Source organism: Exiguobacterium sp. s78, from assembly GCF_018618985.1.
GTDB classification, from domain to species: domain Bacteria; phylum Bacillota; class Bacilli; order Exiguobacteriales; family Exiguobacteriaceae; genus Exiguobacterium_A; species Exiguobacterium_A abrahamii.
In genome coordinates this window covers 1-57,198 of the sequence record NZ_JACSNB010000002.1, presented here as the reverse complement: position 1 = coordinate 57,198, position 57,198 = coordinate 1, and the positions used below count along the sequence as shown (strand labels likewise).

At 48.3% G+C, this 57,198-nt stretch carries 56 protein-coding genes, 7 tRNA genes and 1 rRNA gene (1 of these 64 only partly in view); 19 read left to right on the top strand and 45 right to left on the bottom strand.

The genetic code is table 11. From position 1 onward, the window contains the following. From KNQ18_RS11745 to KNQ18_RS11735, 3 genes are all read left to right on the top strand, one after another. Positions 1 to 1,676, top strand: the 3' portion of a protein-coding gene (locus KNQ18_RS11745; RefSeq protein ID WP_214805842.1) for a CDP-glycerol glycerophosphotransferase family protein. 97 nt of this gene lie to the left of the window's left edge; 1,676 of the gene's 1,773 nt are visible here — the last part of the coding sequence; its start codon lies beyond the left edge, outside the window; it ends in the stop codon at positions 1,674 to 1,676. Continuing rightward, entirely contained in the window at positions 1,673 to 2,734 is a 1,062-nt protein-coding gene (locus KNQ18_RS11740) for an acyltransferase family protein (protein ID WP_214805840.1), read from the top strand. Before KNQ18_RS11745 ends, KNQ18_RS11740 begins: the two co-directional genes overlap by 4 nt. 363 nt (positions 2,735 to 3,097) lie before the next feature. Beyond that, positions 3,098 to 4,294, top strand: coding sequence for an MFS transporter (locus KNQ18_RS11735; RefSeq protein WP_214805837.1), 1,197 nt, complete (start codon positions 3,098 to 3,100; stop codon positions 4,292 to 4,294). Positions 4,295 to 4,373: 79 nt separating this feature from the next. On the opposite strand, the gene KNQ18_RS11730 is transcribed toward KNQ18_RS11735, so the two are convergent. The 3 genes from KNQ18_RS11730 to KNQ18_RS11720 form a co-directional block, all read right to left on the bottom strand. After that, positions 4,374 to 4,673: a hypothetical protein gene (locus tag KNQ18_RS11730; protein WP_214805835.1), complete on the bottom strand. Its 300-nt coding sequence runs from the start codon at positions 4,671 to 4,673 to the stop codon at positions 4,374 to 4,376. 67 nt (positions 4,674 to 4,740) lie between these two features. Continuing rightward, positions 4,741 to 5,193 (bottom strand): DUF4385 domain-containing protein, encoded by a 453-nt coding sequence (locus KNQ18_RS11725; RefSeq protein ID WP_214805833.1) that lies wholly within the window; start codon positions 5,191 to 5,193, stop codon positions 4,741 to 4,743. 49 nt (positions 5,194 to 5,242) lie between these two features. After that, positions 5,243 to 5,872, bottom strand: coding sequence for a TetR/AcrR family transcriptional regulator (locus KNQ18_RS11720; protein ID WP_214805831.1), 630 nt, complete (start codon positions 5,870 to 5,872; stop codon positions 5,243 to 5,245). 108 nt (positions 5,873 to 5,980) lie between these two features. Here KNQ18_RS11720 and kynU point away from each other — a divergent pair, with 108 nt between their 5' ends. Genes kynU through kynB form a run of 4 tightly spaced genes read left to right on the top strand, consistent with a single transcriptional unit; the run spans position 5,981 to position 10,148 of the window. Continuing rightward, a complete protein-coding gene (gene kynU / locus KNQ18_RS11715; RefSeq protein ID WP_215084914.1) occupies positions 5,981 to 7,258 on the top strand; it encodes a kynureninase in 1,278 nt (425 codons plus the stop codon). Between the two features lie 10 nt (positions 7,259 to 7,268). After that, on the top strand, positions 7,269 to 8,648 hold the full coding sequence (locus KNQ18_RS11710) for an amino acid permease (protein ID WP_251133413.1): 1,380 nt from the start codon (positions 7,269 to 7,271) through the stop codon (positions 8,646 to 8,648). A gap of 23 nt (positions 8,649 to 8,671) precedes the next feature. Then, the gene (kynA, locus tag KNQ18_RS11705) at positions 8,672 to 9,511 is read left to right on the top strand and encodes a tryptophan 2,3-dioxygenase (protein WP_149426635.1); all 840 of its coding nucleotides are present in this window, start codon (positions 8,672 to 8,674) and stop codon (positions 9,509 to 9,511) included. A gap of 13 nt (positions 9,512 to 9,524) precedes the next feature. Continuing rightward, a complete protein-coding gene (gene kynB, locus KNQ18_RS11700) occupies positions 9,525 to 10,148 on the top strand; it encodes an arylformamidase (RefSeq protein ID WP_214771994.1) in 624 nt (207 codons plus the stop codon). Between the two features lie 40 nt (positions 10,149 to 10,188). Here the strand turns inward: kynB and KNQ18_RS11695 are convergent, their stop codons facing one another. The 3 genes from KNQ18_RS11695 to cydD form a co-directional block, all read right to left on the bottom strand. Further along, the gene (locus KNQ18_RS11695) at positions 10,189 to 10,830 is read right to left on the bottom strand and encodes a cyclase (RefSeq protein WP_214771992.1); all 642 of its coding nucleotides are present in this window, start codon (positions 10,828 to 10,830) and stop codon (positions 10,189 to 10,191) included. A gap of 125 nt (positions 10,831 to 10,955) precedes the next feature. After that, a complete protein-coding gene (cydC, locus tag KNQ18_RS11690; RefSeq protein WP_215084910.1) occupies positions 10,956 to 12,665 on the bottom strand; it encodes a thiol reductant ABC exporter subunit CydC in 1,710 nt (569 codons plus the stop codon). After that, positions 12,662 to 14,392 (bottom strand): thiol reductant ABC exporter subunit CydD, encoded by a 1,731-nt coding sequence (gene cydD, locus KNQ18_RS11685; protein ID WP_215084908.1) that lies wholly within the window; start codon positions 14,390 to 14,392, stop codon positions 12,662 to 12,664. The genes cydC and cydD overlap by 4 nt, the downstream gene beginning before the upstream one ends. A gap of 208 nt (positions 14,393 to 14,600) precedes the next feature. On the opposite strand from cydD, the gene KNQ18_RS11680 reads away from it, so the two are divergent. After that, positions 14,601 to 15,083, top strand: coding sequence for an Rrf2 family transcriptional regulator (locus tag KNQ18_RS11680; RefSeq protein ID WP_215084906.1), 483 nt, complete (start codon positions 14,601 to 14,603; stop codon positions 15,081 to 15,083). A 22-nt stretch (positions 15,084 to 15,105) separates the two neighbouring features. Then, on the top strand, positions 15,106 to 15,474 hold the full coding sequence (locus KNQ18_RS11675) for a nuclear transport factor 2 family protein (protein ID WP_215084904.1): 369 nt from the start codon (positions 15,106 to 15,108) through the stop codon (positions 15,472 to 15,474). A gap of 62 nt (positions 15,475 to 15,536) precedes the next feature. On the opposite strand, the gene ypfJ is transcribed toward KNQ18_RS11675, so the two are convergent. Continuing rightward, complete coding sequence (ypfJ, locus tag KNQ18_RS11670) at positions 15,537 to 16,379, bottom strand: KPN_02809 family neutral zinc metallopeptidase (RefSeq protein WP_029343140.1); 843 nt, start codon at positions 16,377 to 16,379, stop codon at positions 15,537 to 15,539. A 183-nt stretch (positions 16,380 to 16,562) separates the two neighbouring features. On the opposite strand from ypfJ, the gene KNQ18_RS11665 reads away from it, so the two are divergent. After that, positions 16,563 to 21,008 (top strand): polysaccharide biosynthesis protein, encoded by a 4,446-nt coding sequence (locus KNQ18_RS11665; protein ID WP_215084902.1) that lies wholly within the window; start codon positions 16,563 to 16,565, stop codon positions 21,006 to 21,008. 48 nt (positions 21,009 to 21,056) lie between these two features. Here KNQ18_RS11665 and KNQ18_RS11660 read toward each other — a convergent pair whose 3' ends face one another. Further along, positions 21,057 to 22,229, bottom strand: a complete 1,173-nt coding sequence (locus KNQ18_RS11660) for a glycosyltransferase (RefSeq protein WP_214771983.1) — start codon at positions 22,227 to 22,229, stop codon at positions 21,057 to 21,059. 49 nt (positions 22,230 to 22,278) lie between these two features. Between KNQ18_RS11660 and KNQ18_RS11655 the strand changes: the two genes are divergently transcribed. From KNQ18_RS11655 to KNQ18_RS11645, 3 genes are read left to right on the top strand one after another with little or no spacing between them, the layout of a single operon-like run. Beyond that, positions 22,279 to 23,457, top strand: a complete 1,179-nt coding sequence (locus tag KNQ18_RS11655) for an MATE family efflux transporter (protein ID WP_215084900.1) — start codon at positions 22,279 to 22,281, stop codon at positions 23,455 to 23,457. Between the two features lies 1 nt (position 23,458). After that, entirely contained in the window at positions 23,459 to 24,598 is a 1,140-nt protein-coding gene (locus KNQ18_RS11650; protein ID WP_215084898.1) for a glycosyltransferase family 4 protein, read from the top strand. Beyond that, positions 24,595 to 25,461: a glycosyltransferase family 2 protein gene (locus KNQ18_RS11645; protein WP_214771977.1), complete on the top strand. Its 867-nt coding sequence runs from the start codon at positions 24,595 to 24,597 to the stop codon at positions 25,459 to 25,461. Before KNQ18_RS11650 ends, KNQ18_RS11645 begins: the two co-directional genes overlap by 4 nt. Here the strand turns inward: KNQ18_RS11645 and KNQ18_RS11640 are convergent. Continuing rightward, entirely contained in the window at positions 25,445 to 26,056 is a 612-nt protein-coding gene (locus KNQ18_RS11640; protein ID WP_214805819.1) for a response regulator, read from the bottom strand. The two genes, KNQ18_RS11645 and KNQ18_RS11640, sit on opposite strands and share 17 nt — an antisense overlap. A 40-nt stretch (positions 26,057 to 26,096) precedes the next feature. Between KNQ18_RS11640 and KNQ18_RS11635 the strand changes: the two genes are divergently transcribed. After that, the gene (locus tag KNQ18_RS11635; RefSeq protein WP_214805817.1) at positions 26,097 to 27,431 is read left to right on the top strand and encodes a sugar phosphate nucleotidyltransferase; all 1,335 of its coding nucleotides are present in this window, start codon (positions 26,097 to 26,099) and stop codon (positions 27,429 to 27,431) included. Between the two features lie 41 nt (positions 27,432 to 27,472). On the opposite strand, the gene manA is transcribed toward KNQ18_RS11635, so the two are convergent. From manA to KNQ18_RS11575, 12 genes are all read right to left on the bottom strand, one after another. Then, complete coding sequence (gene manA, locus KNQ18_RS11630; RefSeq protein ID WP_214805815.1) at positions 27,473 to 28,423, bottom strand: mannose-6-phosphate isomerase, class I; 951 nt, start codon at positions 28,421 to 28,423, stop codon at positions 27,473 to 27,475. A 177-nt stretch (positions 28,424 to 28,600) separates the two neighbouring features. Further along, the gene (locus KNQ18_RS11625; protein ID WP_064300457.1) at positions 28,601 to 29,242 is read right to left on the bottom strand and encodes a peroxiredoxin-like family protein; all 642 of its coding nucleotides are present in this window, start codon (positions 29,240 to 29,242) and stop codon (positions 28,601 to 28,603) included. Between the two features lie 40 nt (positions 29,243 to 29,282). Further along, positions 29,283 to 30,350 carry a YcjF family protein gene (locus KNQ18_RS11620; protein ID WP_029343131.1) on the bottom strand — a complete coding sequence of 356 codons (1,068 nt, stop codon included), beginning with the start codon at positions 30,348 to 30,350 and terminating at the stop codon, positions 29,283 to 29,285. A gap of 98 nt (positions 30,351 to 30,448) precedes the next feature. Beyond that, on the bottom strand, positions 30,449 to 30,931 hold the full coding sequence (locus tag KNQ18_RS11615; protein WP_215084896.1) for a GNAT family N-acetyltransferase: 483 nt from the start codon (positions 30,929 to 30,931) through the stop codon (positions 30,449 to 30,451). 65 nt (positions 30,932 to 30,996) lie between these two features. Then, positions 30,997 to 32,355, bottom strand: a complete 1,359-nt coding sequence (locus tag KNQ18_RS11610; RefSeq protein ID WP_149426623.1) for a DUF4179 domain-containing protein — start codon at positions 32,353 to 32,355, stop codon at positions 30,997 to 30,999. Further along, positions 32,330 to 32,872 (bottom strand): sigma-70 family RNA polymerase sigma factor, encoded by a 543-nt coding sequence (locus KNQ18_RS11605; RefSeq protein WP_149426622.1) that lies wholly within the window; start codon positions 32,870 to 32,872, stop codon positions 32,330 to 32,332. Before KNQ18_RS11605 ends, KNQ18_RS11610 begins: the two co-directional genes overlap by 26 nt. A 102-nt stretch (positions 32,873 to 32,974) precedes the next feature. Further along, entirely contained in the window at positions 32,975 to 33,412 is a 438-nt protein-coding gene (locus KNQ18_RS11600) for a GNAT family N-acetyltransferase (RefSeq protein ID WP_483299331.1), read from the bottom strand. A 107-nt stretch (positions 33,413 to 33,519) separates the two neighbouring features. After that, positions 33,520 to 34,221, bottom strand: a complete 702-nt coding sequence (locus tag KNQ18_RS11595) for a YjjG family noncanonical pyrimidine nucleotidase (protein ID WP_149426621.1) — start codon at positions 34,219 to 34,221, stop codon at positions 33,520 to 33,522. Positions 34,222 to 34,223: 2 nt separating this feature from the next. Beyond that, positions 34,224 to 34,694 (bottom strand): DMT family transporter, encoded by a 471-nt coding sequence (locus KNQ18_RS11590; RefSeq protein ID WP_023466690.1) that lies wholly within the window; start codon positions 34,692 to 34,694, stop codon positions 34,224 to 34,226. Positions 34,695 to 34,706: 12 nt separating this feature from the next. Continuing rightward, complete coding sequence (locus KNQ18_RS11585) at positions 34,707 to 35,369, bottom strand: Crp/Fnr family transcriptional regulator (protein WP_353049199.1); 663 nt, start codon at positions 35,367 to 35,369, stop codon at positions 34,707 to 34,709. Positions 35,370 to 35,381: 12 nt separating this feature from the next. Then, positions 35,382 to 35,807 (bottom strand): DMT family transporter, encoded by a 426-nt coding sequence (locus tag KNQ18_RS11580; protein ID WP_023466686.1) that lies wholly within the window; start codon positions 35,805 to 35,807, stop codon positions 35,382 to 35,384. Between the two features lie 121 nt (positions 35,808 to 35,928). Further along, positions 35,929 to 36,546 (bottom strand): GntR family transcriptional regulator, encoded by a 618-nt coding sequence (locus tag KNQ18_RS11575; RefSeq protein WP_215084891.1) that lies wholly within the window; start codon positions 36,544 to 36,546, stop codon positions 35,929 to 35,931. Positions 36,547 to 36,731: 185 nt separating this feature from the next. On the opposite strand from KNQ18_RS11575, the gene garR reads away from it, so the two are divergent. From garR to KNQ18_RS11560, 3 genes are all read left to right on the top strand, one after another. Then, on the top strand, positions 36,732 to 37,622 hold the full coding sequence (gene garR, locus KNQ18_RS11570) for a 2-hydroxy-3-oxopropionate reductase (RefSeq protein ID WP_215084889.1): 891 nt from the start codon (positions 36,732 to 36,734) through the stop codon (positions 37,620 to 37,622). A 3-nt stretch (positions 37,623 to 37,625) separates the two neighbouring features. Continuing rightward, complete coding sequence (locus KNQ18_RS11565) at positions 37,626 to 39,065, top strand: four-carbon acid sugar kinase family protein (protein WP_215084887.1); 1,440 nt, start codon at positions 37,626 to 37,628, stop codon at positions 39,063 to 39,065. A 71-nt stretch (positions 39,066 to 39,136) separates the two neighbouring features. Further along, positions 39,137 to 40,480 (top strand): GntP family permease, encoded by a 1,344-nt coding sequence (locus tag KNQ18_RS11560; RefSeq protein ID WP_215084885.1) that lies wholly within the window; start codon positions 39,137 to 39,139, stop codon positions 40,478 to 40,480. Between the two features lie 42 nt (positions 40,481 to 40,522). Here KNQ18_RS11560 and KNQ18_RS11555 read toward each other — a convergent pair whose 3' ends face one another. Together KNQ18_RS11555 and KNQ18_RS11550 are read right to left on the bottom strand one after the other, a co-directional pair. After that, complete coding sequence (locus tag KNQ18_RS11555) at positions 40,523 to 41,374, bottom strand: PPK2 family polyphosphate kinase (protein WP_029343121.1); 852 nt, start codon at positions 41,372 to 41,374, stop codon at positions 40,523 to 40,525. A 74-nt stretch (positions 41,375 to 41,448) separates the two neighbouring features. Next, a complete protein-coding gene (locus KNQ18_RS11550; RefSeq protein WP_215084883.1) occupies positions 41,449 to 42,303 on the bottom strand; it encodes an SDR family oxidoreductase in 855 nt (284 codons plus the stop codon). 122 nt (positions 42,304 to 42,425) lie between these two features. On the opposite strand from KNQ18_RS11550, the gene KNQ18_RS11545 reads away from it, so the two are divergent. Continuing rightward, positions 42,426 to 42,758, top strand: a complete 333-nt coding sequence (locus KNQ18_RS11545; RefSeq protein WP_231681699.1) for a winged helix-turn-helix transcriptional regulator — start codon at positions 42,426 to 42,428, stop codon at positions 42,756 to 42,758. A gap of 60 nt (positions 42,759 to 42,818) precedes the next feature. On the opposite strand, the gene KNQ18_RS11540 is transcribed toward KNQ18_RS11545, so the two are convergent. The 4 genes from KNQ18_RS11540 to KNQ18_RS11525 all read right to left on the bottom strand — a co-directional run bounded on the left by KNQ18_RS11540 (position 42,819) and on the right by KNQ18_RS11525 (position 45,822). Further along, positions 42,819 to 43,811 (bottom strand): NAD(P)/FAD-dependent oxidoreductase, encoded by a 993-nt coding sequence (locus KNQ18_RS11540; protein WP_215084881.1) that lies wholly within the window; start codon positions 43,809 to 43,811, stop codon positions 42,819 to 42,821. A 64-nt stretch (positions 43,812 to 43,875) separates the two neighbouring features. Continuing rightward, entirely contained in the window at positions 43,876 to 44,769 is an 894-nt protein-coding gene (locus tag KNQ18_RS11535; protein WP_215084879.1) for a phosphotransferase family protein, read from the bottom strand. Next, positions 44,766 to 45,248 (bottom strand): GNAT family N-acetyltransferase, encoded by a 483-nt coding sequence (locus KNQ18_RS11530; protein ID WP_215084878.1) that lies wholly within the window; start codon positions 45,246 to 45,248, stop codon positions 44,766 to 44,768. Before KNQ18_RS11530 ends, KNQ18_RS11535 begins: the two co-directional genes overlap by 4 nt. Before the next feature lie 13 nt (positions 45,249 to 45,261). Beyond that, positions 45,262 to 45,822, bottom strand: coding sequence for an isochorismatase family protein (locus KNQ18_RS11525; RefSeq protein WP_215084877.1), 561 nt, complete (start codon positions 45,820 to 45,822; stop codon positions 45,262 to 45,264). 129 nt (positions 45,823 to 45,951) lie between these two features. Here KNQ18_RS11525 and KNQ18_RS11520 point away from each other — a divergent pair, with 129 nt between their 5' ends. Continuing rightward, positions 45,952 to 46,125 (top strand): hypothetical protein, encoded by a 174-nt coding sequence (locus tag KNQ18_RS11520; RefSeq protein WP_193749019.1) that lies wholly within the window; start codon positions 45,952 to 45,954, stop codon positions 46,123 to 46,125. A 38-nt stretch (positions 46,126 to 46,163) separates the two neighbouring features. On the opposite strand, the gene KNQ18_RS11515 is transcribed toward KNQ18_RS11520, so the two are convergent. From KNQ18_RS11515 to rrf, 18 genes are all read right to left on the bottom strand, one after another. Next, complete coding sequence (locus KNQ18_RS11515; protein WP_215084876.1) at positions 46,164 to 46,763, bottom strand: short chain dehydrogenase; 600 nt, start codon at positions 46,761 to 46,763, stop codon at positions 46,164 to 46,166. A gap of 38 nt (positions 46,764 to 46,801) precedes the next feature. Continuing rightward, positions 46,802 to 47,569 (bottom strand): alpha/beta hydrolase, encoded by a 768-nt coding sequence (locus KNQ18_RS11510; protein ID WP_215084875.1) that lies wholly within the window; start codon positions 47,567 to 47,569, stop codon positions 46,802 to 46,804. Positions 47,570 to 47,592: 23 nt separating this feature from the next. Beyond that, positions 47,593 to 48,159, bottom strand: a complete 567-nt coding sequence (locus KNQ18_RS11505) for a hypothetical protein (RefSeq protein WP_215084874.1) — start codon at positions 48,157 to 48,159, stop codon at positions 47,593 to 47,595. A 75-nt stretch (positions 48,160 to 48,234) separates the two neighbouring features. After that, the gene (gene glmS, locus KNQ18_RS11500) at positions 48,235 to 50,031 is read right to left on the bottom strand and encodes a glutamine--fructose-6-phosphate transaminase (isomerizing) (protein ID WP_064300436.1); all 1,797 of its coding nucleotides are present in this window, start codon (positions 50,029 to 50,031) and stop codon (positions 48,235 to 48,237) included. Between the two features lie 412 nt (positions 50,032 to 50,443). After that, a complete protein-coding gene (gene glmM / locus KNQ18_RS11495; protein WP_029343107.1) occupies positions 50,444 to 51,799 on the bottom strand; it encodes a phosphoglucosamine mutase in 1,356 nt (451 codons plus the stop codon). Between the two features lie 29 nt (positions 51,800 to 51,828). Beyond that, positions 51,829 to 53,115 (bottom strand): CdaR family protein, encoded by a 1,287-nt coding sequence (locus tag KNQ18_RS11490; protein ID WP_064300434.1) that lies wholly within the window; start codon positions 53,113 to 53,115, stop codon positions 51,829 to 51,831. Continuing rightward, a complete protein-coding gene (gene cdaA / locus KNQ18_RS11485) occupies positions 53,115 to 53,975 on the bottom strand; it encodes a diadenylate cyclase CdaA (RefSeq protein ID WP_050676886.1) in 861 nt (286 codons plus the stop codon). Before cdaA ends, KNQ18_RS11490 begins: the two co-directional genes overlap by 1 nt. A gap of 79 nt (positions 53,976 to 54,054) precedes the next feature. Continuing rightward, on the bottom strand, positions 54,055 to 54,675 hold the full coding sequence (locus KNQ18_RS11480; RefSeq protein WP_023466661.1) for an anti-sigma factor: 621 nt from the start codon (positions 54,673 to 54,675) through the stop codon (positions 54,055 to 54,057). 16 nt (positions 54,676 to 54,691) lie between these two features. Beyond that, positions 54,692 to 55,255, bottom strand: a complete 564-nt coding sequence (gene sigW, locus KNQ18_RS11475; RefSeq protein WP_023466660.1) for an RNA polymerase sigma factor SigW — start codon at positions 55,253 to 55,255, stop codon at positions 54,692 to 54,694. A 125-nt stretch (positions 55,256 to 55,380) separates the two neighbouring features. Next, entirely contained in the window at positions 55,381 to 56,289 is a 909-nt protein-coding gene (rocF, locus tag KNQ18_RS11470) for an arginase (protein ID WP_214724778.1), read from the bottom strand. A 211-nt stretch (positions 56,290 to 56,500) separates the two neighbouring features. Next, positions 56,501 to 56,576 (bottom strand) — tRNA-Ala (locus KNQ18_RS11465). A 9-nt stretch (positions 56,577 to 56,585) separates the two neighbouring features. Continuing rightward, positions 56,586 to 56,657: transfer RNA gene (locus tag KNQ18_RS11460), tRNA-Gly, on the bottom strand. 6 nt (positions 56,658 to 56,663) lie between these two features. Next, positions 56,664 to 56,736 (bottom strand) — tRNA-Lys (locus tag KNQ18_RS11455). Positions 56,737 to 56,740: 4 nt separating this feature from the next. Further along, a tRNA-Tyr gene (locus KNQ18_RS11450) sits at positions 56,741 to 56,824 on the bottom strand. 37 nt (positions 56,825 to 56,861) lie between these two features. After that, positions 56,862 to 56,934 (bottom strand) — tRNA-Thr (locus KNQ18_RS11445). 13 nt (positions 56,935 to 56,947) lie between these two features. Then, positions 56,948 to 57,022: transfer RNA gene (locus KNQ18_RS11440), tRNA-Glu, on the bottom strand. Between the two features lie 2 nt (positions 57,023 to 57,024). Continuing rightward, a tRNA-Asn gene (locus KNQ18_RS11435) sits at positions 57,025 to 57,099 on the bottom strand. Between the two features lie 11 nt (positions 57,100 to 57,110). Beyond that, a 5S ribosomal RNA gene (rrf, locus tag KNQ18_RS11430) occupies positions 57,111 to 57,198 on the bottom strand; the annotation flags it as partial.

The following is a 57,198-nucleotide window of genomic DNA, read 5'->3' as shown; positions in this document are numbered from 1 at the left end:
GTGGATTGGCTGATTTTTTGCGTGCCGAACAAACGTTATTTGAAAATCCTACATCGCAACAGCAACCTGAACTTGAGGAACATGACGATGAGTATATTCAGTCTGAACCTGCCGAAGCATTGATACCGCTTGAACGTGCCATTGTCTTCCGTAATAAACGAAACAAACGGACGTTCATTTGTCGCTTTCCGTTCGAAGGTGACTGGACGGAAGAAGCCTTTACAGGCGAATTGAACCTGAATCATATCACGCCGACCGGTCGTCCATTGCCGATGGGCTATTTTGATGCGTTCTTCGCCATCGTCCAAGGAAAGACGATCTTACATGAAGCGCCTTTTGGTGATACGCGTTCGTTAATCCCAGTCGCTTACCGCGTCGATACAAAACATAGTAACGCCTTGATCTTACTCGAATATGAACTTGTCGTGCAGTATTCGGAATACAGCAACTCTTTAGGTTTCCATTCCCTGAAGAAAGGCGAATCGAAACGTCTAATCCAAGTCATCGATCGCTATAAGAAGTGGAAGAAGAACATGAAGAAGCGCGCGTTCAAGTTCCGCCGTTTCACATTTAAGGCGATTTATAACGTCACGAAATGGACGCAACCGATCCAAGAGAACAAAGTCATCCTCGCTTCGGATTCACGGAGTGATATCAGTGGGAACTTTGCTTATATCTTAGATGAAGTCAAGCGTCGCGATCTTGATCTCGATGTGAAGACCTTCTTCAAACCGAATCTCCAGTCTCGTCGTGATTGGCGTGACAAGTTTACCTTGCCATACCATTTAGCGACAGCAAAGACGATTCTTGTCGATGACTTCTATCCGATGATCTATCCGTTGAATATTCGTAAAGGCAGTGATTTGGTTCAAGTCTGGCATGCCGTTGGCGCCTTCAAGACATTCGGGTACAGCCGTCTCGGAAAACCAGGTGGTCCAAGCGCAAACTCGCTCAGTCATCGAAACTACACGAAAGCCATCGTCAGCTCCCATAATGTCGCCCGTCATTATGCAGAAGGCTTCGGATTACGGGAAGATCAAGTCATCGCGACCGGTATTCCACGGACGGATATGTTCTTCGATCAACCGTTCATCGAGGAAGCAAAAGCACGTATCTATGAGGAATATCCCATCTTCAAACAAAAGAAAGTCATTATGTTCGCGCCGACGTTCCGAGGAAATGGTGCGAAGAGTGCCTATTATGATTTTGATCAACTCGATCTCGATGCGCTGTACGAAGCACTTCATGAGGAGTACGTCTTCGTCCTTAAACTGCATCCATTCATCCGCCGCCGGATGGAGATTCCAGAAGTCTACGCTGACTTCTTCCTCGATTTGACGGATCATCGTGAAATCAATGAGTTGCTGTTCGTCTCAGATATCTTGATTACGGATTACTCATCAACGTGTTTCGAGTTCTCCCTATTGAATCGACCGATGTTGTTCTTCGCGTATGACCTTGAGGACTACATCTCAAAACGTGATTTCTATTACGACTTCGAAGAATTCGTTCCGGGTCCAATCGTCAAGACATCGGACGAATTGATTGAACGGATTAAAAACAAAGACTTCGAAATGCATAACGTCAAAGCATTCGCAGAGTATTTCTTTGAACATCAAGACGGGAAATCGAGCGCCCGGTTCGTTGATCAAATCCTGCTGGGTGAGAAAAAATGAATCGCTCCATCAAACCAGTGACCACACCAGCGTACGATCATTGGCTTGGGAACTATAAGGTCTTACTCATCTTCATGGTCGTCTTCGGTCATTTGATCGAGACGTTCCGTGATTTACCGGGAAACGATAGTGTGAGGATGGCGTATAACGTCATTTACTTGTTGCACATGCCCGCCTTCATTTTCATGAGCGGCTACTTTTTCAAACAAGTTCGACCTCAACGCATCCTCGCCTTCGTTGCCCTATATTTCATCTGGCAATCGATTCACGAAATCTATTTGTCCTACACGCAGGATGATTCCTTACGTGAGATGCTCGATGGGTTACTCCATCCGCTCGTTCCGAATTGGACGCTTTGGTATCTGCTTGGGATCATCATTTGGCAAACCGTCACACCGGCATTCCAGGTGATGCGTTTCCCGCTGATCGTCAGTATCTTATTTGCGTTATTGATCAATGCCAACCCAGATTCAATCACGAACTTCCTGTCGTTACAAAAAGTCGTCAGTTTTTATCCGTTCTTTTTGATGGGTTACCTCGTCAAAGAGCGCGGTTGGCTGACTGACGCCGGCTGGCGAAAGCAGATGACGGCACCAATCGGTCGACTGATTGGACTAATCGTCTCAATCTTGATTGCCGTCTTCATGATTGTCTGGACGAAAAACGGATTTGATACGGTCTGGCTCTTCTACCGCGACACCTACGGGGAATTTGAAGTCTCGCTTCTGAAGGGAGCAGCGATTCAATTGTTCCTCTATGCCGTCAGTACGATCATGATCTTCTCGGTCTTGTTGCTCGTGCCGCATCGGTCATTCGGAGATCGATTCGACCAGATCGGCATCCAGACGCTTGCGATCTACTTGATTCACTCGTTCATCGTCCGTTTGTTCCGTGATTCGGTTCCACCAGCCATTACGGAGTCGCCACTGTTACTGATCGGACTGTCGTTCTTGCTCGCTACCGGATTCGTCTGGTTGCTCTCGAGTCGACTCGTCGTGACAATCTTCCGACCGTTGCTGTCACCGAACATCAAATGGTTATTAAAAAAAGACCAATAAATCTGAACCGAGGCTGACTCAAAAGTCAGTCTCTACAAAGATAAGGGTGGCAGAATAAAAATCTGCCACCCTTATCTCGTAACACAAAAAATGGTGCGTCACACGCCACTCCTACAGGAAAAGCGCATTTATGCGCTGTCAGAGACGAACAAGACCCGCTTTCCTGCTTAAATGAAGCAGGAAAACTGGCTTGTGTCTCGCCTGAGGAAAGGGCGTGAAAAGACGCGTCATTCTTTTTTTGAGTCAGCCCCTTTTTCGAATCCTCGACTCGTCTGCGTTGACAGGCGCTTTAGCTTGAATCTAAGATAATGAAGGTGAAACAAATAACCGCTTACAGAAAGCGGGTCGAAAGAAGGGGTCCCCTTGCACGCGGATCAACGAAAAAAATTAACGGTCCTCATGATCAATATGTTCATTGCGGTCGGGAGCTTCGGGATCATCATTCCGATTCTACCCGCTTACTTAGCTTCGATTGGACAAGGTGGAACGGCTGCCGGATTAATGATCGCCATCTTTGCCGGAGCACAGCTCGTCATGTCACCGATTGCCGGAAAATGGGCGGACCAATACGGTCGTCGCAAGATGATCATCTATGGATTGATCGGCTTGACGCTCTCGATGTTTGTCTTCTACTTCTCGAATTCCGTCACGGTCCTCTACATCTCGCGCGCAATCGGCGGTGCCGGTGCTGCACTTCTGATTCCAGCAATTTTTGCTTACGTCGCGGACATCACGACGATGGATCAACGCGCAAAAGGAAACAGTTACGTCTCAGCTGCGATGTCACTCGGAATCGTCATCGGTCCTGGAATCGGTGGTTTCCTTGCCGAGTATGACTTAAAATTGCCACTACTCGTCTCAGCAATCGTCTCAGGGGCAGCCGTCTTGTTCAGCGTCCTGTTACTTCAAGAAAGCGAAACACACGATGCGACAGCGATGGCACCAGACGAAGGTTCGATGCTCAAGAAACTGGGAACGTCGTTTAAGAAACCGTACTTCGTACCGCTCGTCATAACACTCGTCATGAGCTTCGGTCTCATGGCATACGAATCAGTACTTGGTCTATTCGTCGATGACCAATTCGGTGCTTCACCGAAAGACATCGCGATCATGGTGACGTCGACCGGTATCATCAGCGTCATTGCTCAAATCTTCATCGTTGATAAGTTGTCACGTAGTCTCGGAGAAGGAAAGGTCTTGAACCTATTCCTGTTCATCGCAGCGCTCGGCTTCCTGTTGTCATTATTGACATCAAGTTACGGTGGATTCTTTGCGATCACCCTCGTCATCTTCCTCGCGACGTCAATTTTACGTCCCGTCTTGAATACGATGATTTCAAAGCTCGCTGGTAATGAGCAAGGCTTTGCTATGGGAATGAACAACGCCTACATGAGCATCGGGAACGTGCTCGGACCGACGCTTGCGGGTGTCCTGTATGACGTCAACATTCTCTATCCGTTCGCACTCGGTCTGATTTTCCTCGTCGTGACGTTCATCGGATCATTCATCTGGCAAAAACGTCAAGCACGATTAATTGCCAAGGTCGAACAGAGTTCTTAAACGCATCAAAAATAGCCTCGATTGCTCCATCCCATCGGACAGAGCAGTCGAGGCTATTTCGTTTAACGATATTCGCCCGTTATACGGATTGTTCCTCTGTTCTTGACACAAGCAGTTTCGCAACGATTTCTGTTAACAAGAAGACGAAGACGATTCCTGTAAAATCTAGCGTCAACCACGGCATCAGACCGCAGCCGATTAAAAGTGTCCCAATCATTAACGGACGATACGAAGAAAAGGATGGTCGCTTCGAACGGACACTCAAAAGGATGCTCACGACACCAAGCACGATAAGCCATGTCACCGAAATATTATAGAAAAAGTGATCGACCAGTAAAAACAGACCAATCGGATATAGTGGAACCCACCAACGGTTCATACCGATACCTCCCATTTTCTTTTCAGTATCGCATGATTTGAATTGATTCCCTTTATTTTGAAATCACTTATCCGTACTGCTTTTGATGCGCACGTTTAAGTTCAAGGTATTCTTCATCCGCCCGGATCAAATCCCATTTTTCTTGAAAGATGGCCGCAGATTTTGCTTTTTCTTCGTCAATCTCGCGCGTGTGCAATTCTTTAGTCTCTTTATCTTTATATTTGCGTCCACCCTTGTAGTTCGCGTAACGTCGTGCGCGCGTATGTCCCATCTGAATGAACTTCCGCGCCATATCCATGCCGACGAAGTCCCCGTCTTCTTTATAAGCTAAATACATCTTATAAATTTTCTCAGACGATTCCTTCGCGATGTCCGGCGTCTTAAAACGCCAATGCGGCAAAATCTCACTTTTATAAGGTTCGACGAGTAAGACCCCTTGCTCCCCACGTCCAACCCGGTACTTTTCCGGCTCCTTACGAAAATCCGTCGTCTTGAAATCGAGATCGTAATCAAACGGCATCCCGGCCACGCTCCCTTCTACTTCGAAACGTTCCCTTCCCGTCCGTTCATCAATCCTCGATTCGGTAGAGTCCCTGCGTATAAATCGTCGCTAAGACGTGCGCGATCTCTTCAATCGTCGCTGTCGCCTCTTCGCGGACGACTTCGAATAAATACATCTCATTCGCGAAGAACCAGCCACGGGCGACGAGTTTTGGATCGACATCTTGCCGTGCGAGTCCTGTCTCCTGCGCATACTGGATATCCTGACTGATCCGATCAATAAAGCGTTCCCGAATCGCTTTCCATTTTGCACGGACGATGTAAGACACGCCGATCGCTTGCTCGACAATCCGTAGTATCGCTCGTTCTTCTTCCGCGAGACGTAAGAAATCCGTCGCTTGCGTCACGATGCGTTCCTTTGCCTCCATCGACGTAGTCGGTTCGAATGTTCGTTCCGCGATTGCGTGGAAGCGGCTCATGACATCTTCCATCAGGACGACGAGCAGCTCATCTTTTCCTTCAAAATGGACATAAGCCGTTCCGTAACCGACGCCAGCTTGTTTAATCACTTGTGAAATCGTTGCCGTTTGAAATCCTTGTTCTAAGAAGACGTCACGTGCCGCACTCAACAGTTTCTCGCGTGTCCGCACCGTGCGCAGATGACGTTTATCGATTTTTTCTGGTTGAGAAGATGACATGTCCTTCACTCCTTTTGTTTTCTCTATTCGATAATATTGACACAATGTCAATTTGTTTGCTACGCTTTTGTCAAAATTGATTGAGCATTCATTTGAGGAGGATGACGTATGACACTGCAAGCAAAACGGAGCGATGCTATTGCTCTGGACGAGCAAGATGCACTCGCTGCCTATCGTGATGAGTTTTATCTGCAACCGGGTAGTATCTATATGGACGGAAACTCGCTCGGTTTATTATCGAAGCGTGCCGAGAAGACGTTGCTCGAGTCGCTATCAGACTGGAAAGAACTCGGAATCGATGGCTGGATGAAAGGACGTCATCCTTGGTTCGAATTATCGGAACGTCTCGCTGCTCTCAACGCTCCGCTCGTCGGCGCACAAGCTGAAGAAGTCATGGTCACCGGTTCGACGACCGTCAATCTCCATCAACTCGTCGCGACATTCTTCCAACCAACAGAAGGACGAGATAAGATTTTAGCGGATGCGCTGACGTTCCCGTCGGATATCTATGCCCTCCAAAGCCAACTTCGCTTACGTGGCCTGGATCCGGAGACACACCTCGTCCAAGTTCCGAGTCGGGATGGTCGCTTTTTAGAAGAAGATGATATCATCGCCGCGATGACGGATGATATCGCGTTGATCGTCTTGCCGGCGGTACTTTACCGAAGTGGACAAATTCTCGATATGGAGCGTTTGACGAAGGCGGCACACGACCGTGGCATCCTGATCGGTTTTGATGGTTGTCATTCCGTCGGAGCCGTTCCCCACGCGTTCCATGACTGGGGCGTCGACTTTGCCTACTGGTGTAATTACAAACACTTGAACGGTGGTCCTGGAACGGTTGGTGGATTATTCGTCCACGAACGTCATTTCGGAACGTTGCCTGGTCTGACGGGCTGGTTTGGTTCGCGTAAGGATAAGCAGTTCGATATGGATCATACGATGACACCGGCGGCGCATGCCGGTGCCTTCCAGATCGGGACACCACACGTCTTAAGTCTTGCTCCACAAATCGGTGCATTAGAGATGTTTGACGAAGTCGGTATCGAAGCCGTTCGGACAAAATCACTCGCGTTGACGCAGTACATGATGGAACTCGTCGAGCAGGAACTCACACCGTACGGTTTCGTCATCGGAAATCCGGTCGATGATAAACGCCGTGGGGCGCATCTCAGCCTCGAGCACCCGGAAGCAGCACGGATTTGTAAAGCACTCAAGGAAAATCGGATCATTCCCGATTTTCGGGCGCCGAACATCGTCCGTCTAGCACCCGTCGCTCTCTATAATACGTTTACCGATGTCTATGACGTCGTCGCGACACTCAAACGAATCATGAAAGATAAAGAATACGAACGTTTCGCGAATGAACGCGAAGTCGTTGCTTAAGGAGTACACCATGGAACAACCTACTGAACTACGGCGTGAACTCAAGACACGCCAACTCACGATGATTGCGATGGGCTGTGCGATCGGAACCGGTCTTTTCCTCGGAAGTGGACTTGCGATCGGGCTTGCCGGACCGAGCGTTTTGATCAGTTACGCAGTCGGCGCCTTCATCGTCCTACTTTTAATGGGCTGTCTCGCTGAAATGACGGTCGCTCATCCAACATCTGGCTCGTTCGGTACGATTGCCGAACGATACATTAGTCCATATGCGGGTTTTCTCGTCCGCTATTCATACTGGATCGCAAACGTTCTCGCGATCGGTGTCGAAGTCAGTGCGATTGCGATCTATATGAAATACTGGTTCCCCGACGTTCCCGGGGTCGTCTGGATTCTCGTATTCGCTGCCGCGTTGATTTACATCAATGCCACGACAGTCAATACGTTCGCGACCTTCGAATACTGGTTCTCAGTCATTAAAATCAGTGCCATCTTGCTATTCATTTTGCTTGGTGCCTACTTGGTTATCGGTAGTCCAAGTCCTGAGATTGGTCCACAAAACTTCACGAACGACGGTGGTTTCATGCCGTTCGGCTTCTCAGGTCTCTGGATCGCAATCTTCATCTCCCTGTTCAGCTTCCTCGGAACGGAATTGATTGCTGTCACTGCTGGTGAAGCGAAGGACCCAGATGTCGCCGTACCGAAAGCATTAAAAGCGACGGTCTTCCGTCTCTCGACGTTTTATGTCGTCACGATTGCTTTGATGTTGATGATCGTCCCATGGCAACAAGCAGGCGGTGTCGATCAAAGTCCGTTCGTTAAAGTAATGGAGATGCTATCGATTCCATATGCAGGCGGTATCATGAACTTCATCATCCTGACAGCGGCGCTGTCTGCGATGAACAGTCAACTGTACGCTTCGACACGGATGATGTATTCGTTATCGAAGGCAACGTATGCGCCAAAAGTATTTGGACGCTTGAATCGAAAAGGTGTACCACTCTTCGCACTCGCCTTATCGACACTCGGCATTTTTCTCGCAGCGATCATCAGCAGTCAATCGAGCGTTTCTTATCCATTCATGATGGGGATTTCGATGTTCGGGGCGATTTTCACATGGTTCATGATTTTCATCTCCCATCTGTACTTCCGTAAAGTCTGGGAACGTGAAGGTGGACGGACGTTACCGGTTCGGATGATGGGCTATCCGTATCTGACTGCCCTCGGTGCATTGTTGTTATTCGCACTCGTCCTAACGACATGGTTCACGGATTTCCAAATCGTCTTGAAGTTTGGTGTACCGTGGTTAGTGTTCTTATCGATCGCCTATTTCTTCTGGAAACGGGCGCATCCGGAACAACCACAGACCGCTGAAAAACGAAAACTAAATTAATTCGATAAAGGGGATGAACGGGAATGACAAAGACAGATCCTACGTCTATTGAAGCATCGATTCAAACGGATTTTAAGAAAGATATGTCCTACGGGGATTATTTGCAACTAGATCCATTGCTTACGAGTCAACATCGCTTATCGGGGCATCATGACGAGATGCTGTTCATCATCATTCATCAAACGAGCGAACTCTGGATGAAGCTGATCCTGCATGAGATGCGAGCAGCGACGCAAGCGGTCGCAAACGATGATCTCGAATCATCGTTTAAGATGCTCGCACGTATCTCAAAGATTCAACACCAGTTGATTCAGTCGTGGAATGTCTTGTCGACCTTGACCCCTGCCGAATATCTGGAATTCCGTGATGCGCTTGGTCACTCATCCGGTTTTCAATCGTATCAAAACCGTCAAATCGAATTCGCGCTCGGCTTCAAGAATGAGCAGATGCTAAAAGTGTATGCGCATGACGAAACACTCTATCCGATGATGCTCGAAGACTTGAAGACACCAAGCATCTACGACGAAACGATCCGGGCGATGGCGCGCCATGGGCTACCGATCGACCAATCCGTCCTTGATCGTGATGTCACGCAAGACTGGACGCCGAATGCAAGTGTCGAAGCAGCTTGGGCGACCGTCTATCGGGATGTCGAACAATACTGGGATCTGTATGAGCTCGGTGAAAAACTACTTGATATCGGGAGCCAGCAGCAGATGTGGCGCTTTAACCATATGAGTACCGTCGAACGGATCATCGGACAAAAGCCAGGAACGGGCGGTTCTTCTGGCGTCAGTTATCTACGACGTGTGCTCGACCACCGATTCTTCCCGGAACTGTGGTCAGTCCGCACGACATTATGAGGAGGATGAAGCGATGACACGATGGATTGATGTTTCACAACCACTTGATCGCCACGTCACGACGTGGCCGGGAGATACACCTTTTGAAGCGACATTGACATGGAATAAGGCAGACACCGGTTCCGTTAACGTCGGAAAGGTAACGATGAGTCTGCATACTGGCACTCATGTCGACGCGCCGTTTCATTTTGACGATGCTGGACAAAAAATCATCGACCTTGATCTGGATCTCTACATCGGACATGCGCGTGTCATTTACTTACCAGGTCGTACAGAAATCACAGCCGCTGATTTAGATGGCTTTGAGCTAAATGACGTCCAGCGCTTGATCATCAAAACGGATGGTTGGATCGACAAATCAACTTTCCCAGAAACGATTCCCGTCTTGACGCCAAGTCTTGCTGAGCGTCTCGGAGAACTCGGGATTTCGCTGATTGGTCTCGACTTACCAAGCGTCGATGCGATCGATAGTAAGGAAATGGCGGCCCATCACGCACTGGCGCAGCATGGAGTCCATATCCTTGAAGGACTCGTCCTTGATGCGATCACGCCTGGTGATTACCACCTCAACGCTGTTCCACTTCCGCTCGTCGACGGCGACGGTAGTCCCGTTCGTGCCTTACTTCGTCCATACTAAAAAATCCGTCCAGCAGGCTCTCTGCTGGACGGATTTTTTGTTACTTAGGTAGTGGTTCGAACAAACTAGCTTCGATTTGACGAACGACATGCCCAAGGACTGCAAGCGATGGATCAACCTCAAATCCTTGATCCAGAGAATGATTTGCTCCTTCAATAACATCAATCGTCAGTTGTGAGGTGCGACACGTTTCAAGTGCCGCTTCATCATAAAACTTATCGGCTGTTCCGATGACAAGGAGTCCAGCTTGCGACGAGGTGGCGATTTGTTCGACTACTTCGGCTTCAAGAACGGGTGTTAAGAAGACGAAACGTGCTGTCTGTAGATTCGGCTTAGCGAGCAATGCCGCTAGCGGAATTGTTCCTAACGACTTTGCGATGAACTGAACGTTTTCATATGTATGTGTCGCAAGCACTTCTGAGACGACGGCGTCGACCCGTTGCGTCATGCAGACATTCGATTCTGCGTCTGTCATCGAAAAGAGCTCTTCTGTCACATAATGAATACAGATGACATCGATGTCTCGAGCTAGTAGTGCCATCCGGCTGTAGTAGAAGTAAGGATGGTCGTAAAGGTACGATGCTCCCGAAATCAAGAAGCAAACCTGTTTGGATCCCATTTGAAAATGATCATATGAAACGGTTGTCTGATCGACGACGATGGATGATTGTTCGATATGCATGAAATCCCTCCACACTTTTTCTAGACTTTACCATTTCAAAGGTAGACTGTCATGTCTTTTTCGGTTCTCCCTTATAAACTAAAAAAGGCGATGTACCAAATTGGGTCATCGCCAATCCTATATCTTTATCCAATCGGAGCAAACACGGACTGTTCGACTTGTTTTAATTCATAGAACGGTCCTTGTCGCGCCATCAATTCGGTATATGTTCCGACTTCGATGACGTGACCTTGATCCATGACGATGATTTGATCCATCGCTTCAAGACCCGCTAATCGGTGGCTGACGAGGACAAGTGTCGCGTTCTCCGCTCGCGTGAACAATCGATCGAGAATCATCTGTTCTGTCAAAGCATCAACGGAAGACGTCGGTTCGTCAAGCAAGTAGAGCGACGCTTCCCGTAAGAGCACACGAGCAATCGCTAAGCGTTGTTTTTCTCCTCCAGACAAGTTCTCTCCTTTTTCAAATACACGATCGTTTAATTCGAACGTCGTTAACCCAACATCATCGAGTGCTTGACGCATCGCCTCGTCCGTTGCTGCTTCGTTCGCAAGCAATAGATTATCGCGAAGCGTTCCATAAAAGTAATGATTCTGTTGCAGGACGACATTTGCGTGTTGCCACAGTCCTTCCGGATCAACCGTCTGACTCTCTTGACCAGCAATCGTTAATCCGTCTGTCGGATACATCCGTAACATCAATTGAAGTAACGTGGATTTCCCGGAACCACTCGCCCCGACGATTGCCGTCTTCTTGCCGGCAGGAATTGAGACGGTGATGTCACGTAAGACCGGACGCGGTGCATCAGGGAAAGTGAACGTCAACGCGTTCGTTTCAAAGGATGGTGCCTGATCGAGAACAAACGTGTCATAAGTTGGCTCTTCTTGCTCGGTCACGACTTCATCAAGTCGTTTCGCAGCATGCCGGCTATCTTCGAAAAAGCCCGGTAAAATCGCCATCGGTGCGGCGTTTTCAAAAACGGTCAGCGATGTCATGACGAGTAAAGCGAGGAAGACCCCTTCGAGCTGTCCGCTCGCGACAAGATAGGCACCGACACCAAGAACGAGCCAAGAGATGATCAGCGTCACCATCGTATTCAAGGCCAAGTTCGAAACAGCATGTAAACCATTACGTTTTTCTTCTTCGACATACCGTTTTGCGACGGCATTCAAGTCCTGTTCTTTTTGATCAAGTTGCTGATAAATCTTTAAATCCCGATAGCCTTGGAACAACTCTGTCACTTCTGTCGACAGATCACCACGGCGGACACGAACTGAACGTGCGAAACGTTGTTCGCGGTACGCGAACCAACCCGGAATCAAGAAACCGGTCAGAATCAGACCAAGCAATAACAGTCCGGCAATCGTCCACGAGAAGAAACTGACGAAAAAGATCGTACAGAAGAAGACAAGCAGCAACACGATCGGTGGATAAAGGACACGTAAAAACGTATTTTGCAGACTCTCGACGTCCCCGACAATCCGGGCAAGTAAATCCCCACTCCGGTATTTGCCGAAAATTCCTGGCGCGAGCGGCTCGAGTCTCCGGTAGAACGACGTCCGGATATCACTGAGGATCGTAAACGTCGCCCGGTGCGAATAATAACGTTCCGCATATCGACTGACGGCGCGCGTCAGACTCGACACTTTTTGTAGCGCAATCAAGACGGCAAGCGTCTGGATCGGTGGCAATAAGGCTGCCTTTGAAATCAGGTAACCACTTGCTGCGAATAAACCGACCGCTGTCACTCCGGCGAGGACACCGAAGAAGATCGACCAGGCGATATCGCGTTTTTGATGCACCATCAATCGAAAGACTCCTAGTAGTTCCTTCATCGTGTTTCCTCCCCTCTCTGGACGCTACGCATCCGAGCATATTCCGAATCACGTCCAAGCAGTTCATCGTGAGTGCCACAATCGACGATTCGTCCGCCATCGAGGACGACGATTTGATCTGAGCGCTCGATCGTATGCAGGCGGTGTGCGACAGTGATGACTGTCGCTGCTTGTCCAAGCTGTTCGATCGCTTGTTGAAGCAGTCGCTCCGTTTTGACGTCGAGTCCTGTCGTCGGTTCATCAAAGACGATGACGTTCGGTCGTTTCAAGAACGCTCGTGCCAACGCAACGCGCTGTTTCTCGCCACCTGATAGACCACGTCCGCCTTCTCCAATTACTGTGTCAATCCCTTCAGGTAACGTCGCAATCAACTCCTCGAGTCCTGCCGCCTGCGCCGCCTCAAAAATCTCTTCCGGCGTCGCTTGACGGAGTTCACCGATTGCGATGTTTTCTGCCAGCGTTCCGGCATACAGATACGGATGCTGCGAGATGTAGCTCAACTGACGGAACCAGCTCGCTTCCTCCACCTGACTGCGCTCGATCCCGTCAAGCAGAATCCGTCCTTCTTTTGGATCCGCGAGTCCGGCAATCAACTGTAAGACAGTCGACTTACCGGCACCACTGCGACCGATCAATGCCACCTTTTGATACGGTTCAATCGCAAGTGTCACGTCTTGTAAGGCAAAACGTCCTTCTTGATACGTAAAATCAACTTCATCCAAGACGATTCGTGGTGGACGGTTCATCGAAAGTTCTGATTGACCGAAGGCGACAGGACGATCGTCTGCTGTTAGTTCGGCTGCGATCTGTTTCGCTGCCGCGACACTACCTCGTCCCGTATGGAAGGCAGCTCCCATCTCTTTTAAGGCAAGATAGTATTCTGGTGCCAATACGAGCATCAGGAATGCCGGAATGAAGGTGATGCTTTGGAACAAAATCAAGCGCAGACTGACTTCAAGTGCAATCATTCCCATGCTGAGCATCGAGATGAACTCAAGCATCAGCGACGATAAGAAGGCGAGCTTCAAGACCGTTAACGTCGCATCACGGAAATCAAGACTGCTTTTTTCGATGACGTCACGTTGTCGTTTCGCACGACCAAATAACTTCAAGGTCGTCAGTCCTTGCAACGTATCAAGGAACGTTCCCGAGAATGCCGTCATCTTCTCGAGTTGAGCATCGGCCCGCTTTTGCGTCATGATGCCGATGATGATGTAGAACAACGGAATGAACGGTGCCGTAATCATCATGACGAGACCGGTGATCCAGTCATAGCTGAATGCTGCAATCAAGACCATCAAGGGAACGATCGTCGTCTGGACTACTTTCGGCAAGTACTGACTGTAGTAGCTGTCCATCTCGTCTACAGCGTCGAGCAAGACACTGACCTTCTGTCCCGCTTGCCCTTGTAGCATCATCTCGACCGAACGACCTGTGTATTTCGCGACGAGTGCTTCCCGAAGGGCCTGCTTCATGTGTGCCGATAACGTCGTACCGAGACGACCGTTCCAATACGTCACTGCTACCCGGAGCAACAGCATCCCGAGGACAACGAGCAGTAACGGAATGACGGCTTCAAACGGTTGTTCTTTCAAGAAAATCCGATCGACCGTCAACACGATACCATACGATTGACCGACGACCGCAACCCCCATCAGGAAAGCTGCAATGATAAATTGAATGAGAATACTGCGTGGAATCTCGACGATTCCTTTTAATGGATTCATATACAAACGTCCTTTCACAAAGTGTGAACGACTTTTAGTGAATATTTTCACATATCGTACATTTAGTATACCGAATCCGGAACGGGGATGCCATGCAGATGCTGTCGAAAAGGTGTGACGGTTTTGTGAGAGCATAAAACTCGACAATTCTTTCGAATAAAACTATTATGGATATATATTATCCACGTTTAACGAAAGGAGACTTCTCATGCAAATGAAAACCGGGGTCGAGCAATCCGTCTACGCGATGTTGCTCTTGACCTTTCTTCCGGATCGCGCTGTGTTGTCCGGTGAATTCATCAGCCAGCAACTCGGTGCCTCGCCAACCTATTTTCAAAAACTCTTACGAAAACTCGTTCAGGCGGATCTGTTGCATTCCGTACCGGGTGTCAAAGGCGGCTTTCGCTTACGGCGTCCGGCAGACGAAATTCAAATCTTTGACGTTTATCAAGCGATCGAGGGCAAGCAGACGTTGTATGCGTCAAGCGGTGTCTTCGAGGATTTGATGGGAATTCAGGAACAGGAAATCGGTCTACTCTCGAATCTAATGACAGAGGCGGAAGAGGCGTGGCAATCGACGTTAAAGCGCGAATCGATTGGCTCGATCCGTCAAGCAATCGATGCCTCCTGTCCACCGGAACATTTAGAACGATTGCATGCGTTAATCACAAACCGGATGATGACACTTTAATGAACAGAAAGAGGTTTTTACTATGGTATTGAATCGTTATTTTGACTTATTCGACGCGTCACGCACGGACGCACAAGCTTTTGAGGACCTCGTTTCCTTATTCACGACAGACATCACGTTCGTTCTGAACGGACAACCAAAGCACCGCATCGACGCCTGGAAACAGTTCGTCCGTCATGTGTTCACGGCGAATCAGGATATTAAGCATATGTATGCGGGCTGGGAAGAAACAACACCAGGAACGTATGAAACACGCTGGGCAGTTTGCGGAAAACGGGCAGACGGTAGTGTCTTCACACAAGACGGAAAAGATATCGCACGTCTCGATGAAAACGGACGGATCGCTTACCTGGAGAACGTTCCAGATGATCCGACGATGTTCCGTTCATAAGAAGCTTTTAAATAACGAAAACCTGTGTTCCGCGCAAGCAGAACACAGGTTTTTTGGTATTCTTATAGGTTCTTCGCTTTGAATGTGTCTCCACCTTCGATCGTGCCGTTATCAAAGCCTTTTTGGAACCAACGTTCTCGTTGCGCCGATGTGCCGTGGGTGAAACTTTCCGGTACAACATATCCTTGTCCCTTCTCTTGTAACGTATCATCCCCGACAGCATTCGCTGCCGTCAACGCTTCTTCAAGATCGCCTTCTTCGAGCAAGTTTTCGCCTTGCGCATGATGCGCCCAGACGCCGGCATAATAATCGGCCTGTAGCTCGAATCGAACGAGGTACTTGTTGAACTTCTCCTCACTCATTTGCTCTCGAAGTGGCATGATCTCGTCCGACTTTCCAAGTAACGTCTGGACATGGTGTCCGACTTCGTGCGCAATGACATAAGCCATCGCAAAATCGCCCGGGGCCCCGTACTTCGTCTGCAGTTCATCATAAAAGCTTAAATCAATGTATAATTTCTGATCACCGGGACAATAAAAGGGACCGACGGACTTCCCTGCTTGTCCGCAAGCCGAACTGACTTGATCCGTATATAAGACGAGCTTTGGTTTTTTATATGTTTTGCCATCTTCTTTAAATTCCTTCGTCCAGACCCGTTCCGTATCCGCTAAGACGACAGAGACGAAATCCGCTGCTTCTTTTTCCTGTGCTGTTTCTTCGTACGTCGTATTTTGCTGATCCCCACCGGTTAAGTCTCCGAGTAATTCAGCTGGATTACCGCCCATCAAGGTGATGACGATCAGCAGGATGATCCCAACACCACCACCGATACCGGCGATTCCTTTCCCTCCCATTCCTCGTCGATCCTCAACGTTCGAACTCCGTTCTCTTCCCTTCCATTTCATGCGCTTTCCTCCTACTCGTTTCGTTGTAGGTCTTTACCCGAAAGCATTCGTCCGTAACGCTCCGTCTTAGGATGGACGTTCCTTCTCGTATTCATTGCTAAAATAAGTACATCCATTTCTAGGAATATCGCCCTCCTGTAGAGAAGAAGTTCAGCACGGATTTTCGTAGAAAGGAGTTGTCCGATGCACTCGTTCCGTCAACACCTCAAGAACTTCATGCATACGTACCGTAAGGACATCCTTGTCCTATCTGGTATGTTTGTATTCATCCTAATTTATAGCTTCCCGTTGTTTCGTTCCGGTATGGTGACGTTCAGCGATCTATCCTTCGGACTGTCCTCACATCGCTATTTAGAAGAAATCTACGGTGCCTGGAACAATCGCTGGAGCACGACGACGCTTCTGAATGTCGCACGATTGCTCTACATCCTACCGTTTTATGTACTCAGTCTATTGTTTGGCTCATCCGGTCCCGTCTTGATCAAGTCATTCATCATCGGACTGTTGACGATCTCTGCTTTATCGATGTTCGCTTTTACGAAACGGCTCCATTCGGTTTATGTCTCGAAGCACTTTTCTTATCTCTCACTGATTGCCTTTGCGATTGCCGCGTTGTTTTATGCCTTGAACCCATGGGTGATTACGCGGATTCAACATATCTATTTACTATGTGGTTATTCCGTCTTCCCTTACGCTTTGATGTTGTTCTTCAACATCTTCGACCCGAAGTTTCGGGAACAACTCGATCCTGGTTTTCGTTTGTCTGATCGGTTGAGCCGACGGACATGGATTGATATTACCGGACTATCGATCGTCTTCGCCTTCATGGCGGCGGGGATCCATTATTTCTTCTTCTCGCTGATCTACATGGGAATCATGGTCGGACTCATTTTCCTAAAGACGAGTTGGACCCGTCGCAAAGAACGGATTTGGTCACCGTTACTGTGGTTTTATGTTCGGGCGACTTGTGCGTTTGGTCTCGTTTTTCTACTATTCAATGGATATTGGTTCTTGATGTACGTCGGCTCGATTCTGACTGGCTCACAAGCTTCACAACACAATATCAATGTCTCTGATACATTGATGTTGTTCAGCCGACACTCGAGCTGGGCGAACGTTTTATTTTTAACGAGCTACTGGTGGCCGATGTTTGATTTGACGACGTTACCGCTGACGTTTTGGATTGCTGGCGCGATTACACTTTTACTCATCTTGCTAGGAGCCGTCGTCGCGTATCGGCAACCGATCCATCTATTCTTTAGTCTGCTTGCGATTCCGCTGATCGTCTTTGCGACCGGTACCCATGAACAAGTTGCCGATGCTTTCGTCCTGTTCGTGACGAAGACACCGTTGATCGGCGCGATGTTCCGCGATCCGAATAAGCTAGTTGGTCTCTTGATGGTCAGTTACAGCTTGTTGCTCGCCGTCGGATTGAATGCCGTCTTTATCCGTGCGTCCCGGACGATTCCACTGAAGTTGTACCGGGTCGTCTCGATCGTCGGAACACTGATCGTCGTCGCCTGCTTTTTCCTCCCTTACCGGACTGTCTATATGGAAGGTTTTTATCATCCAGTCAAAATGCCTAAGGAGTACACAGCTATCCAAAAAGAAGTCGATGGGAAATGGTTGCAATTCCCGATTGCGGACGAGATGACACAACCGAGTACCGGCATCGCGACTCCACGCTGGAATCAAAATCCACGAAAAGGTGGCGAGATCAAGGCTACGGGTGACGTGCAAGTCTACACGTCGGCACACGATACCGTCTTTCATCATGAAGGGGCGTCGCCGACGATTGGTTACATGATGACGTTCATGCAATATCTACTCGACACCGGTCGGTCGGAACAAGCCGGACAGATCGCAAAAGCATTCGGACTGAAACAATTCGCCTACCGGGATGAGTACACGGGGATGAAGGACCGACAAGACTTCAATCTAAAGGTTCTACAGGAACAACGTGATCTCGTACAAACGAAACAAGTCGGCTTGTTCACCTTATTCGACTTGATTGCACCGCTCGATACCCGAACCGTTCCACAATTGATTTTGACCCCTTATGGACTCGAACGGTCAATCAGTTATCCGACACTGGATGGCTACGATCTCGGTCGTCAATCGATTTTGTATGCGACACAAGCACATCAGGATAGCCTCTCCTGGATGAAAAAGGGGGATATCGTCGAGATGATCGAGGAAAACGACCTTGTTCTCAGCCAAGTGCCGGACGAATACTACTGGAAACCGTTCGATGCGATTGATTCAGCCAATGCTTTCCTGAACTGGGGTAAGACGTTTCTCGCCAATAATGATTGGCGCTGGTATTTACGGACGCAAGGTATGACGAACCCGTCGTTTGACCTCGATTTTGGAGACGGGATCGGTCTCTCGTTTGCTTCCGCCCGGATTGACGCGCCGGTCTACAAATTAGACGGATTAAAGGCGAAGCAGGTCGCCTCCTTTAATTCGATGCTTGAGGATGAGACGTTCTTTAAAGCCGATAACCCGGACATCGTCGACTTGTCTCCGAATCCGATGTCAAAAGATAATAACCTGCCTGTCCTTCATGCGGAAGTCGCGGAAGGCGACCCAAAATACATCTGGCAAGTCGCGAAATCCGATAAGCTACCGGCACGACCGAATAACGCCTACCGCTTTGATATTACAGCGAGCGGTCGCGGGGTCGACCGGCTCCACGTCAAGGTCCGGTTCTTTGATGAGAAGGATCGCGAGCTGAATCAGACGTATGTCGTCGCTCCGCGTGATTCCGGTGATGTCGACGCGATTCACTTGCAAGGTGAATATGTCACACCACGAAACGCAAAAACGATGCGGATTGATCTACTCAGTTTCCAGCGCCCCGAGCGGAAAACGTATTGGTGGGTCCATGATATTAAAATCTTCAGCTATGAGGATTATATGATCCCGAACACGTTTACGATGACGAAAGACCTGCCAGCCGGTCGTTACGCTGGGTTTGCCCGTGTGCTGCTGAACCAAAAAGGTGGACAACTCGATTTAACCTTCAATAAACGAGGCGTCACGATTCAAACTCGACAACGATCCGGTGCTAAACTCGCTTGGGTTCCGATCGGTTCGTTCACGACGCCGAGCGGTCCTGCGACGCTCAGCGTGACGAACACGGAAGGCTTTAATGCCATCCAAAACATCGTTCTGATTCCGGAAGAAAGGCTGACTGCTTTACGAAAACGCGTCGATGATACACTCGCCTTCACGAAGACCTTGATGGTACTCGAGGCAGAGACCGGATTCGATTACACCGGTCACTTGCAGTCGGAACGAAACTATCCTGGACTGAGCTTTGGGAAAGGAGTCGCTGCGCAACGGGGACGTTTACAGCGTTCGATCGATATTCGCGAAGCGACCGACTATCAGCTTCAACTAATGTTGACTCCACCGCCAGGAAACGATGGTCAAATCACTGTCAAAATCCGAGACGGAAAGCAGGTCGTCTTCGAACGCGCTTTGTCTCGTGCTGATATTCTAAATGGTCAAAAACATCAACAGCAGATCGGGAATCAGACGGTGACGTACGATCCGCTACATTTAGCGTTTCCGTACCGGATGACAGAGTTGAGTGATGTCTACCAAACGTTATACGAGGTCAAGTTGTCCGATATCCCACTTGCGAAGGGACGCTATCAGCTAGAGCTGTCCTATGCGAGTAAGGTACCGTCACTCGTCGATTGGAAGGATCTGCACAAGTTCGACCCAAACGAGATCGTCACCGATAAAGCCCTTGCCGCTCCGGAAGCAGCAGCGAATTGTGCGACGTGCGTCTCGATCACGGATGATATGTTCGACGCGAGTGAGACCGAAGACGGCTATACGATTGATTACGAGCCGACCTGCTCCTGTGATTGGTATATTTATGCCTCGCAAAAAATGAAGGTGAAACCATATCACGAATATTTGATCCAGTTCGACGCCGTCAGCAAGAACGTCCGTCAACGACACCTTAAAGTGTATTACCTGGATAAAGATGATCGGGTCATCGGTACGGATTTCATCAATGAAGTCGAAGAAAAGAAAAAGAAGCAGTGGAACCATTATGAACAAATCGTCATTCCACCGAAGAAGACCGTCCGGATGCAACTGCATATCTGGACGCGCGGAAATGAGAAAAGGGCTGGGCAATTGCGTCTGAAGAATTTAGAAGTGCTACCGTACGATCAACTGATTCTAGTCGATCAACTCGTTCTCTCCGAGCAAAGCGGTACGCTGTTCGCAACAGAACCTGCCCGTGCGCTTGATGTCGATGCATCACAGATGGGACGGGATATAAAAAGTGATGCGCCACTCGGTCGCTTCACGGTCAATGATTCTCCGACACCGTTATTTAAGCTCCAGACAGATCAGGAAACGATGCGTGGTGACACGGCATTAAACGGCGTTAGTCAGTTGTATCGTTCGAACGAAAAGACGGCACATGTGACCGTCGTACTACGTCCGATTTATTACGCCGGACTGACCATCCTCGTCTTAGCACTCCCACTTAGTATCTTGTTAATTTATTTCATGACGAGCAATCGTGGTCTGGCTATGCGACAACGCCTATCGTCTGTGTTCAAGCAACGTCTTCCTCGTCTGAAACGAAACCAAAAATAGTGTATCGAAAAAGGACAATGGAGATCCCTCGGATCCCCATTGTCCTTTTCATTTGACCGGTACTTCCTCTTTTCGGTGGCGCTGATATAGGCTGACCATCGTCTTCAAGAAAGCGACGGAATCTTTGACGAGATTGACGTGCGATCCTTCGCGCTCGATGCAGGTCACGGGTTGTTGATAGACTCGTAAGCGTTCTTTTTTCGCTGCATACATCAGCTCTAAATCAATCGCGAGACCGCTCTCGACGTGTAGATAAGGCAACAGACGATGGACGACCCGTCGGTTGATGATCTTCAGACCGGTCTGCGAATCAGTCACTCCTCTTGGTAAGAAGAACCGTGTCAGATTTCGTTTTCCAAAGCTCATGAAACGCCGAACGGCTCCCCGGTCTTCAATCGTCAAATCTTTCGTCCCGACGACGATGTCATAGTATCCTTCTTGAGCGATCGTTAATAGCCGTGCGATATCTTCGATTCGAAACGAGTTATCCGCATCGACGAAGACGTAATAATCACTCGAGACGTTTTTCATTCCCTCGATGAACAGACCGGCCTTCCGTGTATTTTGCTCGACCTGATGTACTTCGAGATACCCGACCGTGAACAACGTATCGGTCGCTTCCATGACGATGGATCGATACTCCTGTAAGAGTGCTTTCGATCGATCCGATGAAGCATCATCAAAGAAATTGATTGAAGCGTGAATATAGTCTTCGCTGATGAAGGTCGCAAGCGACTCTAAAAAATCTTTTACATAATTAAAACGTTTCTCTTCGTTAAATATTGGCAATATAAAGGCTATAGTATCCTTTAAAATGGGATATTCAGGATGGATGATATGCTGGATTTCAGCAAACAATTCATTTGGATATGCTGGGCGATAGGAAAACAGACGAAGCATCCCGTCTCCTTGAACCCTGTGATACGGGAAATCTCCTTTTAAGCGAATCGCTTCTTTGATCAACAGAATTTTGGAGCGAGGCCGTACGGATCGAATTTGATTGGCAATTTTAATCTGCTCTTCACGCGTCTTATAGTCGACGACGTACAACAGAATCTCGTGTTCTTCAGCTTCTTGAATTTCAGTGCTGGCGATTTGTTCGAACGAGGCAGGACATCTACCAGGTTGTGTATAAAACAAAACTGGATAATAGGAAATCAATGATTCGTATGGAATATGCCGAGAGTGATCGGTGAAAACAGCAATATGCCCTTGACTCATAAGTCTCATCCTTTCCGTAAAACAGCTCTAACTGATGGGAGATGGCTCCATGACAAGCTTCATTCAGCGACATGCCGTCCTGTTGATTTTTCCGATTCTCGATGTAGCGTTAAACCTCGTAAACTATGCCTATCATTTGTTGTTAGCCCGCGAACTTTCTAGTGCTGTTTATGGATTACTAAATGCCTATTTGGCTTTCTTGGGTCTCCTACTCATCATTGGTGGCGCCTTACAATGGACCGTGACACGTGACTACAGTCAACAGAAGACAAATGATTATCAAAAGCTCCGCTTTCGTATACTGGTGGTTACAGGATTCTTCTTACTTATTTTACTTTATGCATTACCTTATTTCCTGCCGTTTACCAAAATAAACCTACTAATTGTTTATTTCATCATCGTGTTTCATATCCTTCTCTCTTTTCGCCGTGGTGTCTTACAAGCGACTGAACGCTTCTATGCCCTGAACCTTTCTTATTACATCGAATCCGTCGTCAAAGTTTTAGCCACATGGCTTTTGATTCAACAAACGGATGTCAGCTATGCATTGTTATTCATTTTGGCTGGCATGATCGCGTCCTATCTATTAAGCCTGATACAAGTCACGTTCCCGGTTAGTAGCGGGCGTATTCATGCGAACGGACTCGTCCATATGATCCATACACAGGTCGTCATGACACTATTTTTCACTCTCGATAGTCTTCTCGTCACCCGTTACTTCCCGCGATTAGCCGGAGATTATTCCGTTGCCTTACGGTTTGGTCAACTCCTGTTGTTCGTTGCGTTATCACTCGCCCAATTGTTGTTGCCACGCTTAAGCCAAAAAAGTCAGGACGAAGCCTTTCTTCTTTGGGAGCGTCGCTTTTACCGCATCTTATTAGGTGGAATGGCTCTTGCTGTTTTGGTGTACTGGACGATTGTTCCTTATCTGATTCCGCTTCTATTTGGGAGCGGCTATGACATGGCAACTCATTACATCAAATATATGGTTTTCGTTTATGTCGGCATCACATTGATTCAATACGAAGCACTCGTCCAGTTTTCCCTACATCGAACTGGTTACTTGAAAGGCTATTGGCTGATTCTGATTCTGTTCGTCCTTGTTTTGACGACATTTCACTCGACCGTCGAGATTTGGTTGCTTGCACAAGCAGGTGTCTTTTTACTTGGCGCACTGATCTTACGTTTCACTTTACCTCGACACCCCGATCCCGTGAAGGAGGCATAACATGAAACCCCATCTACTTTTTTTATCTTGGCGCGATATCAAACATCCGAAAGCCGGTGGCGCAGAAGTGTTCACACACGAGATGCTCCGACGTGTCAGTGATGAGTATGAAATCACTCATTTTTCTCCCGCATTCGAAGGCGGACACGATGTCGAGTATTTGGATGGAATCACTTATATCCGGAGAGGTACTGCGCTTTCCGTCGTTCCGCTCGCCTTTTCTTATTATCAGTCGCATGCTGCGACGATTGATTTAGTCGTCGATCAGATGAACACACATCACTTTTTCACACCCTTGTATGTTCCATTAGCGAAACGTGCCCTCTTCATTCATCAACTGACACGTGAAATCTGGCAAATCAATGTTCGTCCTCCGTTTTCATACGTCGGTGAATGGACGGAGACACCGCGTCTGCAGCTGTACCGGACCGGTCGCGCGTTGACGGTCAGTCAGTCCACGGCAGACGATCTACTTGCTGTCGGCTTCTCCAAGGACGACGTGACGATTCTACCGGAAGGTCTCTCCTTTACCCCATGGAACGAGGAAGACTGGAAGCTGAAAGAATCACATCCGACTTTTTTATACGCTGGACGGATGTCGGCCTATAAAGGAATCAATGATGCACTCCAAGCTTTCGTCATCGTTAAACGGGAGTACCCTGACGCTCGTTTCTGGGTTATCGGAAAAAAAGACGAGGCGTATATCACCGAGCATCTTCATCCAATCGTCCCGGAAGAGATGCGTGACGCCATCACCTATTTCGGATTCGTCAGTGAGGAAGAAAAGCTCGAACGGATGAGTCGCGCGACGGCGCTCCTGTTTCCTTCTAAACGAGAAGGTTGGGGTCTGACGGTCAGTGAAGCAGCGGCTGTCGGTACACCAACGATCGTCTATGACGCACCTGGACTGCGTGACGCCGTCCAGTATGGTATGACTGGTTACATGGCCAAAAGTCAGACCCCGGGTGCCCTTGCTGCCGAGATGCGGGCTTGCTTACGTGACCCCGAAGAATACGAAATGATTCAAGCAGCCGGTCATCGTTTCGCTCAGACCTTGCACTGGGATCATACAGGTCAAGCGTTTCGTAACTGGTTGCAACGCGAATTAATACCTGTCGCACTGAAGGAGGATTTTTCATGATTGGAATCGCTATGTCCACATACGAAAATGAAGCAATCATCACGGAAACGATCCGCTCACTTCAGACACAACAGGCTTCTTTCCTTTGTGTCATCGCGGATGATGGTTCGACCGATTCGACTGTCGCGACGATGCGTCGATTGACCGCAAATGATACGCGATTCGAAGTGCTTGCGCTACCGCACGGTGAACGAGGTATAGCTCGCAAGACTGCCATTGATCGCTTAAAGCAACACGATGTCGAATACCTCTATATCATTGATTCCGATATGGTACTTGAAGAACAGCTATTAAAAAGCTGCCTCTTATATCTTGAGGCACATTTAGAGGTCGGAGCACTCGTCATTCCCGAACGCGCGTACAGTGATTATGATAATTACTTCAGTCAAGTGAAGGTCTTTGAGCGTAACCTGTTCAACGTTCCGACGGATCAACTCGACACGCATACGATGGAAGCCGCTCGCTTCTGGCGACTCGAGGCGTACGTCGCTTCTGGCGAGATTGATCCGACGCAAATTAGTTTCGAAGAGACGCAGCCGACAATCCGTTATTTGGAACAAGGCGGGATCATTCGCCGTGCGACGTTCACCTACGTACACCACAACGAAAAGCAGGTCGAATTAAATGACCTGCTTCGAAAGAAACGCTATTACTTTGATGTCATGCCCGCGACGCTCGACGCGGAACAGGGTGGCTTCATGAAGGCCTTACGACGTTGGTATTTCTTCCGTCCTGTTCTCTATCATCAGGCTAACTTAAGAAAATACAGCCGTCATCCGCTGTTGACCGTTGGCGTCATCTACATGTACTTGCGTCTTAGCTTCATTGGTGTAGAGTCCCTCTTCTTCAAACGGGTTTCGTAAGACTGCCGGTCAGCGATTGATAGAGGATGTACGTTCCGAACTGTGTAGGGAATTCGAAGCGGTGAATACCGTTCTGGTCTTCTAGAATCTGTTCATGATGATCAATCGTCAGGGCACGTTGACTGATGATTGATCCATCTTCGTAAAAGAGACAATACGGACGATTTGAATTGATTAACACATCGGTAAAATGTTGTCCCAGATTCCGTTTACGTTGTTTCGTTTCCACGACCTCATCTCCGATGCGGGTCATGATACTAAGAACCCGATCGTCAATCTTCAATGGTTTCGTCATCATCCGACTGACGTTTCCTGCGTTCACAGCCGCCAGCAACGTATGGACTTGCATATAGTCCGTCAAGACGATTTGTTTCGTTAACGGTGCCCGTTGTTTAGCAGCACGTAACAGCTCGACGCCATCCATTTCCGGAAGTCGAAGTTCCGTCAGCAAGACATCAACGTCGGAATTGCTGAGTTGTTCCAAAGCCTCTTCTCCTGATCGTGCTTCCTGTACGTCTTGTCCCGCTGCCAGTAGTTTACGGCGTAAAATCCGTCGTGTCGGTTCATGTGAGTCAACTAATAGATAAAGTGCCATATGCTATCGCCTCCGTTTTAAAAAGAAAGGATGGTCGTCAATGTATATTCTTTTACTATCAGGTGGATCCGGAAAACGGCTTTGGCCGCTCTCGAACGATTTAAACTCGAAACAATTCTTAAAGATTCTAGAAGATCGCGATGGTAATAAACAATCGATGATGGAGCGGGTCTTCCAACAACTTCAGGAAGTCGGTCTGGACGACCGGACCGTCATTACGACGACGAGTTCACAAGTCGATGCGATTGAAAATCAGCTAGGCTTCCGTACTTCCATCATTCAAGAACCCTCACGTCGCGATACGTTCCCTGCCATCATGCTTGCGACAAGTTATCTCGCAGAACGGATCGATTTAGAAGAGACGGTCATTATCATGCCGGTCGATCCTTACGTTGAACTATCGTTCTTTGAACGCTTTGAGCAACTGGACCAAGCCGTTCAAGAACATCCAGATGCGCTTCATTTAATGGGGGTCGAACCGTTGCATCCGACATCAAAATATGGCTATATCATTCCGCAGACTTCCGAAAATATGTCCATCGTCGATCGCTTCCAGGAGAAACCGACTGTTGAAGTCGCGAGTGACTTAATCGAACAAGGTGCACTATGGAACTGTGGTGTCTTTGCCTGTCGCCTTGACTTCTTAATGCAGTGTCTAGAAGAACAAGATGTGCCGACGACATTCGAGGCGCTCCGTTCGAACTACGAGGCACTAGAAAAAACATCATTTGATTATGCGGTCGTTGAAAAGACCGATTCTTTATTCGTTCATCGGTATGAAGGCTACTGGAAAGATCTCGGAACATGGAATACATTAACGGAAGAGATGCCGCATCCGCTTCACGGAAACGCCCGGATGCTCCACTCGACGAACACACATATCGTGAATGAGTTACAGGTTCCCGTCCTCGGAATCGGACTCGATAACTTGATCGTATCCGTGAGTCCGGATGGTGTCCTCGTTGCTTCGAAAGATGAAACACCTGCCTTAAAGGAATATTTGACGGATGACACTTTGCCACCACAATTTGAATGGAAACGCTGGGGCTATGCGACGATCTTACATCAACAGCAACTAGAGGACGGACGCTATGCCGTGACCCGACGTTTGCATATCAAGGCGCATCAACAAATCAGTCACCATTATCATGCACATACGGATTCGACGTGGAGTATCTTACAAGGTCGCGCTGAGGCACTGATCGATGGTCAGTCACAGCAACTCGGACCAACTTCTGTCGTGCATATCCCACAAGGTATTCCGCATACGCTGACCACACTAGAGGATCTGATCATGATTGAAATTAAATATTCCATCGATTGGACGGAGCAAGATAACTATCCGCTCCCGACCTCGATTCGTTCCAAACCATGATGTTAGAAAGGGCACCTCCTATCGGTGCCCTTTCGTCTGCTCTAATCTAAAAACACTTCACTCGTCACGAATGTGACGGATCCCGCTATTTCGTAATCTCCCGCTCGACGCGGTACAAAGAATTGTTTTCCTTTCTGTAAGGGAATCACGCGATTCCCTTGCCGCGCTTCTCCTTTACCTTCGATGACAGTCAATAAACGAAAGACTGGATGATCCTGTAATGTATATCGACTGGTCACTTCATGACGGATCACCGTAAAGGAAGGTACTTGAAGCAACTTCGTCATGATGCCCCCTTCCTTGATGATCGTCTCTGGTTGGTTCGTCCACGGCTCATCTGGAATCGTCGTGACAGCGACTGCCTTCTCAACGTGCAATTCTCTCGGTTTCCCGTCATCTCCTAATCTGTCGTAATCATATAGTCGATACGTTCGATCGCTCATCTGTTGAATCTCAAGAAGAACGATACCTGGTCCTAGAGCGTGGATCGTACCACTCGGAATGTAATAGAATTCGCCAGGTTTAACTTTTTGATGCCGAAGTGACGTCTCCCAGTCCTTTTCTTGAGCGCACCGAAACAGGGCATCCCGTGATTGTAGATTGTGACCAAGAATGATTTCTGCCTCTGGTGCAGCCTCTAAGATATACCAGCACTCATTCTTGCCGTATGGTTCTCCTTCTAGCCGTCGTGCCTCCTCATCGTTCGGATGGACTTGAACGGATAAGTAGGCGGACGAGTCCAGAAATTTTACATGAAGCGGAAATGCATCTAGCAGATAATCACCGAATAGTTCTGTCCGTTTCGTTTGCCATAATTCATCTAGCGTCTTACCCTGATCAGGTCCATCTAAGAAGTACGTCCGCCCACTCGCATGAGCGGATGCTGTCCAACATTCTCCAATTTGTCCTTCTGGTAACTCAAACTGAAACAACGCTTCTAAACGTCGACCGCCCCAAATTCGTTCTTTGAAAATTGGTTGAATGGCATACATATCGACGCGGACTCCCGATAGACTAGGAGCGACGCTTCACCTCCATCTATACGTTTGGTTACCTCTTTATACCCATTTTTATGTCTATATTATCCAAATAAAACAGATTGAATCATAAAAAAAACCAACTCTTAGTGCGTCCCTAGGAGTTGGTTTTCGTATATTTGACTGGCTCTTTTACTGTTCGAGATAATCGATGATCATCTGCGGATCAACGCGTTTCGTATAATCCGATGGTACTTCTGCGAAACGAATCACACCGTCCGTATCAATGATGAACGTCGCCGGTTTCGGTAACTGCCAATCCTCATTTCCGTTGTGCTTCGCTACATCAAGTCCCGATGCTTTGTAAATTTCAATCAAATAATCTGGCAGGTCGAACACCAAATCAAATTGACGGGATACATGTAAATCAACGTCACTTAAGACAGGGAAACTTAACGCATTCTTGTTTGCTGTCTGCTCAGCAAATTCAGGTGTCTCCGGACTGATTGCAACGACAGTCGCTCCCTGAGCACGAATACGGTCGATTTCCCGTTCATACGCGCGAAGCTCGAGATTGCAGTATGGACACCAGCCACCCCGGTAGAACGTCAAGATGACAGGACCTTGCTCGAGTAATGTCTCGATCGCCACAGGCTTGCCGGATACATCGGGTAACGTAAAGTGTGGAATCGTATCACCGACACCTAAACCTTTTGCGATACCAGAAGCAGCCAGCTCAGCTGTCGCTTCCGCCATCAATCGTTGTTTCTCAGCAGGTGCCTTTTGTCGGAATTCCGATTGATACTGTTTGATTTCTTCGAGTAATCGTGTCATATGTTCTCCCCCTTTGTTGCTGTATAGAATAACAGGGAGATTACTCGTTTGTCTCTTCTGACGACTCTTCTGCCTTCTTCCGGAATCGTTTCACAAACCCCATCAGTTGTTCGGGTGTTAATTCGAGCTTATTCTCATAGACATATTTTGTTCCATATCCGAGTGCAAGGGTGGCGGTCGAAGCAACGCCCGCTGCAATGACGGCACCATACCCCGGAACGAGCTTCGCTATTTGCCGAAAGGCGGTTTTTCCGGAGTTTCCGACGATCGTCACGACAAGCAACTCCTTCGCACTCTCTTTGGATAACTGTCGTTCGTACAGATTCGATAACTTGAGCATTAAGCCGATTTGAATTGAAGTCAATGGAATGATATCAGCTCCCGGGAACGGGACGGCACCGATCGCACCAGCGGCTGTTCCGGCACCCACAATCCAGTTGTTCGCGATTTTGCCACGAACGGTCGGATCCATCTGACGAACGAACACATTATCCTTGTCGAACTTTTTTAAGATATCGAGGACCTCCCGACGGAGCCGATCAATGTTCGTTCCTTCTCGTGCTGATACGGGAATGATTTTGGGTCCTGGTAGTTTTTCTGCAATATGCTGAACGATCGTGTCGACATCATCCGTCGCATCCATCTTCGTAACGACGATCAAGACATTTTGGTTATGTTGATAGATCTTACGGAAGTTTTTCGTCTCCGTCTCAGATAAGACGGTACCTGCCGCATTTAAAAAGTAAAGGATGACATCGGCACTTTGATAGTACGTCCACGTCGCTTCCGAGTTCTGTGTATTGGCATCATTTAATCCTGGTGTATCGACGAAGATGACTTTATCCTCCGGGTGCTGCCTTACTTGATCAATCCGGACCGTTTCACCCGGGCGCGCCCCGACCGTTGCGACTTCACGACCAAGAATCGCGTTCAAGGTCGAAGATTTTCCCGCATTGACATCTCCGATCAGGGCAACCGTCACGTCCTGCTCCAGCGATTGATTGAAATCCCGTCGCTCCGATTCAAACGACTGGTCAAAGATTTCCTCCAGTTTGCGTTTCCGTTTTTGTTGATTGGTCTCCAGTCCTTCACCAAAAAAATCATCCATCGTGATCCCTCCCCCTTCTTCTGCTGTCTGTCTTTTCCCGTTATCCCTTGCTTTCAACACAAAGAAGGCAAGGGAACATTGTGTCCACTTGCCGAATTTTAGAGATATGTGCTACGTCGCTCGAGCAATACCGTATCGCGCCATCTGCCTCCGAGCCGACCAATTCGCTCCCGGCGACCGACTTCCCGAAAATTAAATCGTTCATGAAGGCGTAGACTCGCTTGATTTTCCGGAAAAATTTGCGATTGCAACGTCCAGATTCCGGCTGCTTCACTTGCTTGAATGACGTCTTCCATCAAGCGTGTGCCGACACCTTTACCGCGTGCTTCTTCCGCGATATAGAGGCTGATTTCAGCGACACCGGCGTATGCCGGAATCGAAGAGAATGGACTTAACGCGACCCAGCCGAGCAGTTGCTCGTCTTCCATCGCAACGAGGCGGCTGTGTGCGTGGTGATGCTTCCTCCATTCTTCGTACGGTAATGCTTCCGTACGAAACGTCGCATTCTCCGTCTTTATTCCTTGTTCGTAGATCCGAACGACTTCTGGATAATCGTCCACTGTCATTTGACGTACTTCCATCTCATCAGACTCCTTTGTTGCTCACATGCTGATTCTAGTTCGACAGCATGTCAGGAGTCTCCTGTTTAATCGACGGTGAACGGAATCGGTTTCAAGTCGATTGGTGTATTCGTCACGGTGTTGGAATAGCCCGTTTGTAGATAGAAGTCATCGATTGCATCGATTTGTGACGCTGATAACGTGAACGTCGCCCGAAGTAACTTTTGTTTCGCATCGATGACTTCAACAGTCGGTTTGATTTCACGACCATCCGGTGGTTCGTTTCCTTGAATCAGGAACATGCTGTTTTTAACATCCAACTTGATATCTGAATTTTTTTGATCCGAGTTCGTCAAGAAATTGACCTGTACATGAGAACCGGACGTCTCTACCTGTTGAATCGTCATCTTCAATGGATGATGCGCATCTTGTTGCGTATAAGGGAAAGACGTCTTCTTTAATGACAGCCAATGTGTTTTCGGTGAAAGACGTAAAGAAGGATGCAACGTATAGGAACCGGATGGAATGATATAATTTCCGAATCGAATCCGCGAGACATCCGTTCGTTGCGACCCGCTGACCGTACCACTTACTAACGATGTTCCAACTGACCAGTTTTTGATGATCTCCTTCCCTTTATCATCAAACAGAGCCAGTTCTAGCCAATATTGATCCGACTTCGGATAAACCGCCGTATAATCAAACGTCGTACTTGCCTGTCCTTTTGTCATCTGTTTTAACGTGACATCGACCGCATAATCAGGATTTTTTACCGTCGTATTAAACGTCTGTTCAATCGCTTGCAATCGTTTGACTGGAACTTCGAATTGCCAGTTTCCGTCTAGACCAAACATTTCCGAAATCACGAGTGGTACCTGCATAGAATCACTTAACTTCTGTAAGCCGACATCATATTCGATTCGTGCTTTCCATACCTTACCGTCCTGTTTGAAATGTGCCAGTTCTTGATTTTCAGTACCTTCAAATCGTTTATCCCCTTTGAACACTTCATAAAACGCAGCTCGTTTCGTTTCGTTAACGTCTGGTACACCGGTTGCCGTCAGGTTCATCCCGATCGTCGTACCATCATAGTAGGCGTCGACGACCTTGATCGTAATGCCTTGATCGGTGACCGTCTGATCAATTGCTGTTGCAAGTTGTTTCTTCTCGATTTCCGTGCCGACTGTGCCCTGTTCTGTAAAGGGACGATACAATCCACCAATCAATGGAACATGCGACATTGCGGAAGCAAACGGTGGAACGATGAACGTCGTCACGAATAGCGAGGCGGCAAGACCCGCAATGGCGACGTACTGTTTCCGACGAGGACGTTGTTGTTTTCTTTCCGCTACGCCTTGCGTGATGCCTTGACGAATCCGGTCTTGTAAGGCGTTCGTTGGGACAGGAATTTTTTCATAGTCATTTCGTAGATCGTGCTGCTCCATAATCCATTCCTCCTAACTGTATCTTCAATTCTTCGCGTCCTCGCTTTAAGTATGTCTTGACCGTATTGAGGGTAATGCCGATGAAGCTTGCAATCTCTTTCATCGGAATATCATGAAAATAGAAAAGAATTAAGACATCCCGGTATTCTTTTCGCAGATGCGATAAAGCGTGCACGAGATCAAGATGTTCGTCTCGCGATTGGTCTTCCTGCACCGGAACATGAAGTAAGATGTCATCGGTTGGTTGTTGTTTTTCCAACACGCGATAACAATTGCGGATCAGGATTTTCGTGATCCATGTCACGAAATGTTTTGGTTCCTTCACTTGTTCGATCGAGATGAACGCTTTATAAACTGTCTCTTGTACGACGTCTAAGGCATCGTGTTCGTTCTTCACATATAGATACGCTGTTCGGTAGAGTTGTTCGCTATGTAGGAGCACCAATTGCTCAAATGCCGCTTCATCGTGCTTCATTGCACGGCGGACGAGTGTCGTGTGCTCGTTTCGTAAGTCCATCGTGTTCCCTCCCTTTACTAATTAGAGCATGATGAGCCGAGAAAAGTTTCAAAAAATATCCAAAAGAAAAGGACTCTTGCGTTCCAAGAGTCCTTCCATCCTTCAAATATCTAATCGCACCGCCATTTCCCGACCGAATCGATCCCCGTGGTCGATGAAGCCGAGACTTGCATACAGACGGTGTGCCGCCTGATTATCCGGTCGATAGCCGACGACGATTCGTTTCGCTGCAGGTAACACGCGCATCTCGTCAATTACGGCTTGCATCGCTAATCGTCCGATTCCGTTCCTTTGCTGCGCTTGATCGATCATGATGCGGTAAATCCAGTAGCCGTCGAGTTCTTCTAGTTCCGTGTTGTACAGCACAAAACCAACGACGGCTTCATCTGCCATGATCGCCCGAAGGACAAGGCTCGGTTCGAACTTCGCTTGCGCGATCGAGTAGACGTTCGCTTCCATGAAGTCTTGCTGTTCTGCTGTCAGTGTCAGCTCACAACACGCTTCCCAGTTTTCTGCTGTTACCGGTACAAGTTGAATCATGTTCATTTCCCCTTTTAGTTAGACGGGAGTTACCTCCAGCGTCTGTTGATCACATCGTTGCACAGTGATCGCCCCCTTTCCTTCTCTCTCCTATCGGTTGGTTTAATTCATTGTTGAAGAACTACTGCGTTTTCAAGCAAAGCAGGTAGTTCGGCTAACGAAGTAATCATAAATGTCGGCGTGATATCCGTTGCTGATTTTCCTTCTGGATTAAACCAACATGTTGCGATACCAGCTTGATTGCCACCTGCGATATCAGCTGACAAGGAATCCCCGACGATGATCGTTCGCGCCGGGTCGAATTGCGAAATTCGCGCAAACACATGGTCGAAAAATCCTGCCATCGGTTTTTGAAAACCCGTCTCCTCTGAAACGAAAATCTCTTCAAAGAAATCCGTTAATCCAGCGCCCTCGAGCCGTGCGCGTTGCGTCTTCGAAATACCGTTCGTGACGACGTACATCGTGACGTTTCCGGCTAGCTGCTCAAGCAGCGCCGTCGCACCCGGAATCAATTCTGTTCCTTGTGCGAGATAGCCACGATACGTTTCGTCAACTTCTTGTCCGTCGACCGTCCGTCCTTCTTCCGCGAAGAACGTCACGAACCGTGAGTGAATGACTTCCTCGCGTGTCACCTCGCCTCGTTCAAGTGCTTTCCAAAGCGCTTGATTGAGTGTTTTATAGCGCGTTTCTCGCTCCGTCGTCCACTGCAACTCTTGTTGCTCGAGCAGGCGGCGAAAGGCAATCCGTTCCGTCGCTTCAAAATCGAGTAATGTATGGTCAATATCGAATAATACCGTCGTGTAAAACATATTCAAGCTCCTTTTCGTACGTGTTGTACAGTCGTTGTTTTCCCGCCCAGTTGAAATAACAGAACTCCGCCACCAATCAATAGGACACCGAGTGCTTTCGTCCACGTAAACGGAACGGTCTGTAAACCGAACCAACCGAGCGTATCCCAGAGTAAGGCAAACAGGATTTGTGATACCATGACGATCGAAATCGCTCGACTCGGTCCGAGTTGTTGAACGCCTTGCGTCACACAGAGAACGACGCCGACACCAATGATTCCGCTGAACCAAAACCAGGTTTGTGCCTCTTTTAGTGCAAATAGTTGTGATCCTTCGACGATCAGACCAATCGTCAGTGAAGCGAGGAACCCGAGTCCAAGGACTAGCGTTGTCGTCGCCCAAGCACCGACGTGTTCTTTGACTTTTGCGTTAAACGTATTTTGAATACAGACGAGCATGCCCCCACAAAGGGCAAGGATGATTCCCGTAACCATGTCGCACCTCCTTCATTCGTAAATGCTTTCTCCGACTCGTTCCATCAATCCGTCTCGATCAATGATTTCAATCGTATGCTGTGTCCGGCGAATCAACCCATCGTCGACGAACTGGCGTAAGACACGATTGACATGACGATAGCTCGTTCCGATCAAATCTGCCGCATCGACGAGTTCCTTACTCGCAAAAGCATCCGTATTAGGTGTCATCGACAACAAATAACTGGCTAGCCGAACTTCAACCGGGTACAACAGATTGAAGCTGAGCGTATGCGATTTTAATTCAAACTTTTTCGTGATCGTCTCGAGTAAAAATAATAAAAAGGCAGGATGATGGACACGTGCTTCTTCCAAATCCGGATAAGCAATGCATAAGACGGTCACTGGTGTCACTGCCTCGACCGTGTTCATCAAATCAATCTTTCGGACGAACTCAATATCGCCGACGAGATCAAACGGATGCTTGAAGGACAACACGAGACGTTTCCCCGTTGCCGACATATGCGTGATCTTCAATTTCCCTTCGACGAGCAGGTAGAGTTCTTGCGCAACATCGCCTTGTCGGCATAAAGCCTCACCCGATACGAACGTCTGAATGTGCATCGCCTTGCGTAGCGATGCGTCAAAGACATGCGTTAACTGATACCGTTCCAAATAGGTCACAATGTCCGTCACTTCTTCTCCTCCTTAGCTCTTTAAGATGAAGATGCCTGCGACCATCATCAAGATGCCGATGATCTGCGGTCCCCGCAGTCGACGTTTCATGACGCCGAACCAGCCTCTTCCGTCAATCCAGAGTGCCAGTGCTAATTGCGCCAGTAAAAAGAGCGAAATCGTCAAAGTTACGCCCATCCGGTGGACAGCTGTCATGTTGCTGAATAATATGATCGCTGCAAAGGCACCCCCTGCCAGATAAAGCGGTTTGACACGTCGCATCGCTGAAAAACTACGATCCCGTAAGACGATCGCTAAGAGAATCGCAACGATGAACCCAGTCATCTGAGTGATCGTTGCTGCTTGCCATGTCCCGATCGTCTGACTGATCCGGGCATTGGCGACACTTTGGAGCGTCAAGAAAAAGCCACCAGCAATCGCAAATAAGACACCTCGCATGTGCATACTCCTCTCCTATTCCATGATACTTTCATTTAACGAGAGTCCATCTGATTTGAACAGGACATTTGTCCTGAGACAGCATAGTGATGTAAAAAAGGATGAACGATATCAACCTCGTTCATCCTTTCATCCAATTCAAACAAAATTCTAAATCCAGTTGAAGATGCGCTTTCATCAATCGCTCCGCTTCTTCTGGTTGATGATTCAAAATCGCTTGATAGATCTCATCATGTTCTTCAATCAAGAGTGGTCGTTTATGGTGGACAACAGTCTTACGGAATAGATAGATGATGGATTGCATCCGATCAATGATATCAATCATCACCGGGTTGTTCGTTGCCCCGACGATCACATCGTGAAATTCTTTGTTCGCCGCCATCACTTCTTCGAGTTCGCCCGTTCTACCGATTTTGACACACTGCTTCAACTTTTCTAAATCAGCTTCTCGCATATATGTCGCACAATGACTGGCTGCAAAGCCCTCAAGCAACATTCGGACTTGAAAGATGTGTCGCAAATCCATGTCGCTCGGATTGACGACACGTTTTTGCTTAATCAATCCTTCTTGCTCCAGTTTTCGAATCGAATCTCTGACGGGAGTACGGCTAATTCCCATTTCCTCAGCTAGACGCTCTTCGACTAACTTTGTTCCACGTTCCAGTTCTCCGTTTAAGATGCGATCCCGGATGTATTCATATGCCTGAACATATGCTAATTGCGTCGTTTTCTTCCCCACAGACATCGTCTCCTACATTCGAATTTCTTCTAGTTCAAAGTATAAGTTTAATATTGGGAATTGGAAAGAGACATATTTTTGTATACATCTTTAAATAAATTGTATACAAAAATGAACTTAGCGTGTACAATTCGGTTAAAGACTTTATGAAAGCGCTATCTTTTTATGAAAAGGAGTTTGATTAGATGAACACACGCGTTGGATTTATTGGTTTAGGCATCATGGGAAAACCGATGGCCTTGAATATACTAAAAGCCGGTTATGACGTCACGGTGAATGATTTAAATACGGAAAGTGTAGAGACACTCGTTCAAGCGGGTGCGGCATTCGGAACACCTGCTGATATGGGAGCGACGTGTGATGTCATCATCACGATGCTACCGGCGTCGCATCATGTCGAGCAAGTCGTCCTTGGAGAAAACGGTCTCTTACAAACGGCTACAGCTGGAACGATCTTGATTGATATGAGTTCGATTTCCCCCGTCGCCTCGGTCGAGATTACACAACAAGCAGCACTACGCGGAGTTGAGATGCTCGACGCACCCGTCAGTGGTGGAGAACCGAAAGCAATCGACGGGACGCTTTCCATCATGGTCGGCGGGAAAGACGACGTCTTTGAAACCGTCCGACCACTCCTAGAAGTCATCGGTGCTAGCGTCACGCTCGTCGGCAAAAACGGGAGCGGTGTCACGGCTAAGCTTGCCAATCAAATCATCGTCAATTTAAATATCGCTGCCATGTCCGAGGCATTGACGCTTGCCGCAAAAGCTGGCATCGATGTAGAGAAGATGTATCAAGCCATTCGCGGTGGTCTTGCGGGTAGTGCCGTGCTCGATGCGAAAGTACCGTTGATTCTAGAGCGAAACTTCGTTGCCGGTGGACGCATCGATATCAACTTAAAAGATATGACGAACGTCATGGAAACCGCGCATGAGATTGGTGTTCCTTTACCCCTCTCTAGCCAACTCGTTGAGATTTTCCATGCATTGAAAATTGATGGAAAAGCTGCGGATGATCACGGCGGCATCATTCAGTACTACGAAAAATTAGCACATGTTGAAGTAAGGAAGGTGTAAAGGATGATTTCGACATTCCCGACATTACCAAGTAAAACGACACTCAACCAATTACCATCCCTACCGGATGCAACAGTAGTCGATGAATTGTTAGTTGAAGCCTTACATCAGTTTCCTCATAAAATCATCGTCCTCGACGATGATCCAACAGGTGTGCAGACTGTCCATGGCGTGTCTGTCTATACTGACTGGACGAGCGAAAGTATCGAGGCTGGATTTAGCGAAGACCAGTCGATGTTTTTTATTTTGACGAATTCTCGTGGATTTACGCGTGAAGAAACACGACAAGTCCATGAAGACATCGCGGCTACCGTCCAAGCCGTTTCCGATCAACGAAATCAGCCGTTTATTTTAATTAGTCGTGGTGATTCGACACTTCGTGGTCATTATCCGCTCGAAACGGACGTCTTACGCCAAACCCTCGAACAACAATCCAGTGGTCACTTCGACGGTGAAATCCTGATGCCATTCTTCCAAGAAGGTGGTCGTTTTACGATCAACGATATCCATTATGTGCTTGAAGACGACACACTTGTACCAGCAGGGCAAACAGAGTTCGCAAAGGACCGGACATTCGGTTATTCCGCTTCGCACCTTGGGGAATGGGCAGAAGAAAAATCGGATGGGGCTTTCCCAGCTGACAACGTCATCTCCTTATCACTGGATGATTTACGGCAGGTACGTCTTGACGCACTCGTGGCACAACTGATGAACGCTCAAGATTTCAATAAAATCATCATCAATGCGACAGATTATCTTGATGTCAAAGTCGCGACGATTGCTTTGATTCGCGCAATGAATGCAGGAAAACGATTTTTATTCCGGACGGCCGCAGCTTTTACGAAAGTCATCGGTGGAATCGATCAGCGTCCCCTCCTGACAAAAGAAGAACTCGTGTCCGATACGACGCCTGGCGGTTTAATCATGATTGGATCACATGTCCAAAAAACGACAGAGCAACTAGCCGAATTAAAAACGTGTGACTTCATTCATTTCATTGAGTTTGATGTCCATCTTGTCCTGTCTCCCGATCAATTCGAACAAGAAATTAATCGAATCATCACGACGACGGAACAATTGATTGCATCTGGACAGACAGTTGCCGTCTATACGAGACGAGAACGTCTCGACCTAGGAGAGAATCAACAAGAGAATGAATTAAAGCTATCCGTTAAAATTTCTGATGCTGTGACGAGCATCGTCACCCGTCTGGATGTACGTCCAAGCTACATCATCGCTAAAGGCGGAATCACGTCAAGTGATATCGGGACGACTGGTCTGAAAGTCAAACGAGCAACTGTTGCCGGTCAAGTCAAACCCGGTATCCCGGTTTGGAAAACAGGAGCCGAAAGTAAGTTCCCCGGACTGACATACGTCATCTTCCCAGGGAATGTCGGTTCGAAGACGACGCTAAAAGAAGTCGCAGAACTACTTCACGCTTGATAATTTTGTAAGCGGATACAAGAAGTGAGTCATCACCTCAGTGGAATTCATGATATGAAGGAGAGATCTTGATGGTTACGGGTAATTTATTGGTCGTCATTTTTATTCTGTCTCTAGCTCTACTGTTCATTTCCATCCTAAAGCTTAAAATCGAACCGTTTCTGGCACTTGTAGCGATCTCCATCTTGACGGCTTTAGCCATCGGGATGCCTGTCAAAGAAGTCGCATCCGTCGTCACGACTGGTTTCGGGAACACACTTGCGGGTGTCGGTATCCTGATTGGTCTTGGTGTCATCTTTGGTCAGTTTCTTGGTGCATCGGGTGCTGTCGAAAAGATTGCTCAAGCTGTCTTGAATGTGTTCGGACCTAAAAAATCCTCTGCTGGACTTGCTCTGACTGGAACAGCGGTTTCCATTCCTGTCTTTTTTGACGCGGCTTTCGTCATCTTAAGTGGATTGATTCGTTCGCTCTCTTCTAAAACAGGCATCTCCGTCGTTAGTTTCGTTACGGCACTCGGTGTCGGTCTGATCGTCTCGCACAACATGATTGCCCCGACACCTGGACCACTCGTCGTCGCAGAAAATACAGGATCAGAGCTCGGCTTCTTCATTCTGTATGGGATCATCGTCGCCATTCCAGCTACTCTCGTTGGTGGTTACCTGTACGGTATGTTCATCGGAAAACGAATTAAGCATTCTGGCGATATCGAAGAACTCTCAATCGACCCAGCGGATTTACCAAAGAAAGAAATCGGTACAGGGCTTAGCTTCTTCATGTTAGCTTTACCCATCGTCTTGATCTTATTGAATACGGTCTCTCAACTGCTATTTCCCGGAACTTCGATTGCGACGTTCTTTGGCTTCATCGGTGAGAAAAACGTTGCCTTATTGATTAGTGTCTTTGCTGCTGTCATCTTATTACGCCCATACATCGCAATCCCGAACGTTCGCTTATACTCGGAAGCGATCAGTTCAGCCGGAATCATCATCTTGATTACCGGAGCCGGTGGTGCCTTTGGTGCCGTCATCAACAACAGTGGCATCGGGGATCACCTCATTACGACGATGCAGAACTGGAGCATCCCGGTTCTCTTGCTGGCATTCATCTTTTCGCAAATCCTCCGGGCGTCACTTGGATCAGCGACGGTCGCCCTCGTCACGACATCGAGTATTCTCGGTCCGATGGTCGGAGAATTAGGTGTCTCTCCGATTCTTCTCGGTCTAGCGATTTGTGCTGGTGGAATTGGACTTTCTTTACCCAATGATTCAGGTTTTTGGGTCGTCAACCGGTTTGGTAAATTGACGATTCCCCAAACACTTCTTGCTTGGACGGGCGGTGGCTTTATCGCTGGTTTAACAGCGCTCGCTACAGTCTTCCTCTTAAGTCTATTCACAGGGATTTTACCTGGACTCTAACTCAAAAATGCCACCGATGACATTCATCGGTGGCATTTTTGTTCATTCGTTTTCCAATCGTTTAATCGCTTCATCTAGTTGTTCCTGATCCTCTTCCGACAACTTCGGATATTGCGGATCAATTTCCTTCAGGACGTCATTCATGACTTCGGTGACGATATAGCGAGAATACCATTCGTCATCTGCCGGTAAGATGTACCACGGTGCATACGATGTCGACGTCGCTGAGACAAGCTCAGCAAAAATCTCATGGTATTCATCCCAGTGCTTGCGTTCCTCAATGTCACTGAACGAGAATTCGAAGTTTTTCGTTGGATCCTTCAGACGAGTCAACAACCGTTGCCGTTGCTCCTCTTTTGAGACATGGAACAAAAACTTGACGACCCGGAAGCCATTCTCGACGAGATAGCGTTCAAAGTCATTGATTTGGCGATAGCGCATCTGCCAGACATCTCCGTCATCCGGCTTTTCCTCTTCCTCGAGCAAATCATGGATGCGTGGCGCAATGACTTCCTCATAATAGGAACGGTTCAAGATGCCGACTTCGCCTTTTTCCGGTAGTCCTTCGTGGATCCGCCATAGATAGTCGTGTTTTTGCTCCGTATCCGACGGTTTTTTGACTGAAATCGTCCGGAGTCCTTGTGCGTTCAAGTTAGAAAAGATGTAGCTGATCGCCTCATCCTTCCCCGCTGCATCAATCGCTTGCAGGATGACGAGGACGCCGTTCTTTTCTTCGGCATGCAAACGCCAGTGTAACTCTTGTAAGGTCTCGACACTTTTCGGAATCCGCTTCTCTCGCAATTCCGCTTCCGAAATCTCATGTTTTTCTGATGTCGGGTAATTCGAAAACGAGACTTGCTCGCCTTCCTTAACACGATAGGATGACAGTTTCATGGTAGGGCTCCTCCTTTAATTGCTTCTAAAGGGGGTTTACCCTACTCGTTCGTCCTGAAAACGTTCAGATGAACTTATCTTTTCAAAAGGAGATGGACTCCATCTTCTAGCGTCGCCACAGGACGACCGAGTAATTCTTTAAAATCAGTACTTTCTACTGCCAGAGTTCCGACCGCGATATCTGCCTGGATACCCGTCAACATTGGAATCAAGAAGTCAGGTAAGCCAGCTGCTTGCATCCGCTCGCCATAGGTCGTGCTATCTACTTCATCTACAGCGACCGATCGGTTAAGCACTGTTCCGACTGCAGTCGCGAGTTCTGCTTGTGTATGCAACGGTCCAGAGAGTTCATAGATCGCTTTTGGATGCTCAAGTGTCAGTCCCGTCGCAATCGCTAACGCATACTCATCTTGTAACGCCCATCCGACTTTGCCTTCACCTGCAGCCGTTAACCAGTCTGCGCCTTGTGCGACAGCCTCAATCGTTCCGAGTTCATTTTCGAGATACCAGTTGTTGCGGAAAAAGACATACGGGATACCTGTCGCTTGAATCGCTTCTTCTGTGACCCGATGTGTTCGCGCAAGTCCGTTCGTACTGTGTGCCGCATTGGCGATACTCGTATAGCCGATCAGCTTGACGCCTGCCTCTTGTGCGGCCGTGACAGCGGTTTGATGTTGCCGGATCCGTGTTGCTTCTTCACCGTCCGTCGAGATGATCAGCAGACGATCGATGCCTTGAAATGCTTGTCCGAGTGTTTCCGGCTGATCGAAATCACCATGCCGGACATCGATTCCTTGCGCCGTAAGGGTTGCCGCTTTTTCGACGTCACGAACACTAACCGCTACATGTTCGTTGCCAACTTGTTCACTGAGATGTTGCACGATCCGTGCACCTAATTTTCCGGTTGCTCCTGTAATTAACCATTTCATGATGAAACCACTCCTTTGAAGGTTGATGTTGTTCTTCATGATACGCCAGGTGATACACTAAAAAAAGTAGGCACTTATCTGAAACTAGGTCCCTCAAAACGAACCAATGGGAGAGGATGAACGTGGCTGTATTCGATTCAACGACCAATCAACGGACTGCCTGTCCAGTCACTCGGGTGCAACAGATGGTCGCTGGCAAATGGAAAATCATCTTACTGTGGCACCTGACACACGGGACACATCGTTTTCATGAACTGCAACAATTAACAGGTATCTCTAAAGGAACATTGACGCGTCAGCTTCGCGAGCTCGAGGCGGATGGTTTGATTCAACGGCACGTCTTTGGCGAAGTTCCTCCTCGCGTTGAATATTCCCTGACGGATGCCGGACATAGTTTTTTACCGATTCTTGATCAAATGGCAGCCTGGAGTGAACAACACTTCCAAGCGGAATGATCGTGAGTAACAAAAAACATGCGCTTCTTCTCGATTCAGAAAAGAAGTGCATGTTGTCGTTCATTCCGTCGCTGTCACAGTCTGACGTAAGTGGGTATCAATCGCCTCCGCGACGCGTAATCCGGAGATGACAGCACTCTCGACGCGCGTCCGTCCTGACGCATCATCAGCTTCAAGGAACGCATCACCAGCAAGCCAAAGCGGGTGTGCCGTCAGTTTCAAATGCGGTGTCCGGTAAATCGCGCGTGCCTGGGCGTAACGCCAACGCTTGAGCTGACGCGAGACAATCGTCACCGGTCCGAGTTGCTGTTGTAACAGACGCTCGACTTCAGCGAGTGTCTCTTCTTCCGGGCGCGCGTACCAGTCTTCACTGAAGCGGGCTGTCATATAGACGCTCAGGAGTGTCGTCTTCGAAATCTTCTTCTCGGCATTATTGACGAGCTTCAACATCCCATCGACGAGATGTTCGTCTTGTAGACCGACTTCTCCGATCGTGAGTTGCTCTTTGATTTCAAACAGACCAACGAATGTCGGCTCGAACGTCACTTGACGTAACTGCTCATGATCGTCATCTCCGAGCGCCAGATCAGAAGACTGCAACAGTTCATATGCTTGCGGCACAGGCGCCGTCACGAGTAACGCATCATACGCACCTTGATGATCTGTCGCTTGTGTGACGAGTTCGCCTTCCGTTGCCGTAATATGCGTGACCTGTTCATTCAACTGGACAGGAATCCCTCGACCAATGGCTTGTACGAGTTGATTCATGCCGTTCGTCGCGACATAGCGTGGAAAATCCGTGCCGAACCACTTACGAACCCATCCCTTCTCAAGCCATTCGTCGACTTCGCGTCCCAACTCTTCCGTCCGGACCGTGAAGAAGACGGCACCATGATCCGCTGTTCCTTCATCAATCCGACGAGTCGCCATTCGCCCCCCGACGCTCTGGCTTTTTTCGATGATTTCAACAACATGTCCTGCCGCCTGCAATTGACGTGCCGCAAAAATCCCGGCGAGTCCACCGCCGATGATTCCGATTCGTTTCCCTGTCATCTCGCTTCCCCCTCATATTCCTCATTTCCCTAAGTATAGAGGTTTCTTCCAAGACATGAGTGAATCAATACCCGTCCGATATGCTCGTCGTCTGTAGTTCCTGCTCGATGAGCGCGATGTTCTCCTCAAAGAACGCCTGGTGCTCTCCTAGTCCACGTTTGATGCACCACCCGACGGCCGTGAGTGCTTCCCACAAACGATAGTATGCCAAATACGTCTCGATTGGCACGTCTGGGTGTAGCGTCGCGTATCCTTCTTGAAATGCCGTGACGTAAATGGAATCGAACGTATTGAGATTACGGACGATCTTCGTGAAGTCCATCTCGATGGCCCCATAGCGGGTCGTCTCGAAATCAATCACCCCTGTGACTTGATCACCTACCGTCAGTAAATTCGCTAGGCGGAAGTCACAATGTGTGGCAACAGGACGTGAAGGCTCAGGTAACGACTGTTCTCGTCTGACTAACTCTGTTTGGATGTTCTCTAAAAAAACGGGGTCGAGTTCGGACGTGATGAACGGCATGAATCCATCGAGTTTTTCATTTCGGAAACGTCGCCAATCCTGAACCGGATAGGCATAAAATCCATCTTCCGTATACTCGCCATAGGCTTCTCCTGTACACGTATGCAGCATTGCGAGCGTTCGACCAATTTCGGACGCCAATTTTTTAGTCATCGTGATCGGTGCCTGTCCCGGTAAGGCAGCAAGCACGAACGCCCCGGTCGTCTGCCCAGGAGCTGCTTCAGCTAAGATGTGCGGCACGGGTATAAACCCTTCTAGTGCATGAATCCAGCCACGCTCCCGGTACCACTTTTCAGCCGTATACGGGCGCTTCAAGAAAACGACCTGACCATCCGCTAAAACGAGACGATCGACTTCAGAACTATACGATTCGTCGACGGTCGCGCATGCTGCGACATCGAGTTGAAAATGTTCAATCCATTCGTCTCGCGTCATTCTGTCGTCCCCAATATTTTCTGTAGCGTTTCACCTGGTAGACCGTCAATCGGTCCAACATAGGTCGATTCAAAACCTAATCCGATCAAAATACGGCGCGACGCTTCATGTGCTGGATCAATCGTCGCTGTGACGACCTGTAACTCTTCTTCTGTCGCTAACTGTAAGAGATGCTCTGCAATGGTTGTGCCGTATCCGCGTCCCCACTGATCGGGTAGTAGCATGTAACCGAGCTCTGCTTCGAACGGTTGAGTTTGATTCCGGGTCATGTGCCCGATTCCAATCCATGTCTCTTCGGCATAAATCAAATACGATCCTAGTCGGTCGTGCTGCTGTTGTTCAAGGATTCGGTCAAAGCGTTGTTTCGTTTCCGTATCTGTTAATGCCTGTTCCGTGATGTAACGCATGACACGTTCGTCTTGAACGAGCGTTGCGTAGCGTTCGTAATCAGACGTTGTTATTTTTCGTAATTCAATCATCTTATTCTCCTCTTCATGTCCGGTAGTCATTGTGGGTTGGGGTGAAGACATCTTCCGTCGACGGACGAACGATCGCAAAGTGTTCGACGTTATAATGACCGTGCAAGACTTGATTGTGGTGTGCAATCATTTGCTCCGGCGTCAGGACATCGGAGCCGTTCGTCGTATGCCCGTCTGCGACGAGTGTGACATCAAAGCCATGCACCGTCGCACTGCGCACCGCGGTATCGATGCAGTGCTCCGTCTTACAGCCTAAGACAATCAGATGTTCAATCGATGCTTGCTGTAGATGATCGAGCAAGGGGGTATCATGAAACGCATTCGTTGCTGCTTTATCAAACGTGACACTCGACGCTGGAACGGGAATCAAGTCATGAACTGCAAACCCAGGTCCAATTCCACCAGCGACGTCCAGATCCCGAATGAAGACGATCGGGATGTTCCGTTCGTCTGCTTCAAGTACGACTGCTTCGATGACATGCGCGACTTGTTCTTTTAAGTATACCGGACGTTCTTCCGTGTTTCCGTCGACGAGTTCCTGTTGAAAATCAATCACTAGGACCGCTTGTTTCATCGTCATGTTCCTCCTTGTAAAATCGACTGCTTGTTTCCTTCCCGTTCATCTGAATGATTTCCTGCTCCTGACAGACGCGAAACTTTTTAGCTGTTGGATTCGTTAAGAAGAAGGAAAGGATGTGTCTGGATGATTTGGTTTGGCGTCATCTTCTTATGTGTGCTTCTTGTCAATCTGACACTGGAGAAACTGATCATGAACCGGACGATGACACGTCGCTGGTTCGTACGCAACTTACTCATTTGTCTCGGGATCACTCTATTACTATTCGGGATCGAACGTTATGTCCTATCCGGTCTGTAAAAAAGCAGATAGCGATTTTTCGCTACCTGCTTTTTTATTTAATAGACTTCGTAATTTTGCCCCGTCTGCGCCCCTTCGACACTCTTTTCGAACGCGGTCGCGACACGTGACGCCGGAACGGCTTCAAAACCACGGAAGAAGGGTCCGTACTTCTCGAGCGACTCAATCAGTACGTTCGGACTGACGCTGTTGATTCGAATACCTCGTGGCATCTCGATTGCTGCTGCATGAACGAACGCTTTAACCCCACCGTTTGCAAGCGCTGCGGATGCGCCTTGGCGAATCGGATCGTCCATCATGATGCCGGTCGTCAGCGTAAAGCTTCCTCCGTCTCGTACTGACGGTAAACCAAGTAGGACCAGATTGACCTGACCTTTTAGTTTACTGTCGATTCCAATTTGATTAAGCTCCGGTGTTAAGTTCGTCAATGGACCAAAATGAGCGCCACCTGTGGCACTGATAACAGCATCAACAGAACCGACTGTTTCATACATCGCTCGGATACTTGCTTCTGACGTAATATCGACTTGCACATCCGCTCCGCTTCGTCCGGCACGAATGATGTCATGCCGCTCACTCAGCCGTTCGACGACTGCCTGCCCAATCGTTCCGCTTGCTCCTACTACTAAAATTCGCATGATCCCTTCCCCTTTCACGTCTAGCTTACCTATCTAGCCTACTGCACAGCAGCTGATGGTTTCAAGGATTCTACCGGATGCGTCTTCAAGAAGATGAGGATTTCTTCGAACAAACGTTGTTTATCCCGATCGAGTGTCAGTAGATGTTTACTGTTCGGAAGAAGGACCTTTTTCTGATCTCGGCTCGGCACTGTCGTTTCGATTCGCTCGAGACTTGCATGATAGACGGCATCATCTAATGCGCCAAGGAATAGAGCGATGGGCTGTGTGATCTTCTGCAAGACGACTCCTGTGTCGAGGATGAACTGTTGCAGTGCCCGTAAGTCTTTCTCCGGTCGTGGAAAATGACGGTCGACAAAGTCTACGATCCACTCCGGTGAACGATCGTCAAACTGAAAATACCGTTCTGTATACCGACGGACGCGGTGCTCGAGTCCCGCAATCGTCCGCTCAAGAATCGGCGTTGAGAGTAAAACGAGTCCGGCACATCCTGACTGTTCTGCCAATCGAAGTGCCATCACTCCACCGAGTGATTGTCCGATCAAAAAGATGTCTTTGTGTCCTCGATCTTGTAAAAACGCGAGTCCGACTTGCGCGGACTGCCAGACGTCTTCGATCGTCGTCTCAAACAAGCGCTCCGGCGATTCCCCGTGCCCGGCGTAATTGGGCGCGTAACAGGTATACCCGGCTGCATGTAAAAAACGAGCGAGTCCCCGCATCTCATTCGCACTTCCAGTAAAACTATGTAACAACAAAACAGCAGGTCCGGGTCCTTCTAAGTACAGATCCTTTGATTTTGTAATCAAGTTCGCCCCTCCTTTTCATCTCTTCACACTTCCTCTACCGAAGCATCCTCCCGTAACGATTCTATAATCCGAAAGCCTGGGTAGTCCGCTTCGGATCGTCGTTCGCCACTTGACCGATAATAAGCATTCCAGTAACTGATCATCCGGTCTTCGATTCGCTTCATGTATGCCGGATCATCCTCGACGAACCGCCGCTTCACTTCCGGATCCCATTGCTCGATTGCGGGTACGATGATGTCGACGATGTCACGGACGTACTCACTAGCAAGTTCGATGATATAGGCAAGAACCCATCCGTCGTGTAGATGGTTTTTAAGTAACTGCTGAAGATAATGCTCACGAACATGACCATCATGGTGACGGGTGTAGAGACAATATAACATCGTTTGTTGTGTCGACGTCAGTTCCTCGATCCGCTCCGAGTCGATTTCTGACACGTATACACGCATCGGAATCTGTATCTGTTCCTGCTCTACTTTCACTTTGATTGTTCCTGGTGATAAGCGTGTCCATCCAAACGGTAAACACGCTTTAACGACCCGAACGTCCTGTTCATATCTCTTAGGAAATGCGGTGATCCAGCGGTTCATCTCGTTCTCCTCCTAATATAAAAACTCCAAACGGCAGACGCTTACACGCCTGTCATTTGGAGTCGATTTGTTTCCTTATTCAACCGTTACTGACTTCGCCAAGTTACGTGGCTTATCGACGTCACAGTCGCGACCGAGTGCCGCGTAGTATGAGATCAATTGAAGTGGTAAGACAGACAAGAGCGGTGACAAGAGTGGCTCGACTGCTGGGATGACGAATGCATCTGTCGGCAATTCAAGACCTTCTGCTGCGATGACACACGCGTTTGCCCCACGTGCGACGACTTCCTTGACGTTCCCACGGTTGTTGAGGTGAACGTGTGGTTGTGTCACGAGCGCGATAACCGGTGTGTTGTCTTCGATCAAGGCGATTGGACCGTGCTTGAGCTCTCCACCCGCGTATCCTTCTGCTTGGATATACGAGATTTCTTTGAGTTTCAATGCACCTTCCATCCCGACGTATGCATCTTGTCCACGACCGATGAAGAACGCGTTACGTGACTCAGACAAGTATTCTGTCGCGATTTCTTGGAAACGATCCTTTTGAGACATGACCGATTCCATCGCACTTGAGATTTTACCGAGTTCCTTCATGAGATCGAAGTTGACGGCAACTCCTTTTGCTTGAGCAAGGTCAAACGCAAGGACAGCAAGAACAGCGATTTGAGCTGTATAGGCTTTTGTTGAAGCAACGGCGATTTCTGGACCTGCGTGGAGCAACAATGTTGCGTTCGCTTCACGTGACAATGTTGATCCTGGAACGTTCGTGATCGTCAGTGCCGGGTGACCAAGTTTCTTCGCTTCGACGAGAACGGCACGGCTATCCGCTGTTTCACCTGATTGTGAAAGGAAGAGGAAGAGCGGTTTCTCTGTCAATAATGGCATGTTGTATCCGAACTCAGAAGAGATGTGCACTTCTGTCGGGATGCCTGCGATTTGTTCGATCAACTGTTTTCCGATCAAACCAGCATGGTAGCTTGTTCCGCAACCGATGATGTAGACACGATCACGACCAAGTACGAGATCACGGACCGATTGGTCGAGTGTGATGTCGCCTGCTTCGTTTTGATATTTTTGAACGATGTTCCGGATGACTGCTGGTTGCTCATCCATCTCTTTGAGCATGTAGTGCGCGTATGTTCCTTTTTCGATGTCTGATGCATCGATTTCAGCCGTGTACGCTTCACGCTCTTGGACGTTCCCATCGAGATCTTGGATCGTGACGCTATCACGCGTCAAGATGATCATCTCGCCATCATGCAACTCGATGAATTGATCCGTTACTTGTAACATTGCCATTGCGTCTGATGCGACGACGTTGAACGTACCGTCACCGAGACCAACGAGAAGTGGTGATTTGTTTTTTGCGACGTATAAGACGTCTGGATTTTCAGCATCGATCAATGCGAGGGCATACGAACCGTGCAAGACGCGGAGTGTTTGACGGAATGCTTCCGCGACGTCACCTGTCTCGTTGAAGTTCTTTTCGATCATCTGAACGATGACTTCTGTATCCGTGTCGCTGAGGAGATCGACATTCAATTCTGCTTTTAGCTGCTCATCGTTTTCGATGACGCCGTTGTGCACGAGTGTGAAACGTGCTGACGCACTTTGGTGCGGGTGCGCGTTTGGTACGCTTGGGACACCGTGTGTTGCCCAGCGTGTGTGTCCGATTCCGACTGTGCCGTCTGCATCAGCAGGAACGACTTCGCGTAGCGCAGCAATCCGGCCTACTTCTTTGTGGACTTGAACGCCGTCGTTGACGAACGCAAGACCTGCCGAGTCATAGCCGCGGTACTCGAGCTTCTCGAGACCTTTTAATAAAATTTCCTTCGTGTTGACTTGTCCGATCATACCTACGATTCCGCACATGTTACATCTCTCCATTTACAAGTATTTCCCTAAAGAGGAAACGGCTCTTGTTGAGAGGATCCCAATCGGTCTGTTTGTCCGTCCAATCACTTGAACGATTTCAGAACGATTTACGGTATGGATCTGGTACCGGGAGGCATCCGCCGAATGATTCGATAAACCTCCACCTCGTCAGCTTTCATCCTACGAAGAAAGCCCTGGCGCTTCTTGTTTCCGTCTGACCCCGTTTCTGTCCGACTTCACCATCATACGAACTTTAATCTGAAAAAGCAAGAAAGGTAACGTATTTGTAACTATTCCCGATATTTTTCTAATCAATACGTATAATCCCTATATTTTGTAAAAATCTCAATCTATTTTTCTAAAATAATTGTAAAAAAAGAAGCAGAGCAATCGCTCTGCTTCGGGCTACTTAGTTTTCTTGTAACGCGTAGTTCTCACGAACGACGTTCGCGATCCGCTCGACGTATGCATCACACGCTTCTTGTGTCGGAGCTTCTGCCATGACACGAACGAGTGGTTCTGTTCCTGACGCACGAACGAGGATCCGTCCATTCCCCGCCATCTCTGCTTCGACTTCAGCAATGATTGCCTGCACGGCAGGACCGCTCATTGCGCCATTTTTGTCTGAAACACGGATGTTTACGAGACGTTGTGGGAAGATCGGCATCTCAGCTGCAAGTTCCGATAACTTCTTCCCTGTCGCTTTCATGATTTGCAACAACTGGACGCCTGACAACATGCCGTCCCCTGTCGTTGAGTAGTCCATGAAGATGATGTGCCCCGACTGTTCGCCACCGAGTGTGTAGTCGTTCTTACGCATCTCTTCGACGACATAACGGTCACCGACTGCTGTCTGAAGCGCCGTCATCCCATTTTCTTCGACGGTTTTATGGAAACCAAGGTTACTCATGACCGTCGCGACGATCGTGTTGTCTTTCAGACGACCGAGTTCGTTCAAGTATTTTCCGCAGATGAACATGATTTTATCGCCATCGACGATATCGCCGTTCTCATCGACTGCAATCAAGCGGTCGCCGTCTCCATCAAACGATAAACCAACGTCTGCGCCTTTTTCCTTAACGAAGGCAGCAAGATGTTCAGGGTGTGTCGAACCGACACCATCATTGATGTTGAGTCCGTTCGGAGTTGTACCGATCGTCGATACTTCTGCTTCCAAGTCACCGAATAGACGTGGTGCGAGGCTTGACGTCGCCCCGTGTGCGCCGTCGATCGCGACATGGATGCCTGAGAAATCTTCATCCGATGTCTGACGAAGCATGTGGAGATATTTCTGAGCCCCTTCATAGTAATCATGAACGAAGCCGAGTTCTTTTCCGGCTGGGCGTGGCAATGTATCTTCTGCTTCATCGAGTAATGCTTCGATTTCAAGTTCTGTTGCGTCATCGAGCTTAAAGCCGTCTGAACCGAAGAACTTAATCCCGTTATCTTCCACTGGATTGTGCGATGCAGAGATCATGACTCCGGCTGTCGCATCCATCGTTTTTGTCAGGTATGCGACACCTGGTGTCGAGATGACACCAAGACGCATGACTTCTGCACCGATTGATAACAGACCCGCGATGAGTGCATTCTCAAGCATTTGACCAGATACACGTGTATCGCGTCCAATCAAGACTTTTGGTCGTGTGCTTTCGTGTTTCGTCAACACGTAACCACCTGTTCGACCGAGGCGATACGCAAGTTCCGGTGTCAATTCTACGTTTGCGACGCCGCGTACGCCGTCAGTTCCAAAATACTTACCCATGTGTTATTTCCTCATTTCACTAATTTGTTTTAATTGGTCGGAATCGATGTCCGGGGAATTGCTTTTAATGTGACATCCATATTATCCGGACGCAGGACATCAAAGGCTTTTGATGTCTGATACGAGATCGGCAATCCATGCGTTCCTTCTTTTAATCCTGTCACGTCGATGACCGCTTTGATATCCGTCGCATCAATCGATGCTAAATCAGATTCTTTCCCACGGACGACGACATCAATCGTTTGATTATAATCAATCGTATACTTTGATTCATCGAATCCATTCAACGTGACCGTCACACCCGGAATCGTTTTCTCCGCTCGATCCTCGACGGTTTCTGTCGTCGAATTGGCATTTTCTTTTTCGACGACGATATTGACGGTGACCTGTGTCGGATCCATCGCTGTCGCGTTTTCCGGTTCGACGAGTTTGACGGTTTTTTCCGTCGTCTTCGTCAATCCTTTGAGCGAGACCGCTTCTGTATCAACAGAACCGATACGCTCTAGTTCTTCTTTTGTTCCATATAGACGAGCTTCCGTTGTGACGGGAACGATCTTGACGACAGTATACCCTTTTTTAACGTTGTCTTTTGTCTTCACATTAATCGGTACCGTCTTACTTTCCTTATAGATCGGTACTGTGATTTCTAATTGTTCCGGTTGATAAGATGCACTGATCGTATTCCCGTTCGTGTCAGTCGCTTTAGCATTGAACGTCTCTTTGAACGTCTCTGCCCGACCGGTCACATCGATCGGTACTTGGATTGCTGAAATCGCCTGTAACTTCTCCGCGCCTCCTGTGACTTCAACAGTTTGTTGGTTCGGTTGCGCTTCTCCAGCGACATATCCTTCAGCGATTTTGTTTTTATTGAGTAATGCGACTTGTACCGGTACTTCCTTTGTAATTTTCTTATCGAGGAAAACTTCAATCGTCTCCTGTTTCGGTGTCACCTCGACATCTTTTCCGAAGCCGGTTGCTGTGACACGGACACGATGATAGCCAGGGTCGAGTCCTTTCAAATCAATCGATAATCCAAAATCCTGAACGAGCCGGAGCATCGTCAAGCTACTCGACGGCCCTTTGACGGTCACTTCCATACTATCTGGAATATTATAGGCGACCCACTGCGATTCATCATACTGGACCGTGACCGGCACGTCAAATTTCGTCGAACCTTGTCCCGCGATCGGTAATAGACTAGCGGCATCACTTTTTCCCGTCGTATTCGAACCTGCGACCATCAAATACAACATGACGGCTAAGGCGACGGCAACGATGCGTAAAAACCAGCGTTCATTGAACCACTTTTCGAACATTATTTTTTCGCCCCCATCCAGTTCAAGAAGGAAGTATTCGTCGGTTCGGCCTTGACGATCGTCTCAAGTAACTTCGTCCGTAAGGATTCTTCGTCGAGTTCCCGGTACAGACGTCCATTGATGGCGAGTGAGACACCACCCGTTTCTTCCGAGACGACGAGCGTGACGCTATCCGTCACCTCACTGACACCGATGGCAGCGCGGTGACGTGTTCCAAGCTCTTTTGAGATATGTGCACTCTCAGACAGCGGTAAGTAACAAGCGGCTGCTGCTAACTTGCCTTGCTGGACGATGACGGCACCATCATGTAAGGGTGTATTCGGAATGAACAAGTTGATCAGCAACTGACTCGTGATTTGTGAACCGAGCGGAATGCCCGTCTCCACGTATTCACTCAGTCCTGTCTCGCGTTCAATCGTCACGAGTGCTCCGATACGCCGTTTTGACATGTACTGAGCAGACGATACGAGTGCATCGACGATTCGAACTTGTTCATCTTCATCACTGATGGCACTACGTGAGAAAAATTTACTCGTTCGTCCTAAGTGTTCCAGTCCACGTCTTAGTTCGGGTTGGAAGATAATGATGATCCCCAGTAACCCGTAGGTGATGATTTGATTCAATAAGAATTGCAATGTTTTGAGTCCAAAAAAGCCACTCAAGAACCAACTGATCAAAATGACCGAGATCCCTTTAATGAGCTGGACTGCTTTTGTTCCTTTGACAATGATCATGAGACGGTAAATGACGAACGTCACGACCGCAATATCAATCACGTCATTAATATAATCGTACCAATGTACGTTTTCTCCCAGTTTCAACAATTGAAATTGAAGTGGTTGCCAGCTGAAGTAATTCACCAACCGTGCCCCCTAACTCATCTGATTTAAACAGTTTCCATTATAGCACAAAGGGACGAGTTCGACTCGTCCCAGCTGATTATTGAAATAGACGCTTGATTCCGTACCAAACGCGTTCGAATAATTGATCAATTTCCTTGATTTCTCCGGTCACGCTACCAGCACTCGCCGTGTAAGCTTTCCCGTCAACGGTCATGACATCGCCATTGACTTTCCCTTCGATTCGGACGTTCCCACCTTCGACATATAGATCTTGATCGACCGTGACGCCTTTCGGGACGACGACCTCGCCATTTTGAGCGACGATACCTGGTGCATTCGTATAGGATAAGTCATGTTCTTCTTGTGCCATATAACCACCTAGGCTACCGACCGACAAGAGTAAGAAAACAGCCGCTGCCGCGAGCAATGGGTACTGCTTCATCTTCCCTCCAAAACGAGACGGTTGCGGTTGGTGCAGCAAAGCAGCGCTTGGCGTCTCCACCTGTTCAGGCAATTGTGCCAGCACGCGGGATGTAAAATCTGCCGATAATTTAGGCGCTGGAAGTTGACGCAGTCGAGCATCAAGGAGCCGATACTCTTCGAACTCGTCCATCGCGTCTACTTCTCGTAACTCTGCTTCTAATCGCTCGAATTCCTCAGGTGGTTGGTTTTGGTCTAAATAATCCTGGATCCGTTCATGTACATGCTCTCGTGACATGGTGAGTTCCTCCTTCTCATCGTTTAGCAAAATGCTTCTTCAGCGCTTCTCGTCCACGATGAATTCTAGTTTTGACAGTAGCGACAGGTAATTCGATCATTTCACTGATTTCCTTTAGCGAAAGATCCTCTACATATTTCAGGACGAGTGGGACACGGTATTTTTCTGGTAAAGCCGCAATCGCGTCCCCGACTTCGTTTCGTTGCTCGTTATCGACCACTTGGTCCTCCGGCAAGGTGTCCTTGCTCTCGAGTTGTGAATACAATGTCAGTCCTTCAGTACCTGACATCTCAGCATCAAGAGAATAATCAGGTTTCTTTTTCCGTAATCGGTCAATCGATACGTTCGTGACGATTCGGTACAACCAAGTCCGGAACTTCCATTGTGCATTATACGAATCAATTTTCGTAAATACACGGATGAAGGCTTCCTGTGTCGCATCCTCCGCTTCCATTCGATCGCGCAAGACACGGAAAGCCACAAGAAAGGCACCTTCCTTATATAGATCAACAAGTGCCGCGAATGCATCACGGTCTCCCTGTTTCACTCGCTCAATTAAGCGTAGTGTCGTTTCTTCCACTTTGAATACCCCCCGCTCTATGCGGTCAATCTCTTATACGAAGTCGACCGACAAATGTTTCATCTCCTTTTAAATTGTAACAAAAAAAACTTGAACCCCGATGAAAAGAGTTCAAGTTCTATCCATTATTTTACTAAGCGATGTGTTTCCATTGCCAAAAGTAGATCTCCGATCAGTTCATTCGCAAGTTCTGCTGTTCCGTTTCCTTCTTCAAGCAACGGATTCACTTCAACGAATTCAGCTGCAATGAAGTCTTCTGCCGTTGCGCAATGCTTGAGCACCGTCTTCGCATCGTCTAAGAAAATGCCATCGGCGACACGTGTTCCTGTACCGACGACGAGCGATGGATCGAGACCATCCATATCAAAGCTAAGATAGAACGCATCCGTCGTTTCCTTCAAATAGGCAATCGCTTCTTCCATGATTGCGTCCATTCCCCGAGTTCGGATCGCTTCCATATCATAGACACGAATACCAAGACGATCGATCAGCTCTTGTTCCCCTGGATCAACGTCACGTAATCCGATGAAGACGAGGTGTTCCGGTTGCAGCTTGATATCTGTTCCTCCGACTTCCGTTAAACGCTGATGTCCTTCCCCAAGGGCTACAGCGAGCGGCATACCGTGGATGTTACCAGACGGTGATGTTTCCGGTGTATTCAAATCACCGTGTGCATCGAACCAGATGACGCCAAGACGTGGTACAGTCTGACGTAACCCTGCAATCGTTCCGATCGCCATGCTGTGATCACCACCGACTAATAACGGAAAACGTTGCTCCGATAACGCATCACGTACAATTAGATGCAAGTCATTCGTCGTATGGACGACGCCTTCAAGACGTTTCAGCTTCGGATCTTCTTCTCGAACCGCATCCTCGGATAAGACAGCCGCTTCCCCATAGCGTACTGCTTCTTGTCCCCGTGCTTCGAGTGTCGCGAGTAGACCCGCTTTTTCGACAGCAGCAGGTCCGTGTTCAGTGCCCGGCTTTCCTTGTCCATAACGGTACGGTACGCTGATATACGCAATGTTCATACGATATTCCCCCTATGTCATAGTCACTTCTACACATATTGTAAGCGGTAACAAACAAGTGGTTCAACTCAACAAAAAAACGCATGAATATACAAAAAAACACCGTGAAGGGAATCACGGTGTTCTTGCGTACGTACTCTGGTTATGCTTGGCATTTCATATAAAAAAAACTTAAGACGAACGAAACTCGCTTAAGATCTTTAAATAAAATTGGTGGAGCCTAGCGGGATCGAACCGCTGACCTCCTGCGTGCAAGGCAGGCGCTCTCCCAGCTGAGCTAAGGCCCCAAAAGAAAAAGCGGAAGACGGGATTCGAACCCGCGACCCCGACCTTGGCAAGGTCGTATTCTACCACTGAACTACTTCCGCAAGAAATGAGCCATGCAGGATTCGAACCTGCGACCCTCTGATTAAAAGTCAGATGCTCTACCAACTGAGCTAATGGCTCGACATGGTGGGGGGGGGCGGATTCGAACCGCCGAACCCGAGGGAGCGGATTTACAGTCCGCCGCGTTTAGCCACTTCGCTACCCCCCCAGTTTGTCTAGGAAACTTATACAATTGAGAAAAACAGTGCCGGCAACAGGAGTCGAACCCGCGACCTACTGATTACAAGTCAGTTGCTCTACCAGCTGAGCTACACCGGCACAAAAAGTATAATGGTGACCCGTACGGGATTCGAACCCGTGTTACCGCCGTGAAAGGGCGGTGTCTTAACCGCTTGACCAACGGGCCATTGGCTCCGCAAGTAGGATTTGAACCTACGACCTACCGGTTAACAGCCGGTTGCTCTACCACTGAGCTATTGCGGAATAAATTAAATGCCTGGCAACGTCCTATCCTCACAGGGGGAAGCCCCCAACTACTTTCGGCGTTCAAGTGCTTAACTTCCGTGTTCGGCATGGGAACGG

Bases quoted from the DNA above. Each gene is read 5' to 3' on its own strand.
- KNQ18_RS11550 (WP_215084883.1), bottom strand. From the start codon at position 42,303: ATGAAATGGTTAATTACAGGAGCAACCGGAAAATTAGGTGCACGGATC.
- ypfJ (WP_029343140.1), bottom strand. From the start codon at position 16,379: ATGAAATGGAAGGGAAGAGAACGGAGTTCGAACGTTGAGGATCGACGA.
- KNQ18_RS11535 (WP_215084879.1), bottom strand. From the start codon at position 44,769: ATGACGCGAGACGAATGGATTGAACATTTTCAACTCGATGTCGCAGCA.
- KNQ18_RS11655 (WP_215084900.1), top strand. From the start codon at position 22,279: ATGACAAGCTTCATTCAGCGACATGCCGTCCTGTTGATTTTTCCGATT.
- glmS (WP_064300436.1), bottom strand. From the start codon at position 50,031: ATGTGCGGAATCGTAGGTATGATCGGACAAGTCAACACGAAGGAAATT.
- kynU (WP_215084914.1), top strand. From the start codon at position 5,981: ATGACACTGCAAGCAAAACGGAGCGATGCTATTGCTCTGGACGAGCAA.
- KNQ18_RS11725 (WP_214805833.1), bottom strand. From the start codon at position 5,193: ATGCCGTTTGATTACGATCTCGATTTCAAGACGACGGATTTTCGTAAG.
- KNQ18_RS11680 (WP_215084906.1), top strand. From the start codon at position 14,601: ATGCAAATGAAAACCGGGGTCGAGCAATCCGTCTACGCGATGTTGCTC.
- KNQ18_RS11675 (WP_215084904.1), top strand. From the start codon at position 15,106: ATGGTATTGAATCGTTATTTTGACTTATTCGACGCGTCACGCACGGAC.
- KNQ18_RS11650 (WP_215084898.1), top strand. From the start codon at position 23,459: ATGAAACCCCATCTACTTTTTTTATCTTGGCGCGATATCAAACATCCG.
- kynA (WP_149426635.1), top strand. From the start codon at position 8,672: ATGACAAAGACAGATCCTACGTCTATTGAAGCATCGATTCAAACGGAT.
- KNQ18_RS11730 (WP_214805835.1), bottom strand. From the start codon at position 4,673: ATGAACCGTTGGTGGGTTCCACTATATCCGATTGGTCTGTTTTTACTG.
- KNQ18_RS11480 (WP_023466661.1), bottom strand. From the start codon at position 54,675: ATGTCACGAGAGCATGTACATGAACGGATCCAGGATTATTTAGACCAA.
- KNQ18_RS11660 (WP_214771983.1), bottom strand. From the start codon at position 22,229: ATGAGTCAAGGGCATATTGCTGTTTTCACCGATCACTCTCGGCATATT.
- KNQ18_RS11645 (WP_214771977.1), top strand. From the start codon at position 24,595: ATGATTGGAATCGCTATGTCCACATACGAAAATGAAGCAATCATCACG.
- garR (WP_215084889.1), top strand. From the start codon at position 36,732: ATGAACACACGCGTTGGATTTATTGGTTTAGGCATCATGGGAAAACCG.
- manA (WP_214805815.1), bottom strand. From the start codon at position 28,423: ATGTATGCCATTCAACCAATTTTCAAAGAACGAATTTGGGGCGGTCGA.
- KNQ18_RS11565 (WP_215084887.1), top strand. From the start codon at position 37,626: ATGATTTCGACATTCCCGACATTACCAAGTAAAACGACACTCAACCAA.
- KNQ18_RS11520 (WP_193749019.1), top strand. From the start codon at position 45,952: ATGATTTGGTTTGGCGTCATCTTCTTATGTGTGCTTCTTGTCAATCTG.
- KNQ18_RS11580 (WP_023466686.1), bottom strand. From the start codon at position 35,807: ATGCGAGGTGTCTTATTTGCGATTGCTGGTGGCTTTTTCTTGACGCTC.
- cydC (WP_215084910.1), bottom strand. From the start codon at position 12,665: ATGAAGGAACTACTAGGAGTCTTTCGATTGATGGTGCATCAAAAACGC.
- kynB (WP_214771994.1), top strand. From the start codon at position 9,525: ATGACACGATGGATTGATGTTTCACAACCACTTGATCGCCACGTCACG.
- KNQ18_RS11600 (WP_483299331.1), bottom strand. From the start codon at position 33,412: ATGATTCAACTTGTACCGGTAACAGCAGAAAACTGGGAAGCGTGTTGT.
- KNQ18_RS11490 (WP_064300434.1), bottom strand. From the start codon at position 53,115: ATGTTCGAAAAGTGGTTCAATGAACGCTGGTTTTTACGCATCGTTGCC.
- KNQ18_RS11610 (WP_149426623.1), bottom strand. From the start codon at position 32,355: ATGGAGCAGCACGATCTACGAAATGACTATGAAAAAATTCCTGTCCCA.
- KNQ18_RS11615 (WP_215084896.1), bottom strand. From the start codon at position 30,931: ATGGAAGTACGTCAAATGACAGTGGACGATTATCCAGAAGTCGTTCGG.
- KNQ18_RS11505 (WP_215084874.1), bottom strand. From the start codon at position 48,159: ATGAACCGCTGGATCACCGCATTTCCTAAGAGATATGAACAGGACGTT.
- KNQ18_RS11635 (WP_214805817.1), top strand. From the start codon at position 26,097: ATGTATATTCTTTTACTATCAGGTGGATCCGGAAAACGGCTTTGGCCG.
- KNQ18_RS11665 (WP_215084902.1), top strand. From the start codon at position 16,563: ATGCACTCGTTCCGTCAACACCTCAAGAACTTCATGCATACGTACCGT.
- cydD (WP_215084908.1), bottom strand. From the start codon at position 14,392: ATGAATCCATTAAAAGGAATCGTCGAGATTCCACGCAGTATTCTCATT.
- KNQ18_RS11605 (WP_149426622.1), bottom strand. From the start codon at position 32,872: ATGGACTTACGAAACGAGCACACGACACTCGTCCGCCGTGCAATGAAG.
- rocF (WP_214724778.1), bottom strand. From the start codon at position 56,289: ATGAACATTGCGTATATCAGCGTACCGTACCGTTATGGACAAGGAAAG.
- KNQ18_RS11530 (WP_215084878.1), bottom strand. From the start codon at position 45,248: ATGATTGAATTACGAAAAATAACAACGTCTGATTACGAACGCTACGCA.
- KNQ18_RS11555 (WP_029343121.1), bottom strand. From the start codon at position 41,374: ATGAAACTGTCATCCTATCGTGTTAAGGAAGGCGAGCAAGTCTCGTTT.
- KNQ18_RS11720 (WP_214805831.1), bottom strand. From the start codon at position 5,872: ATGTCATCTTCTCAACCAGAAAAAATCGATAAACGTCATCTGCGCACG.
- glmM (WP_029343107.1), bottom strand. From the start codon at position 51,799: ATGGGTAAGTATTTTGGAACTGACGGCGTACGCGGCGTCGCAAACGTA.
- KNQ18_RS11695 (WP_214771992.1), bottom strand. From the start codon at position 10,830: ATGCATATCGAACAATCATCCATCGTCGTCGATCAGACAACCGTTTCA.
- KNQ18_RS11590 (WP_023466690.1), bottom strand. From the start codon at position 34,694: ATGGTTACGGGAATCATCCTTGCCCTTTGTGGGGGCATGCTCGTCTGT.
- KNQ18_RS11620 (WP_029343131.1), bottom strand. From the start codon at position 30,350: ATGGATGATTTTTTTGGTGAAGGACTGGAGACCAATCAACAAAAACGG.
- KNQ18_RS11710 (WP_251133413.1), top strand. From the start codon at position 7,269: ATGGAACAACCTACTGAACTACGGCGTGAACTCAAGACACGCCAACTC.
- KNQ18_RS11740 (WP_214805840.1), top strand. From the start codon at position 1,673: ATGAATCGCTCCATCAAACCAGTGACCACACCAGCGTACGATCATTGG.
- KNQ18_RS11540 (WP_215084881.1), bottom strand. From the start codon at position 43,811: ATGACAGGGAAACGAATCGGAATCATCGGCGGTGGACTCGCCGGGATT.
- KNQ18_RS11560 (WP_215084885.1), top strand. From the start codon at position 39,137: ATGGTTACGGGTAATTTATTGGTCGTCATTTTTATTCTGTCTCTAGCT.
- KNQ18_RS11525 (WP_215084877.1), bottom strand. From the start codon at position 45,822: ATGAAACAAGCGGTCCTAGTGATTGATTTTCAACAGGAACTCGTCGAC.
- KNQ18_RS11640 (WP_214805819.1), bottom strand. From the start codon at position 26,056: ATGGCACTTTATCTATTAGTTGACTCACATGAACCGACACGACGGATT.
- KNQ18_RS11515 (WP_215084876.1), bottom strand. From the start codon at position 46,763: ATGCGAATTTTAGTAGTAGGAGCAAGCGGAACGATTGGGCAGGCAGTC.
- KNQ18_RS11625 (WP_064300457.1), bottom strand. From the start codon at position 29,242: ATGACACGATTACTCGAAGAAATCAAACAGTATCAATCGGAATTCCGA.
- KNQ18_RS11595 (WP_149426621.1), bottom strand. From the start codon at position 34,221: ATGTTTTACACGACGGTATTATTCGATATTGACCATACATTACTCGAT.